The 56,409-nt window shown below is 70.0% G+C and carries 50 protein-coding genes, 2 tRNA genes, 1 pseudogene and 1 riboswitch (1 of these 54 only partly in view); of the genes and pseudogenes, 25 read left to right on the top strand and 28 right to left on the bottom strand.

The annotated features are described in order from the left end of the window. Positions 1-512 precede the first annotated feature (512 nt). The 6 genes from ACFFRH_RS32815 to ACFFRH_RS32840 form a co-directional block, all read right to left on the bottom strand. Positions 513-3,140, bottom strand: a complete 2,628-nt coding sequence (locus ACFFRH_RS32815; protein WP_425581853.1) for a valine--tRNA ligase — start codon at positions 3,138-3,140, stop codon at positions 513-515. A gap of 189 nt (positions 3,141-3,329) precedes the next feature. Then, a complete protein-coding gene (gene clpX, locus ACFFRH_RS32820; protein ID WP_329084422.1) occupies positions 3,330-4,610 on the bottom strand; it encodes an ATP-dependent Clp protease ATP-binding subunit ClpX in 1,281 nt (426 codons plus the stop codon). A gap of 192 nt (positions 4,611-4,802) precedes the next feature. Continuing rightward, positions 4,803-5,447 (bottom strand): ATP-dependent Clp protease proteolytic subunit, encoded by a 645-nt coding sequence (locus ACFFRH_RS32825; RefSeq protein WP_326642780.1) that lies wholly within the window; start codon positions 5,445-5,447, stop codon positions 4,803-4,805. An 11-nt stretch (positions 5,448-5,458) separates the two neighbouring features. Beyond that, a complete protein-coding gene (locus ACFFRH_RS32830) occupies positions 5,459-6,103 on the bottom strand; it encodes a ClpP family protease (RefSeq protein WP_386161284.1) in 645 nt (214 codons plus the stop codon). A 608-nt stretch (positions 6,104-6,711) separates the two neighbouring features. Next, positions 6,712-8,103, bottom strand: coding sequence for a trigger factor (tig, locus tag ACFFRH_RS32835; protein ID WP_344749050.1), 1,392 nt, complete (start codon positions 8,101-8,103; stop codon positions 6,712-6,714). A 209-nt stretch (positions 8,104-8,312) separates the two neighbouring features. Continuing rightward, a complete protein-coding gene (locus ACFFRH_RS32840; protein WP_344749051.1) occupies positions 8,313-9,179 on the bottom strand; it encodes a Sco1979 family transcriptional regulator in 867 nt (288 codons plus the stop codon). A gap of 243 nt (positions 9,180-9,422) precedes the next feature. Here ACFFRH_RS32840 and ACFFRH_RS32845 point away from each other — a divergent pair, with 243 nt between their 5' ends. Then, a complete protein-coding gene (locus ACFFRH_RS32845) occupies positions 9,423-9,932 on the top strand; it encodes an ATP-binding protein (protein ID WP_344749052.1) in 510 nt (169 codons plus the stop codon). Between the two features lie 253 nt (positions 9,933-10,185). Here ACFFRH_RS32845 and ACFFRH_RS32850 read toward each other — a convergent pair. Beyond that, positions 10,186-10,259: transfer RNA gene (locus ACFFRH_RS32850), tRNA-Pro, on the bottom strand. A gap of 89 nt (positions 10,260-10,348) precedes the next feature. Between ACFFRH_RS32850 and ACFFRH_RS32855 the strand changes: the two genes are divergently transcribed. The 3 genes from ACFFRH_RS32855 (at position 10,349) to ACFFRH_RS32865 (ending at position 11,885) form a co-directional block, all read left to right on the top strand. Next, positions 10,349-10,422 (top strand) — tRNA-Gly (locus ACFFRH_RS32855). Positions 10,423-11,033: 611 nt separating this feature from the next. Continuing rightward, the gene (locus ACFFRH_RS32860; RefSeq protein WP_344749053.1) at positions 11,034-11,393 is read left to right on the top strand and encodes a helix-turn-helix domain-containing protein; all 360 of its coding nucleotides are present in this window, start codon (positions 11,034-11,036) and stop codon (positions 11,391-11,393) included. Positions 11,394-11,474: 81 nt separating this feature from the next. Then, positions 11,475-11,885: a VOC family protein gene (locus ACFFRH_RS32865; protein WP_344749054.1), complete on the top strand. Its 411-nt coding sequence runs from the start codon at positions 11,475-11,477 to the stop codon at positions 11,883-11,885. A 123-nt stretch (positions 11,886-12,008) separates the two neighbouring features. On the opposite strand, the pseudogene ACFFRH_RS32870 reads toward ACFFRH_RS32865, so the two are convergent. Both ACFFRH_RS32870 and ACFFRH_RS32875 read right to left on the bottom strand, forming a co-directional pair. Continuing rightward, positions 12,009-12,379 (bottom strand): annotated as a pseudogene (locus tag ACFFRH_RS32870) (FAD-dependent oxidoreductase); the annotation flags it as partial. Beyond that, positions 12,284-12,934, bottom strand: coding sequence for an FAD-dependent oxidoreductase (locus ACFFRH_RS32875; protein ID WP_344749055.1), 651 nt, complete (start codon positions 12,932-12,934; stop codon positions 12,284-12,286). The gene ACFFRH_RS32875 and the pseudogene ACFFRH_RS32870, both read right to left, overlap by 96 nt. On the opposite strand from ACFFRH_RS32875, the gene ACFFRH_RS32880 reads away from it, so the two are divergent. From ACFFRH_RS32880 to ACFFRH_RS32890, 3 genes are all read left to right on the top strand, one after another. After that, a complete protein-coding gene (locus tag ACFFRH_RS32880; protein WP_344749056.1) occupies positions 12,857-13,201 on the top strand; it encodes a hypothetical protein in 345 nt (114 codons plus the stop codon). The two genes, ACFFRH_RS32875 and ACFFRH_RS32880, sit on opposite strands and share 78 nt — an antisense overlap. A 104-nt stretch (positions 13,202-13,305) precedes the next feature. Beyond that, a complete protein-coding gene (locus ACFFRH_RS32885) occupies positions 13,306-14,892 on the top strand; it encodes a phytoene desaturase family protein (RefSeq protein ID WP_344749057.1) in 1,587 nt (528 codons plus the stop codon). A 44-nt stretch (positions 14,893-14,936) separates the two neighbouring features. Next, the gene (locus ACFFRH_RS32890) at positions 14,937-16,610 is read left to right on the top strand and encodes an ATP-binding SpoIIE family protein phosphatase (RefSeq protein WP_344749058.1); all 1,674 of its coding nucleotides are present in this window, start codon (positions 14,937-14,939) and stop codon (positions 16,608-16,610) included. A 190-nt stretch (positions 16,611-16,800) separates the two neighbouring features. Here ACFFRH_RS32890 and ACFFRH_RS32895 read toward each other — a convergent pair whose 3' ends face one another. Beyond that, positions 16,801-18,345, bottom strand: a complete 1,545-nt coding sequence (locus ACFFRH_RS32895) for a choice-of-anchor I family protein (RefSeq protein WP_344749060.1) — start codon at positions 18,343-18,345, stop codon at positions 16,801-16,803. A 211-nt stretch (positions 18,346-18,556) separates the two neighbouring features. Between ACFFRH_RS32895 and ACFFRH_RS32900 the strand changes: the two genes are divergently transcribed. Then, on the top strand, positions 18,557-19,198 hold the full coding sequence (locus tag ACFFRH_RS32900; RefSeq protein ID WP_344749062.1) for a TIGR03086 family metal-binding protein: 642 nt from the start codon (positions 18,557-18,559) through the stop codon (positions 19,196-19,198). A gap of 51 nt (positions 19,199-19,249) precedes the next feature. On the opposite strand, the gene ACFFRH_RS44825 is transcribed toward ACFFRH_RS32900, so the two are convergent. After that, the gene (locus ACFFRH_RS44825; protein WP_486389158.1) at positions 19,250-19,321 is read right to left on the bottom strand and encodes a 50S ribosomal protein bL37; all 72 of its coding nucleotides are present in this window, start codon (positions 19,319-19,321) and stop codon (positions 19,250-19,252) included. A 295-nt stretch (positions 19,322-19,616) separates the two neighbouring features. Between ACFFRH_RS44825 and ACFFRH_RS32905 the strand changes: the two genes are divergently transcribed. From ACFFRH_RS32905 to ACFFRH_RS32920, 4 genes are all read left to right on the top strand, one after another. Further along, the gene (locus tag ACFFRH_RS32905) at positions 19,617-20,213 is read left to right on the top strand and encodes an HD domain-containing protein (RefSeq protein WP_344749063.1); all 597 of its coding nucleotides are present in this window, start codon (positions 19,617-19,619) and stop codon (positions 20,211-20,213) included. A gap of 104 nt (positions 20,214-20,317) precedes the next feature. Continuing rightward, positions 20,318-21,118 carry a DeoR/GlpR family DNA-binding transcription regulator gene (locus ACFFRH_RS32910; RefSeq protein ID WP_344749064.1) on the top strand — a complete coding sequence of 267 codons (801 nt, stop codon included), beginning with the start codon at positions 20,318-20,320 and terminating at the stop codon, positions 21,116-21,118. Further along, positions 21,115-22,194, top strand: coding sequence for a galactose-1-phosphate uridylyltransferase (galT, locus tag ACFFRH_RS32915; RefSeq protein ID WP_344749065.1), 1,080 nt, complete (start codon positions 21,115-21,117; stop codon positions 22,192-22,194). The genes ACFFRH_RS32910 and galT overlap by 4 nt, the downstream gene beginning before the upstream one ends. Before the next feature lie 72 nt (positions 22,195-22,266). Then, positions 22,267-22,403, top strand: a riboswitch (cyclic di-AMP (ydaO/yuaA leader). A 3-nt stretch (positions 22,404-22,406) separates the two neighbouring features. After that, on the top strand, positions 22,407-23,384 hold the full coding sequence (locus ACFFRH_RS32920) for a coiled-coil domain-containing protein (RefSeq protein ID WP_344749066.1): 978 nt from the start codon (positions 22,407-22,409) through the stop codon (positions 23,382-23,384). Positions 23,385-23,412: 28 nt separating this feature from the next. Here ACFFRH_RS32920 and ACFFRH_RS32925 read toward each other — a convergent pair whose 3' ends face one another. Further along, a complete protein-coding gene (locus tag ACFFRH_RS32925; RefSeq protein WP_386161288.1) occupies positions 23,413-23,985 on the bottom strand; it encodes a hypothetical protein in 573 nt (190 codons plus the stop codon). 748 nt (positions 23,986-24,733) lie between these two features. Next, positions 24,734-24,997, bottom strand: coding sequence for a hypothetical protein (locus tag ACFFRH_RS32930; RefSeq protein WP_344749070.1), 264 nt, complete (start codon positions 24,995-24,997; stop codon positions 24,734-24,736). Positions 24,998-25,058: 61 nt separating this feature from the next. On the opposite strand from ACFFRH_RS32930, the gene ACFFRH_RS32935 reads away from it, so the two are divergent. Both ACFFRH_RS32935 and ACFFRH_RS32940 read left to right on the top strand, forming a co-directional pair. Further along, positions 25,059-25,442, top strand: coding sequence for an effector-associated constant component EACC1 (locus ACFFRH_RS32935; RefSeq protein WP_344749071.1), 384 nt, complete (start codon positions 25,059-25,061; stop codon positions 25,440-25,442). A gap of 496 nt (positions 25,443-25,938) precedes the next feature. After that, a complete protein-coding gene (locus tag ACFFRH_RS32940) occupies positions 25,939-29,103 on the top strand; it encodes a caspase, EACC1-associated type (RefSeq protein ID WP_386161290.1) in 3,165 nt (1,054 codons plus the stop codon). Positions 29,104-29,493: 390 nt separating this feature from the next. On the opposite strand, the gene ACFFRH_RS32945 is transcribed toward ACFFRH_RS32940, so the two are convergent. Together ACFFRH_RS32945 and ACFFRH_RS32950 are read right to left on the bottom strand one after the other, a co-directional pair. Further along, positions 29,494-30,201: a L,D-transpeptidase family protein gene (locus tag ACFFRH_RS32945; protein ID WP_386161292.1), complete on the bottom strand. Its 708-nt coding sequence runs from the start codon at positions 30,199-30,201 to the stop codon at positions 29,494-29,496. 178 nt (positions 30,202-30,379) lie between these two features. After that, positions 30,380-31,498, bottom strand: a complete 1,119-nt coding sequence (locus tag ACFFRH_RS32950; RefSeq protein ID WP_386161294.1) for an FAD-dependent oxidoreductase — start codon at positions 31,496-31,498, stop codon at positions 30,380-30,382. A 752-nt stretch (positions 31,499-32,250) separates the two neighbouring features. On the opposite strand from ACFFRH_RS32950, the gene ACFFRH_RS32955 reads away from it, so the two are divergent. Further along, on the top strand, positions 32,251-32,757 hold the full coding sequence (locus tag ACFFRH_RS32955) for a DinB family protein (RefSeq protein ID WP_344743623.1): 507 nt from the start codon (positions 32,251-32,253) through the stop codon (positions 32,755-32,757). A 219-nt stretch (positions 32,758-32,976) separates the two neighbouring features. Here the strand turns inward: ACFFRH_RS32955 and ACFFRH_RS32960 are convergent, their stop codons facing one another. Together ACFFRH_RS32960 and ACFFRH_RS32965 are read right to left on the bottom strand one after the other, a co-directional pair. Next, positions 32,977-33,498 carry a MarR family winged helix-turn-helix transcriptional regulator gene (locus tag ACFFRH_RS32960; protein WP_386161296.1) on the bottom strand — a complete coding sequence of 174 codons (522 nt, stop codon included), beginning with the start codon at positions 33,496-33,498 and terminating at the stop codon, positions 32,977-32,979. A gap of 130 nt (positions 33,499-33,628) precedes the next feature. After that, positions 33,629-34,936 (bottom strand): M50 family metallopeptidase, encoded by a 1,308-nt coding sequence (locus tag ACFFRH_RS32965; RefSeq protein WP_344743621.1) that lies wholly within the window; start codon positions 34,934-34,936, stop codon positions 33,629-33,631. A 212-nt stretch (positions 34,937-35,148) separates the two neighbouring features. On the opposite strand from ACFFRH_RS32965, the gene ACFFRH_RS32970 reads away from it, so the two are divergent. Next, complete coding sequence (locus ACFFRH_RS32970; RefSeq protein ID WP_344743620.1) at positions 35,149-35,754, top strand: LuxR C-terminal-related transcriptional regulator; 606 nt, start codon at positions 35,149-35,151, stop codon at positions 35,752-35,754. 251 nt (positions 35,755-36,005) lie between these two features. Here the strand turns inward: ACFFRH_RS32970 and ACFFRH_RS32975 are convergent, their stop codons facing one another. Further along, positions 36,006-37,121: a PP2C family protein-serine/threonine phosphatase gene (locus tag ACFFRH_RS32975; RefSeq protein ID WP_344743619.1), complete on the bottom strand. Its 1,116-nt coding sequence runs from the start codon at positions 37,119-37,121 to the stop codon at positions 36,006-36,008. A 119-nt stretch (positions 37,122-37,240) separates the two neighbouring features. On the opposite strand from ACFFRH_RS32975, the gene ACFFRH_RS32980 reads away from it, so the two are divergent. Both ACFFRH_RS32980 and ACFFRH_RS32985 read left to right on the top strand, forming a co-directional pair. Next, positions 37,241-38,470 carry a GNAT family N-acetyltransferase gene (locus ACFFRH_RS32980; protein WP_344743618.1) on the top strand — a complete coding sequence of 410 codons (1,230 nt, stop codon included), beginning with the start codon at positions 37,241-37,243 and terminating at the stop codon, positions 38,468-38,470. 146 nt (positions 38,471-38,616) lie between these two features. Beyond that, a complete protein-coding gene (locus ACFFRH_RS32985) occupies positions 38,617-38,814 on the top strand; it encodes a hypothetical protein (RefSeq protein WP_344743616.1) in 198 nt (65 codons plus the stop codon). A gap of 30 nt (positions 38,815-38,844) precedes the next feature. On the opposite strand, the gene ACFFRH_RS32990 is transcribed toward ACFFRH_RS32985, so the two are convergent. Next, positions 38,845-39,312 carry a ribose-5-phosphate isomerase gene (locus tag ACFFRH_RS32990; protein WP_344743615.1) on the bottom strand — a complete coding sequence of 156 codons (468 nt, stop codon included), beginning with the start codon at positions 39,310-39,312 and terminating at the stop codon, positions 38,845-38,847. Positions 39,313-39,411: 99 nt separating this feature from the next. Here ACFFRH_RS32990 and def point away from each other — a divergent pair, with 99 nt between their 5' ends. After that, positions 39,412-39,900, top strand: a complete 489-nt coding sequence (def, locus tag ACFFRH_RS32995; protein WP_344743613.1) for a peptide deformylase — start codon at positions 39,412-39,414, stop codon at positions 39,898-39,900. Between the two features lie 42 nt (positions 39,901-39,942). Here def and ACFFRH_RS33000 read toward each other — a convergent pair whose 3' ends face one another. Together ACFFRH_RS33000 and ACFFRH_RS33005 are read right to left on the bottom strand one after the other, a co-directional pair. After that, on the bottom strand, positions 39,943-41,352 hold the full coding sequence (locus ACFFRH_RS33000; protein ID WP_344743612.1) for an aldehyde dehydrogenase family protein: 1,410 nt from the start codon (positions 41,350-41,352) through the stop codon (positions 39,943-39,945). A 185-nt stretch (positions 41,353-41,537) separates the two neighbouring features. Further along, positions 41,538-42,158, bottom strand: a complete 621-nt coding sequence (locus ACFFRH_RS33005; protein ID WP_344743611.1) for a mycothiol-dependent nitroreductase Rv2466c family protein — start codon at positions 42,156-42,158, stop codon at positions 41,538-41,540. A 219-nt stretch (positions 42,159-42,377) separates the two neighbouring features. On the opposite strand from ACFFRH_RS33005, the gene pepN reads away from it, so the two are divergent. Then, positions 42,378-44,945 (top strand): aminopeptidase N, encoded by a 2,568-nt coding sequence (pepN, locus tag ACFFRH_RS33010; RefSeq protein ID WP_344743610.1) that lies wholly within the window; start codon positions 42,378-42,380, stop codon positions 44,943-44,945. Positions 44,946-45,122: 177 nt separating this feature from the next. Continuing rightward, positions 45,123-46,085 carry a hypothetical protein gene (locus tag ACFFRH_RS33015; protein WP_344743609.1) on the top strand — a complete coding sequence of 321 codons (963 nt, stop codon included), beginning with the start codon at positions 45,123-45,125 and terminating at the stop codon, positions 46,083-46,085. 42 nt (positions 46,086-46,127) lie between these two features. Here the strand turns inward: ACFFRH_RS33015 and ACFFRH_RS33020 are convergent, their stop codons facing one another. From ACFFRH_RS33020 to ACFFRH_RS33035, 4 genes are all read right to left on the bottom strand, one after another. Then, on the bottom strand, positions 46,128-46,724 hold the full coding sequence (locus tag ACFFRH_RS33020; protein ID WP_344743608.1) for a Pycsar system effector family protein: 597 nt from the start codon (positions 46,722-46,724) through the stop codon (positions 46,128-46,130). An 81-nt stretch (positions 46,725-46,805) separates the two neighbouring features. After that, positions 46,806-47,168 carry a TPM domain-containing protein gene (locus ACFFRH_RS33025; RefSeq protein ID WP_344743606.1) on the bottom strand — a complete coding sequence of 121 codons (363 nt, stop codon included), beginning with the start codon at positions 47,166-47,168 and terminating at the stop codon, positions 46,806-46,808. Between the two features lie 51 nt (positions 47,169-47,219). Continuing rightward, positions 47,220-47,519, bottom strand: a complete 300-nt coding sequence (locus ACFFRH_RS33030) for a hypothetical protein (protein WP_344743605.1) — start codon at positions 47,517-47,519, stop codon at positions 47,220-47,222. A 39-nt stretch (positions 47,520-47,558) separates the two neighbouring features. Further along, positions 47,559-48,980 (bottom strand): amidase, encoded by a 1,422-nt coding sequence (locus ACFFRH_RS33035; RefSeq protein ID WP_344743603.1) that lies wholly within the window; start codon positions 48,978-48,980, stop codon positions 47,559-47,561. Between the two features lie 337 nt (positions 48,981-49,317). Here ACFFRH_RS33035 and ACFFRH_RS33040 point away from each other — a divergent pair, with 337 nt between their 5' ends. The 3 genes from ACFFRH_RS33040 (at position 49,318) to ACFFRH_RS33050 (ending at position 52,960) form a co-directional block, all read left to right on the top strand. Beyond that, positions 49,318-49,959: a nuclease-related domain-containing protein gene (locus ACFFRH_RS33040; RefSeq protein ID WP_344743601.1), complete on the top strand. Its 642-nt coding sequence runs from the start codon at positions 49,318-49,320 to the stop codon at positions 49,957-49,959. Positions 49,960-50,557: 598 nt separating this feature from the next. Continuing rightward, positions 50,558-52,396, top strand: a complete 1,839-nt coding sequence (gene ilvD / locus ACFFRH_RS33045) for a dihydroxy-acid dehydratase (protein ID WP_344743599.1) — start codon at positions 50,558-50,560, stop codon at positions 52,394-52,396. Between the two features lie 81 nt (positions 52,397-52,477). Further along, positions 52,478-52,960, top strand: a complete 483-nt coding sequence (locus ACFFRH_RS33050) for a helix-turn-helix transcriptional regulator (protein ID WP_386161303.1) — start codon at positions 52,478-52,480, stop codon at positions 52,958-52,960. Between the two features lie 137 nt (positions 52,961-53,097). On the opposite strand, the gene ACFFRH_RS33055 is transcribed toward ACFFRH_RS33050, so the two are convergent. The 3 genes from ACFFRH_RS33055 to ACFFRH_RS33065 form a co-directional block, all read right to left on the bottom strand. Beyond that, positions 53,098-53,319 (bottom strand): FmdB family zinc ribbon protein, encoded by a 222-nt coding sequence (locus ACFFRH_RS33055; RefSeq protein WP_344743597.1) that lies wholly within the window; start codon positions 53,317-53,319, stop codon positions 53,098-53,100. A gap of 133 nt (positions 53,320-53,452) precedes the next feature. Further along, on the bottom strand, positions 53,453-54,274 hold the full coding sequence (locus ACFFRH_RS33060) for a GNAT family N-acetyltransferase (protein ID WP_344743596.1): 822 nt from the start codon (positions 54,272-54,274) through the stop codon (positions 53,453-53,455). Between the two features lie 253 nt (positions 54,275-54,527). Continuing rightward, the gene (locus ACFFRH_RS33065) at positions 54,528-55,037 is read right to left on the bottom strand and encodes an HNH endonuclease (protein ID WP_329084484.1); all 510 of its coding nucleotides are present in this window, start codon (positions 55,035-55,037) and stop codon (positions 54,528-54,530) included. A gap of 318 nt (positions 55,038-55,355) precedes the next feature. Between ACFFRH_RS33065 and ACFFRH_RS33070 the strand changes: the two genes are divergently transcribed. Beyond that, positions 55,356-56,409, top strand: partial view of a prolyl oligopeptidase family serine peptidase gene (locus tag ACFFRH_RS33070; RefSeq protein WP_386161307.1) — the 5' portion only. It continues 1,019 nt past the right edge of the window; the window shows 1,054 of its 2,073 coding nt (coding positions 1-1,054); the start codon lies at positions 55,356-55,358; its stop codon lies off the right edge, out of view.

Raw genomic sequence — 56,409 nt, forward strand, 5'->3', positions numbered from 1 at the left:
GTTCTCAAGAAACGGACGCGTACACCATCACCCAAACCCGGCCAACCAGCCGAGCAGAACTCCGGGGCGTTCCATTTCGTTGTCACCATCTTATCGAGTGTGCCGGTTTCGTGTCAAACTGTCGGATTTCCGACTCTCGACTCGATCCCGTCGAACCCGCTAGGATTGCGACCACCCCGTTTCCAGGGCAACCCCTCTAACTTACTCCAACATCCGGTCGATGTCCAATCGTACGGACACGCCCGACTTGCCGAGATTTTTTGGAGGAGAGTGCAGGACGCTGCCCTGCAAGAAGAACTCTAGCAGTCCCTCGGGGCTGTGATGGCCAACTTCCCGGTAAGAACTAGCTCTTCCCTGGGACGCCAGCCCTCAAACACGAGAACCCAGGGTCAAGAGACCCTGGGTTCTTGTTCGGGCGATCCCCAGTCCGGAGCCGTTCTCTTCGGGCCGGGCCCCTGTCGGGGCCAGGTCCTGCGCGGCTCACGGTCTGTCAGAGCCGGAGCCCTGCCGGCTCACGCGGCCGGCAGTGACGCCAGCTGGGCGAGCAACCGCTCGATGTCCTGATCGGCCTGCGCGGCCCGGGAGCGCACCTTGGTCACCACATCGTCGGGTGCCTTGGCCATGAACTGCTCGTTGCCCAGCTTGGCGGCGACCTGGGCCGCCTCCTTGCGCGCCGCCGCGAGATCCTTCTCCAGGCGCTTGCGCTCGGCGGCCACGTCGATCGTCCCGGCCGTGTCGATCTCCACGGCGATGCCGCCCACGTCGAGGCTCGCGGTCGCGGCGAAGGACTCGGACGGCTGGTCGAGCCGGAGCAGCGACCGGATCGCCCCTTCGTGGGAGGCGAGTGCCGTACCGGCGAGCGAAAGGCGCGCGGCGACCCGCTGGCCCGGCTTGAGGCCCTGGTCGGAACGGAACCTGCGCACCTCGGTGATCAGTCCCTGCACGGCGAGGACCTCCTCCTCCGCCGAGGGGTCGCGCAGCGACTCCTGGACCGTCGGCCAGGGGGCGACCACGATCGACTCGTGCCCGGTGACCGCACGCCACAGTTCCTCGGTGACGAACGGCACCAGGGGGTGGAGCAGGCGGAGCAGCGAGTCGAAGACGTGTCCCAGCACGAGCCGGGTGTGCTCCTGGCCGGAGGCAATCTGGATCTTGGCGAGTTCCACGTACCAGTCGCAGACCTCGTCCCAGGCGAAGTGGTAGAGCAGGTCCGAGACCTTGGCGAACTCGAAGCTTTCGAACGCGGTGTCCACCGACGCGACGATCTCCTGGAGCCGGGAGAGGATCCAGCGGTCCGCGGCGGTCAGTTCCTCGGTCGGGAGCTCGCCCGTCACTGCGCCGTTCATCAGCGCGAAGCGGGTGGCGTTCCAGATCTTGTTGCAGAAGTTGCGCGAGCCTCCGGCCCATTCCTCACTGATCGCCACGTCGGAGCCGGGGTTGGCGCCGCGCAGCAGCGTGAAGCGGGTGGCGTCGGCGCCGAAGCGCTCGATCCAGTCGAGCGGGTCGACGACGTTGCCGAACGACTTCGACATCTTCTTGCCGTACTGGTCACGGACCATGCCGTGCAGCGCCACGGTCCTGAACGGCGGCTCGCCGTCCATGGCGTAGATGCCGAACATCATCATCCGGGCCACCCAGAAGAACAGGATGTCGTAGCCGGTCACCAGGACGGAGGTCGGGTAGAACTTGGCCAGCTCCGGCGTCTTGTCCGGCCAGCCGAGTGTCGAGAACGGCCAGAGCCCGGAGGAGAACCAGGTGTCGAGGACGTCGGGGTCCTGGACGTAACCTGCGGGCGCCTCCTCGTCGGGGCCGACGCAGACGACCTCTCCGTCCGGGCCGTACCAGACGGGGATGCGATGTCCCCACCACAGCTGCCGGGAGATGCACCAGTCGTGCATGTCGTCGACCCAGTCGAAGTAGCGCTTGGCCAGCTCCGGCGGGTGGATCTTCGTCCGGCCGTCGCGGACCGCGTCGCCCGCCGCCTTCGCCAGGGGGGAGACGTTGACGAACCACTGGAGCGAGAGCCGGGGCTCGACCACGGTCTTGCAGCGCGAGCAGTGCCCGACCGAGTGGAGGTAGGGACGCTTCTCCGCGACGATCCGGCCCTCCGCACGGAGCGCGGCCACCACCGCGGGCCTCGCCTCGAAGCGGTCGAGCCCCTGGAACGGGCCGTGCGCGGTGACCACTCCCCGCTCGTCCATGATCGTCATGGACGGCAGCGAGTGGCGCCTCCCGATCTCGAAGTCGTTCGGATCGTGCGCCGGGGTGACCTTGACCGCCCCGGTGCCGAAGGAGGGGTCGACGTGCTCGTCGGCGACGATCGGGATGCGGCGCCCGGTGAGGGGCAGCTCCACCTCGCGGCCGATCAGGTGCGCGTAGCGCTCGTCGGAGGGGTGCACGGCCACGGCGGTGTCGCCGAGCATCGTCTCGGCCCGGGTGGTCGCGACCACGATGGAGTCGTCGCCGTCGCCGTAGCGGATCGAGACGAGCTCGCCCTCGTCCTCGCTGTGCTCGACCTCGATGTCCGAAAGCGCGGTCAGGCAGCGCGGGCACCAGTTGATGATGCGCTCGGCGCGGTAGATGAGCCCGTCGTCGAAGAGCTTCTTGAAGATCGTCTGGACGGCCCGGGAGAGGCCCGGGTCCATGGTGAAGCGCTCGCGCGACCAGTCGACACCGTCGCCCAGCTTCTTCATCTGGCCGAGGATCCGGCCTCCGGACTCCTCCTTCCACTGCCAGACGCGCTCGACGAACGCCTCGCGGCCGAGGTCGTGCCGGGACAGGCCGTCCTTGGCGATCTCGCGCTCGACGACGTTCTGGGTGGCGATGCCGGCGTGGTCCATGCCTGGCAGCCAGAGCGTCTCCTGGCCGCGCATGCGGGCGCGGCGGGTCAGCGCGTCCTGGATGGAGTGGTCGAGGGCGTGGCCGATGTGCAGGACACCGGTCACGTTCGGCGGGGGCAGGACGATGCTGTACGGCTCGCGCTCGCTGCTCGGGTCGGCGGTGAAGTGTCCCTCCGATACCCAGCGCTCGTAGCTCCGGGTCTCCACGTCGGCGGGTGCGTACTGGGTGGGCAGCTCTGGCGTCGTCACGATGCCCAAGTCTAGGGATGTCCGCGTGTTCCCTGTCCCACGGACCGCCATACGGACCCCTCTCCGCGTGACTTTCGCCGGTGGGCGAGACGATCCCCCGGCAACGAACACCGGCGAGGACGGGCCGGCTGCCGATACACCATCGGCGGGAGCCGGGCGGCCGGAAACGGCGGCGCCCCCCGCGGGAGATCCCGTGGGGGGCGCCGATCGTGCGGACCAGGAGCGGTTCGCGCGGGCTTTCTACGCCGACTTCTCGCGCGGCGGACGCTGCTGCTTGTTGAGCTGGTCGCGCGGGACGAGCGTGGGGTTGACGTGCTCCAGGACCGACTCGCGGGTGATGACCACACGCGCCACGTCCTGCCGCGACGGCACCTCGTACATCACCGAGAGGAGGACCTCCTCCAGGATCGCCCGCAGGCCGCGGGCACCGGTGCCGCGCAGGATCGCCTGGTCGGCGATGGCCTCCAGCGCGTCGTCGGTGAACTCGAGCTCGACGTTGTCGAGCTCGAACAGACGGCGATACTGCTTGACGAGGGCGTTGCGCGGCTCGGTGAGGATCTGGATGAGCGCCTCACGGTCGAGGTTGTGGACGCTCGTGATGACCGGGAGCCGGCCGACGAACTCGGGGATCATGCCGAACTTCAGCAGGTCCTCGGGCATGACGTTCTCGAAGATGTCGGCGCCGTCGATGTCTTCCTTGGAGCGGATGATCGCGTTGAAACCGATCCCCTTGCGGCCGACCCGGGACTCGATGATCTTCTCGAGACCGGCGAAGGCCCCACCGCAGATGAACAGCACGTTGGTGGTGTCGATCTGGATGAACTCCTGGTGCGGGTGCTTGCGCCCGCCCTGCGGCGGCACGCTCGCGGTCGTGCCCTCCAGGATCTTCAGCAGGGCCTGCTGCACGCCCTCGCCGGAGACGTCCCTGGTGATCGACGGGTTCTCGCTCTTGCGGGCGATCTTGTCGACCTCGTCGATGTAGATGATGCCGGTCTCGGCCTTCTTGACGTCGTAGTCAGCGGCCTGGATCAGCTTGAGCAGGATGTTCTCGACGTCCTCGCCCACGTAGCCCGCCTCCGTCAGGGCGGTGGCGTCGGCGATGGCGAACGGAACGTTCAGCATCTTCGCCAACGTCTGGGCGAGCAGTGTCTTGCCGGAACCGGTGGGGCCCAGGAGCAGGATGTTGGACTTGGACAGCTCGATGCCGTCGTCACGTCCGCGCTCGCCGGACTGCACCCGCTTGTAGTGGTTGTAGACCGCCACGGAGAGAGCCTTTTTCGCCTGGTCCTGACCGATGACGTAGGCGTCGAGGAATTCGTAGATCTCCCTCGGCTTGGGAAGGCTGTCCCATTTGAGCTCAGAGGACTCGCTGAGCTCCTCCTCGATGATCTCGTTGCAGAGGTCGATGCACTCGTCGCAGATGTATACGCCGGGTCCGGCGATGAGCTTCTTGACTTGCTTCTGGCTCTTTCCACAGAAAGAGCACTTCAGCAGGTCTCCCCCGTCGCCGATGCGTGCCACCCCAGATACTCCTTTGCGTGGGACCGCCCTGGCTGCCGCGGTCCGTTTCTTCCGACCGGCCCGATACCCGATCGAAAAGTCATCCCGCTTAGGTTTCGACGTTACCGTCTTCTGAGCCCTCAGTGAGCCCCCTAGCGGCGAGTCGCACCGGAACGTGCCTGATTCGGCACGGTTCCGGTGCGATATGCCTCGTTAGGAGGCTACGGCCTTCGCGAGTTTCTTGCGGGACGGAATGATGTCATCGATCAGTCCGTACTCCTTGGCCTCGACGGCGTCAAGGATCTTGTCCCGCTCGATGTCCTTGCGGACCGCCTCCGGTGCCCTGCCCGAGTGCTGAGCGATGATCGTCTCCATCTGCGCGCGCATCCTGAGGATCTCGCGCGCCTGGATCTCGATGTCGCTTCCCTGGCCGCCGCCCTCGGTGGACGGCTGGTGGATCAGCATGCGGGCGTTCGGCAGGGCGAAGCGCTTGCCCGGCGTGCCGCCGGCCAGCAGGACCGCCGCCGCCGAGGCCGCCTGGCCCAGGCAGACCGTCTGGATCTCCGGCCGGACGAACTGCATCGTGTCGTAGATCGCCGTCATGGCGGTGAAAGAACCGCCCGGCGAGTTGATGTAGATGCTGATGTCACGGTCGGGGTCGAGCGACTCCAGGGTCAGCAACTGCGCCATGACGTCGTTGGCTGACGCGTCGTCCACCTGCACGCCGAGGAAGATGATGCGGTCCTCGAAGAGCTTGGCGTACGGGTTCATCTCCCGCATGCCGTAGGACGTGCGCTCGGTGAAGGACGGAAGAACGTAGCGGCCGTTGATGTCTCCCGGCCGGATCAACTCACTCACCTTGTGCCCCTTCAGGAGACGGCGCCCGTGGAGGGCACCTGTCGAGCGCTGCGCACGACCTGGTCGATGAAGCCGTAATTCTTGGCCTCCTCGGCCGTGAACCAGCGGTCCCGGTCGGAGTCGGCCTCGATCTGCTCGATGTTCTGACCGGTGTGGAACGCGATGCGCTCGGCGAGGGTCTTCTTGACGTAGAGCATCTGCTCCGCCTGGATGGCGATGTCGGCGGCGGTGCCGCCGATGCCGCCGGAAGGCTGGTGCATCATGATGCGGGCGTGCGGCAGGGCGTATCGCTTGCCCCGCTCGCCGGCGCAGAGGAGGAACTGGCCCATGGAGGCGGCCAGACCCATCGCGACCGTGCACACATCGTTAGGGACATATTCCATCATGTCGTAAATCGCCATACCAGCGGTTACGGAACCGCCAGGCGAGTTGATGTAGAGCCAGATGTCGCGCTCCGAGTCGTCCGCGGCGAGCAGGAGCAGCTCGGCGCAGATCCGGTTGGCGATCTCGTCGTTGACCTGGGTGCCCAGCACGATGATGCGCTCACGCAGCAGCCGCTGGTAGAGCTGGTCTTCGAGCCTGAACGAGCCGTTCGGCTGGCTCATCGACTCGGGCCCGGAGCCGGTCGGCTGGTAGAAGGTCGGCGGGCTGGTCACAGCGTCACCTTCCGATGCGTCGTAATCGATTGGCTTTGCTTGTGACCTTAACGCGCGTCACCTACCGGACATGCCGCCTCAACGCACTGTTCGCTGACGGCGCATGCTGCCCACCGCCTTCCCAGCACGTCCGGAACCCCTCGCCGCGCCCCCGGCGAGGCTCCGGAGCCGGAGCCCGTACGGCGTGTCGCGCCCGTCGGGGGACGGGAAGCGAGAGCGGAGACGGGGCCGTGAGGGGAGCGGTGAGGGGGCCGTACGGCACCGGTCGGCCACGAGAGAGGGGCCGGAGGCTCTCAGAGGGCTCAGGAGCCCGCGAAGTCCTTGAGGGGACGGAAGTGCCGGGAGTCCTCCCGGAGCCCCCCAAAGGCCGGGAGGACTCCAGGAGACCCCCAGGCGCCGCTGTGCGGCACGCTCGCCCCGGAACCGGAGGGCGAAGGCGTGCTCGTCGACCGGAAGCCGAAGGCACGCTCACCAGCCAGGAAGCCGAGGGGCGCTCACCATCCGGAAAACGAGGACGCCCCCCGTCGCGCGGAACGCGGCGGGGGGCGTCTGACGGCGTCGAGCGACGGAGGCGGCGGGCGAGCCCGGCGCCTCCGCTCGGCCGGGGACTACTTGGCGGCCTCGACCTCGGCGGTCTCTCCGGTCTCGGCGGCCTCGTCCTCCGTGACCTCCTCGCCGTTGATCTCGGTGTAGATGGCCTTGAGGTCGACCTCGTTGCCGGCCTCGTCGACCACCTTGGCGGCGTCGCCGATGACGCTCTTGGCCTTGTCGCGGACGATCTCGACCATGGCCAGCGTGAGCTGGTCGTTGTCGGCCAGGTGCTGGGCCAGCGTGTTGGGCGCGACGTTCATCTGCATGGCGCGGCGCACCACGAAGTTGGTCAGCTCCTGCTCGCTGACGCCGAGGTCCTCGCTCTTGACGATCTTGTCAAGGACGAAGCCCGTCTTGAGGGCCTTGGCGGCGCTCTCGTCGAACTCCGCGAGGCGCTCCTCCTCGGTGGTCTGGTAGAGGCGGAAGTACGCCTCCTTGCTCAGGCCACTGTCGGCGATCTGGTGCTCGAGGTTGTGCTTGCGGTTGTCGACCTCGGCCTTGAGCGCGCTCTCGGGCAGCGGGATGTCGATCTTGTCGAGCAGGGCGTCGAGGGCGTTCTCGCGGGCCTGGACGACCTGGTCGATCAGCTTGTTGCGGCGGGCCGTCTCGCTGATGCTCGCCTTGAGCTCGTCAAGGGTGTCGAACTCGCTCGCGAGCTGGGCGAACTCGTCGTCCAGCTCGGGGAGGACCTTCTCCTTGACGCTCTTGACGGTGATGGTGACCACGGCCTCCTCGCCGGCGTTCTCGCCGCCGACCAGGTTGGTGGTGAACTCCTTGGTCTCACCCGCGGACAGGCCGACCAGGGCGTCGTCCAGGCCCTGCAGCACCGAGCCGGCACCGACCTCGTAGGAGACGTCGTTGGCCTGCTGCTCCTCGATGTTGACACCGTCGATCGCTGCGGCCAGGTCCATGACGACGAAGTCGCCGGAGGCGGCGGGGCGCTCGACGCCGGTCAGGGTGGCGAAGCGCTGGCGCAGGCCGTCGAGCTGGTCGTCGATGTCCTTGTCGGAGACCTCGGAGACCGGGACGGTCACCTCGATGCCCTGGTAGTCGGGCACGTCGAAGCCGGGGCGGACGTCCACCTCGGCGGTGAACTCGACCTGCTGGCCGTCCTCGATCTTGGTGACCTCGATCTCCGGCTGGCTGACCGGGAAGATCTCGCTCTCGTCGACGGCCCGGCCGTACAGCTTGGGCACCGCGTCGTTGAGGGTCTCCTCCAGCACCACGGCGCGGCCGAACCGCTGCTCGATGATGCGGGCCGGAACCTTGCCGGGGCGGAACCCGGGGACGCGCACCTGCTGCGCGACCTTCTTGTACGCCGCCTGCAGGCTCTCGCCGAGCTCCTCGAACGGCACCTCGACGGTAAGCCTCACCCGGGTCGGGCTGAGCTCCTCCACAGCGGTCTTCACGGGGTCGTCTCCTTGATCAAGCTTTGAGTGATCGCGGGCGCGTCAAGTCGTAACGGCTACCGCGGCAAGCTCGCGCGCCGCGCCCACATGAGCGGCACCTGGCACAGCCGTCGAGACACGCGAGATTAGGGCATGCTCCACAGCGGCGGGTGTTCAGCGCCGCTGGCCAGTCTAGGGCAGAGCGGCACCATCGAGCGACCAATGGCCGCTCAGTCCTCCTTGATGATCCGCCGCAGGATGTCGTTCGTCTCCCCGGGCGTGGTGCTGACCGCGCACAACCGCTCCATGACCTCGCTGTAGCGGTCGACGTCCTCGCGCTTGTCCAGGTAGAGGGCACTGGCCAGCTGCTCGACGTAGACGACGTCGGGGAGCTCGTTGTCGTTGAAGCGGAGCACGCTGAAGGCCCCGCCCTCGGCGCTGTGGCCTCCGAAGCTGAAGGGCATGACCTGGATGGTGATGTTCGGCTGCCGCATGAGGTCGAGCAGGTGCTCCAGCTGGGCTCGCATGACGTCGGCGCCACCGATGGGGCGCCGTAGCGCGGCCTCGTCGATGACGGCCCAGAAGAACGGGCCGTCGGGCCGCCCGAGCACCCGCTGGCGCTGCATCCGCAGGTCGACGCGGCGGGTGATCTCCTCGGGCGCGATGCCCGCGCTCCCCGCGGTGATGACCGCCCTGGCGTACTCCTTCGTCTGCAGCAGGCCGGGCACGAACTGCACCTCGTAGGTGCGGATCCGGGAGGCCGCCTCCTCCAGGCCGACGTAGGTCTGGAACCAGGAGGGCAGCAGGTCGTTGAAGCGGTGCCACCAGCCGGGCTCGTTGGCTCGCAGCAGCAGGTCCATCACCGCCGACCGGGCTTGCTCGTCCTCCACCCCGTAGAAGGTGAGCAGGTCCGCCACGTCGCGTTCCCGCAGGCCGACCCGGCCGAGCTCCATTCTGCTGATCTTGGATTCGGATCCGCGGATCAGATGGCCCGCCTCCTCGCGCGTGAGCCCCTTGGCCTCGCGCAGACGACGCAGTTGGGAGCCTAAGAGGATACGCAGAGCTGTGGGACCCGATCCCGGTTGAACCTGCGTCACTTCGCCTCCCTCTGTACTTGGGCCAGCGCACACAGTGTCACTACTTCCGGCCGCTATGACAAGGTCTCAACTCCCTGCCCAATTCGCCAAGTCGCCGTCCTAACCGCCCATGCGGCTGCACACTGCAACTGCACGTGCATTTGGGTCTTGCAGCAGACGTTCCGGTGACCCATGATGGCCTAGTGCATATTGGGCTTATGGTGCACAAGCTCTGAAAACTCTCAAGTGGTACGGAGACTCACGATGACAGCGGGAGGTACCGGCAGGATGGTGGAGGAGCCAAAATCGGCTGCCGACTACCTGCAGGCGACCCGCCAGGTGGGCTTTGACGAGCTACTGGGGGCCAACCACTCCGGCGCCACCGCGTGCCCCCTGCCCAGCCAGGCCGACTCGGTGAAGACCGCCCGGGACGTGACACGCTCGACGTTCCAGGACTGGGGACTGGCGGAGCTCAGCGATGACGCAGCGCTAGTGGTTTCGGAACTCGTCACCAACGCCGTCCGTTACGCCCTGTGTCCGCCCAGTCAGCCGGATATCACTCCGATCACGCTCGTCCTGGTGCACCTCTCCCCCCACGTGCTCCTGGCCGTGACGGACCCGAGCGACGAGGTTCCGACCCCCAAGGAGCCCGACTTCATCTCGGAGAACGGCCGGGGCCTCTACATCGTGGAGACCTACAGCCAGGGATGGGGCTGGGACCACCTCAACTGCGGCGGCAAGGCCGTCTGGGCCTTCTTCAGCCCCCGTAGCTGACCTTCTCCGGCGCCCACCCGCCGCTCCCGCCCGTTTTCGGCGGCCCACTCGCCGGCCCTGCCCGTTTTCCGGCCCTCGCCGCGATGCCGCGATGTTCCGCCACGGCCGAACCTCGCGTACGGCATCCCTCGGCCCGTGTCCCGCACGTCGGCTCATGTGGCCCGCCGTGCCCCGCCGTGTCCCGCGCGGCGAAGGGCTCCCGGTCCCTCACACGAAGAACCGGGCACCGGTCGTAACCGATGCCCGGCACGTGTCGGGGTGACAGGATTTGAACCTGCGGCCCCCTGCTCCCAAAGCAGGTGCGCTACCAAACTGCGCCACACCCCGGTAAGTCGAGTGCGCGCACGCTCCGGAACTCCGGTACGCTTACGCCCTGACGAACGGATGAAGTCTAGACCAGACTGACGCCGGCTCGCGCGGACGTAGCTCAATGGTAGAGCCCCAGTCTTCCAAACTGGCTACGCGGGTTCGATTCCCGTCGTCCGCTCCAACGGTGAAAGACCAGGTCAGCCCATATGCGGCGACCTGGCCTTTCATTTTTCGCCAAAACTTCGGGAACTTGCGCGCCCATTGCGTGCCCGATGGTTTCCGGGCCCGTTTTTCCGGGCTTTCTTGAATTTCTTCCCGGGCGTTCGGACGATGACCTGGTCACGGTCTCCGCCCGTGTGCCGGTCGGTGAGCGCCGCCCGCGTGGAGGAGTGCCCCGGGCCGGTCATCCGCCCTTCGACGCCCGCCCCGCTGTCCGATGCCAAGGTGTTACCGATCCACCGGGGATCGGCGAGGTTCCCTGCCGGTTTTCGAGGTGATCGTCCGTCTTGGACGGCCCTGCCGGACCGGCCGCCGTCACCTCGGCCCGCGGCTGTCACCTCGACCTCGGCGAGCCGGTCGCCGGCGAGCGCCCCGCGACGATCGCCGTGGCCGGGGCGAGCCCCCGGGCTTCGCGTTCTCCTCGGCGGAGGACGGCGTCTCTCAGGTAGCCGGCGCCCGCACGATGTCGTCCATGTCGTCCATGGTCATGCCTGCGGGGGCGGATCCGCCGGGCGAACGGAACCGTGGTGTGATGGCGTGGTGAGCCGTGCCGTGGAAGAGAGCAACCGACGCATGCTTCGGGCGCGGGACGCGATGGACCGCGCGTACGCGCAGCCGCTGGACGTCCCGGCCCTGGCCAGGATCGCCCATGTGTCGGAGGCGCACTTCACGCGCACCTTCCGGGCCACGTTCGGCGAGACGCCGCACCGCTACCTGCAGCGCCGCCGGGTCGAGCGGGCGATGGCCCTGCTGCGGGACACCGACCACAGCGTGACGGACATCTGCTTCCAGGTCGGCTTCGGCAGCCTGGGGACCTTCAGCCGCACGTTCCGCGACATCGTCGGCCGGTCCCCCAGGACGTACCGCAGGGAGGCGACGGCCATGGGCGTGCCGACGTGCTTCACGATGGCGTGGACGCGGCCGAACGACTGACCGTCCGCACCGCTCGTGCCGTCCGCCAACTCAGCGGTTTTGGATAAGTTTTCGGCTGGCTCGCCCAGTAGCGTGATTCGCATGTTCAACTCCATCACGCACTCGCAGATCTACGTCCTCGACCAGGACGAAGCCCTCGACTTCTATGTCGGCAAGCTCGGCCTGGAGGTCAACACCGACGTCGACATGGGCGTCATGCGCTGGCTGACCGTCAGCGTCCCCGGTCACCCGGAGCGCCAGATCATGCTGGAGAAGCCGGGTGGCCCGATGATGTCCGAGGAAACGACGCGGCAGGTCCGCGAACTGGTGACCAAGGGCGCGATGGGCGGCCAGCTCATCTTCAGCACGGACGACTGCCGCAAGACGTACGAGACACTGCGTGGCCTGGGCGTCGAGTTCACCGAGGAGCCCACCGAGCGCCCGTACGGGATCGACTGCGGCCTCCGCGACCCCTTCGGCAACCACCTGCGCTTCACCCAGCCGAAGGACTAGCGCCGTCGGCGGCGGCCGGCACCGGCGTGGCCGGCCGGGCCCGGCCGGTGGCGTCCTGCCGGCGGACGCGGGGCGGCCGTAGCGTGAACGGGGGTGGGGCGGGTCAGGCGAAGGCCGTCCGTCTCACGAGAAGGCCTTGTGCCTCAGGGGCGGGAGGCGCTGGGCGGTGCGCAGGAAGGTCCTGAAGCCGATCCGGGCCACGGGGTTCTCGTCCACGAACTGCCGGGCCGCCCTCAGGGAGTCGCGCACGGCCGCGAAGCCGTACTCGCGCATCTCCGCCTCGTAGGCGGAGACGGCCGCGACGGGGTCGCCTCCGCCCGCGAGGGCGCCGGTGAGGGCCCGGCAGAGTGACCGGGCGTCGCGCAGGGCGACGTTGGCGCCGATGCCCCGCATCGGGGTCATGCTGTGGATCGCGTCGCCGAGCAGGGTGATGTTCGTGGCGGGCCAGGGCCGATCGGCACCGAGGTGCGGATCGGCAGCAGCGAGACGGTGAGCGGGAACCTGCCGGCGGCCGTGACGACGCCGGTGTCGACGCGCCGCGCGTGCGGCAGGTACCGGTGCCTGACGCCGGAGTTGCCGCCGTCGGCGGCGACCACGATGTCGGCGGTCTCGGTGCTGCCGTCGGCGAAGCGCAGGGGGACGGTGCCGCCGGGGTCGCGGGTGTAGCTCTCGAAGGTCTTGCCGAACCGGACGGCTCCGGAGGGCCCGTCGAGCCCGGACAGCAGGACCTGCCGCAGGGTGATCCGGCTGACCGAGTGGTGGGCGTCCACCGGGTCGGCCACGGGCGGGCTCTCCAGGGCCAGCAGCGGCCTCATCCGGTGGCTGACGAAGCGGAAGTCCTGGGCGTCGCGGCCGGAGGTCGCCAGGAACGCCTCCCACAACTCGGGCGGCAGGCGGTCGCGCAGTGCCCGGGAGCCTTCGGGGTCGATGTGGACGCGGTAGCCCTGCAGCCGGTCCGAGGGGGTGCGGTCGTGCTCGTAGACCGTCACGTCGACACCCGCGCCGCGCAGCCCCTGCGCCAGGCAGAGGCCACCGATGCCGCCTCCCACGACGGCGAGGAGGACTCCTCGCTGCTCAGGCAGACGCGGAGCGACGTCGAGGACCTGCGCAGGCGGCAGGCGGAGGGGGAGTTCCCCGACGACCTGGACCCCGCCTGCCTGCTCCCGATGCTCTTCGCCGCGGCCGGCGCCGGGGCGATATTCCCCCAGCTGGTCCGCGCGCTCTGCGGGCAGGACCCGGCCTCCGAGGAGTTCGGGGAGCGGTACGGGGAGCAGATGGCGCGACTGCTCCACCACCTCAACGCCGACAAGTCCTAGTTCGTCTGGAAATATCGACAAATCTCTGTTAAACACGAGGTTCGCATATAGATCATTCTTTACAATCCTCCAATACCAGCAGTCAGCGTGCCCCTGGAGGGAAAGTGGCGGAGTTCGACGGCGTCATCGTGGGCGGGGGCCATAACGGCCTCACCTGTGCCGCCTACCTCGCGAAGGCGGGGTTGTCGGTCGCGGTCGTCGAGCGCAACGACGTCGCGGGGGGTGGTTGCAGCACCCAGGAGCTCACGCTGCCCGGGTTCCGGCACAACACCCACAGCAGCTACCACTTCCTGGAGGAGGGCCCGGTCCCCGCCGACCTGGAACTCCAGCGGTACGGCCTGCGCTACGTCTACCCCGAGACCCAGCACGCCACGGTCTTCAGGGACGGCCGGGCGATCACGGTCTACACCGACCCCAAGCGCACCGCCGACTCCTTCGCCCGGTTCTCCAAGGCCGACGCCGCGCGCTGGCTGGAGCTGTACGAGCGCTACGCCGAGGCGGCCAGGGGCCTGGTGAACGGCTTCCTGTACTCCAGGCCGCTGCCCCCGCCGGTGGTCGCCGAGCGCCTCAAGGGCGACCTCGGCCGCGACATGCTGAGCTACATGCCGCTGTCGCTCTACGAGGCCGTCGACAGGAACTTCGAGAGCGACCAGGTCAGGGTGCTGTTCAAGTCCTTCCTGCACGCGATCTCCATCGAGAACGTGCCCGGCACCGGCAGTTTCTTCCCCCGGCTGCTGTCGCGCATCGCGAGGCTCGGGGTGCCCGTGGGCGGCGCGGGCAACGTCGCGAGCGCGCTGCGCGCCGTCATCGAGGAGCACGGCGGCACCGTGGTCACCGGCGCCCACGTCGAGCGGATCCTGGTCGACGACGGGCGGGCCACCGGGGTGCGGCTCGCCACCGGCGACGTGCTCACCGCCCGCCGGTTCGTGGCCAGCGCGGTGGACGCCCCGCAGACCGTGCGGCTCGCGGGCCCGGAGAACTTCGGCGCGGAGATCGCGGCCAAGGTCGAGGGCTACAAGTGGGCCGGGCACAGTCTCGTCACCCTCCATCTGGCGCTCGACGAGGCTCCGCGCTACCGGGCCGCCGAGTTCGAGCCCGACGTGGACCGGGCCTTCCTCGTGGTGCTCGGCGCCGACGACAGCGAGCAGCTCGGCCGCACCTTCGACCAGATCCACCAGGGACGGCTGCCCGACCGGCTCGCCGGCAACGGCGCGTGCCCCTCGCTGTTCGACCCCTCGTACGCGCCGGACGGCAAACACGTGGCGTTCTGGTGGCCGTGGGCCCCGTACGACCTCGGTGGTGACCCGGCGAGCTGGGACGCGCGGCGCGAGGAGGTCGGCGAGCGGCTGCTCGCCGAGTGGGCCGAGTACGCCCCCAACCTGGCGAACGGCGCCGTCCTGGGGAAACGGGTCTTCACACCGCTCGACATCGAGCGGCACTGCGTCAACATGGTGCGCGGCAGCCACCATGTCGGGGCCTACGAGCCGTCCCAGCTGGGCGGCAACCGGCCGGTCCCCGAGATGGGCCAGTACCGCACCCCCGTCGACGGCCTCTACCTCTGCGGCGCCAGCAGCCACCCGGGCGGCTCGGTCTCCGCGGCGCCCGGGTACAACGGCGCCAACGCCATCGCAGAAGACCTCGAACTGGAAACCTGGTGGACGCCGGTTCCCGCACCCCGGTGGAGCGAGTGAAGTCCCGTTTCGTCACCAAGAATCCAGCCACGCCAGGGTTCCGGATGGGCAGTCCCGCATCCATGCACGAGCAGCTGTCCCTGCTCAACGCCGCCAGCAAACGCATCGGCAGCACGCTCGACATGTTCGAGACCGGCAGGGAGCTGATGGACGTCGCCGTGCCGCGCTTCGCGGACGCGGCGGGCATCCTCGTCCAGGACCGGCTGGTGACCGAGGGGGAGTTCCCCCAGGAGACCACCGACGGCTCGGCGCTGGTGCGGCGGATCGCGGTCGGTGTCGCCGACCCCTCCCCCGGCGAGTACGCCAGGGCGTTCCCCGTGGACGAGGTGGCCGTCTACGAGGCCTGGACCCCCTACGCCCGGTGCATGGCCACCGGCAACCCGATCCTCTACCCCCGCCTGGGGCGCAGGACCGCCGAGGAGATCGGGCGGTTCTGGAAGCGCGACTCGGTGTCGAAGGTGCTGGAGGACAGCTCGTTCCTGGTGGTGCCGCTGAAGGCGCGAGGCCGGGTGCTGGGCTTCGTCATCTTCACCCGCAGGCCCACCAGCCAGCCCTTCGACGAGCAGGACGTCAACCTGGCCGAGGAGCTCGCGGCCAGGACCGGCGTCTGCCTCGACAACGCGCGGCTCTACAACCGCGAGCGCCGCACCGCGCTCACCCTGCAGAGCAGCCTGCTGCCCGTCGACCTCTCCCAGCCGCTGGGCCTCACGATCGCCTCCCGCTACCTGCCGGCCAGCGACCTGGTCGGGGTGGGCGGCGACTGGTACGACGTGATCCCGCTGCCCGGCTGCCGGGTCGCCCTCGTCGTCGGCGACGTGATGGGGCACGGCATCAGGGCGGCCGCCACCATGGGCCAGCTCCGCACGGCCGCGCGCACGCTGGCCAGCCTGGACCTGAGCCCGGCCGACGTGCTGTTCCGGCTCAACCTGATGAGCCAGGACCTGGACGCCAGCCAGATCGCCACGTGCGTGTACGCCACCTACGATCCGGTCACCCGGCGGTGCGCGATGGCCTGCGCCGGGCACGTGCCGCCGATCCTGGTGCGGCCCGGCGGCGAGACCGAGCTGCTGGAGCTGCCGCCGGGGCTCCCCCTGGGCATCGGCAACGAGCCGGCCGAGATGCGGGAGTTCACGCTTCCCGGCGGGACCGTGCTCGCCTTCTACACCGACGGCCTGGTGGAGAGCCGCGACCGGGACATCGAGGAGGGCATCGGCGCGCTGCGCGGCCTGCTCTCCGGCCCCGACCACGACCTGGAGGAGGTCTGCGACCTCACGATCAGCGCCCAGCGCCCCGGGCACGAGCGTGACGACATCGCCCTCCTCCTGGCCAGGGTGTCGGAGCTGACGGAGAACGAGTTCGTCGAGACGTCGCTGCCCTCCGACCGCCGCTCCGCCTCCCAGGCCCGCCGTTTCGTCCGGACCACGCTCGACAAGTGGGAGCTGTCCTCGCTCTGCGACAACACCGAGCTCATGGTCAGCGAACTGATCGCCAACGCGGTCGAGCACGGTCAGGGCGAGGTCGAGCTGCGGCTGCTGCGCGGGCCCACACTGGTCTGCGAGGTGTCCGACAGCTCCGCGTCCGAGCCGGTCATGCGGGAGGCGTCCACCACCAACGACACCGGCCGCGGCCTGCATCTCATCAACTGGCTCGCCCACCGCTGGGGGTCCCGCCTCACCCCGAAGGGCAAGATCGTCTGGATCGAGCAGCGGCTGCCCTAGCCCGGTAGCCCAGCCCCGGGCCGCCCTCGCGGGCTCCGGTGCCGCCTCCCGCGTCATCGGAGCCCGTGTCTCCGAGCCGCGCGGCCCGCGTCATCGGAGCCCGTACGACGGCGAGGCCCCCGCCGCGTGAGTTCTCGCGTCGGGGGCCCGGCGTGCCGGCGCGGTCGCCGGGGCGGGGTGCGGCGGGGGTTCAGCGGACCTCGTAGATGGCGGTGGTGCCGCTGACCTCGTTGCCGACCACCAGGAGCGGGCGGTGGGTGGGGCTGTCGGAGGCGGGGACGAACAGCACGCCCTCGGGACCGACGTCCCCGGCGGTGCCGTCCTCGACCGAGCCGGTGAGGTCACGGGTGTTGACGTACCCGGCCAGGCGCGGCGCCCGCGGGTCGCCCAGGTCGTAGGCGACGATCCCGCCGACCCGCTCCAGCCCGGCGAAGGCGTGGGCCCGGCCGCGCACCTCGCCGACCGTGACACCCTCGGGCTCGGGGCCCTTGTTGTCGCTGCGGCTGTCGAAGGAGTCGTTCTCCTCGTTGTCGGCGTTGAAGGCCTCGGGCAGTTCCTTGGCGACGAGCCGCTCCAGCTGGTCGCCGGAGTCCCAGACGAGCTCTCCCGAGGTGGACCTGATCGAGATCGAGCGGGCGCCGAACGCGTGCAGCTCGGTGTAGGCGCCGCTCGCGTTCCTGGGCGAGTCGACGGCCACGTTCAGCCGGCCGAGCTCGGTGTCCTTCTTGAGGTTCTCCGCGTCGGGCAGCGCGAGGTTCAGGTCCTTCACCCTGACCTCGTCGGCGTGACAGTCCCAGTCGCGCCCGTCGCCCTCGTTCGCGGTGACCAGGTAGGTCCGCCCGCGGTCTCGGAAGTGCGCGATCGCGTCGGGCTGGTACATGCCCTTCACCGGCCGGGGCCTGATGTCGATCTTCTTGTCCTTGTCCGAGGCGTCGAACCCGGTCTTCGACCAGTCCTTCAGCCCCAGCGGGACGACGTCGCGGACCTCGGCCCGGTCCAGGTCGACGATCGCGAGCGCGTTGTTCTCCTGGAGGGTGACGTAGGCGGTGTCGCCCTCGACGGTGACGTACTCCGGCTCCAGGTCCTGGGCGGCGGTGGCCCCGGGGCCGGTGATCCGCACTCCCCTGGCCCGCAGCCGCTCCGCGTCGAACTTCGCGAACCCCGCGGTCCGCACCGTCCAGCGGTTCAGGTCGACGACGCTCACCGAACCCTCGGGGTCGGCCACCTCGCCCTCGCAGTAGGAGGAGGGCTCCCCCTCGTTGGCCACGACCACCCGCTTCCCGTCCGGGGTGAAGGTCAGCATGTCGGGCAGCGCGCCCACGGTCACCTGCCTGAGCTTCCTCCCGCTCCGGGCGTCGAAGAAGGCGACGGTGCCCGGGTCGGTCTTGACCGCGGCCTGCTGGGCCACGGCGACCAGGCCGCGGCGCACCGCGACGCTGTTGGCGCCGGGGGTGGCCAGGGTGGTGACCTTGCGCGGCTCGCGCGGGTCGCGGATGTCGAGCACGTCGACGGTGCCGGCCTGCGCGTTCACCACGAAGACCCGGCGGGTCGCGGCGTCGTACGCGGTGATCTCCGAGGCGCCCGCGGCGACGGTACCGGTGCTGTAGCGGCCGAGGAAGGTCAGCTTGACGTCCCCCTGGCCGGGCCCGGCGGCGGCCGGGGCCGCGGAGACGGGCACAAGAAGCAGGCCGGTGACCGCCGCGGCGGCCGCCCGGGTGAAAGTCGTGGTGCGCATGAGACGAATTTTCACGAAATATCGTGACCTCCTTCTGACGTCGAGATGACCACGGGATGAAGCCCCACGGTCAGATGTACCCCGGACGGATCCACTACGGCATCCCGGGCATGCCGGTCATGTCCGTTGACGCGATGACTACTGGCTGCCCAGGGGTTACGGTCAAGATGAGAGCCGGGAGGAAACCCGGGAGGGCATCGGGAGGAGCATGATGACCATCGACATACCCGAGGCTTACCGGCGCGCGCTGGACGACTTCGGCGCTCTCGTCCACCGGGTCGGCCTCGATCAGTGGGAGAATCCGACGCCGTGCGTCGACTGGGACGTGCACGCCCTGGTCAACCACGTGGTCGGCGAGAATCTCTGGGCTCCGGTGCTGCTCGCCGGGGGGACCTCCGCGGAGGTCGGCGACGCCTTCGAGGGGGACCTGCTCGGCGACGACCCCATCAAGGCGTTCGACACCTCGGCCGTGCCCGCCATCCAGGCGGCGGCGGACGTCCACGCCCTCGACCGTCTCGTCCACCTGCCGTTCGGCGACGTGCCCGGCCGGGAGTACGTCACCGAGCTGTTCGCCGACGCGCTCATCCACACCTGGGACCTGGCCCGCGCCATCGGCGCCGACGAGCGGCTCGACCCCGAGCTGGTCGAGGCGTGCACCGCCTGGTTCAGCCACGCGGAACCCGGTCACCGGCAGGCCGAGGCCGTCGGAGAGCCCCCGGAGGCGCCCTCCGACAGCGACGGCAGCGACGGCAGCGACGGCAGCGACGAGAGCGACACCGCCGACGGCATCACCGCCGGCGCCGGCACCGACGCGCAGGCCCGGCTGCTGGCCTCCTGGGGACGTCGCGCCTGACGTTCGTTTCCCGGGCGCTCGCGCACGGCTCACGCGGGGAGGTGCGGGCCGCTAGGCCGGCCGCCTGCCGTGGTTCGCCTTGCGCTTCCTGCGGGCCTTGGCCTTACGCGCTCGTCTGCCCATGCCGACCACCCCTTCCCTGAGGTTCTCCGAGGTTCCTCCGGGCCCCGTGAGATCCGGTCCCGTCTCCCGGGGACCGTACGGGACTCGATCTCACCGGCTCAGACCTTCACAGTCCTCCCGGAACGGCGGCCGCACAAGGCCCGGACGGCGATCCGTCCCGCTCCGGTGGACCGTGTTTCCCCGGCCTTGCCCTGACTTCCCCTGTCTTTCCCGTCCTTTCCCGGCCTTTCCCCGGTCCTGACGTTCCGCGCCCCGCCCCTCCGGCGCGGCACCGGCCGGTTCTAGGCTCCCTCACATGAGCGAGAAGCTGATGGCCCGCTGGCGATCCCTGGCCGGCCTCGGGGCCGACCCCCTCGGCAGCGAACTGATCACCCGGTACGACGAGCCGCACCGCAGGTACCACACGACCGCCCACCTGGAGTCCGTGCTCACCCACGTCGACGCCCTCGCCGGCCACGCCGAGCATCCGGACCTCGTACGGCTGGCCGCCTGGTTCCACGACGCCGTGTACGACCCGCAGCGCGGCGACAACGAGGAGCGGAGCGCGGGGCTCGCCGAGCGGGCGCTGCCGGAGATGGGGCTGTCGGCGGAGGCCGTGGCGACGGTCGCCCGGCTGGTCCGGCTGACCGTCACGCACGACCCCGCGCCCGGCGACATGGACGGGGCCGTGCTGTCCGACGCGGACCTGGCGATCCTGGGCGCGTCCGCCGAGGTCTACGCCCGCTACGCGGCGGCCGTGCGCGAGGAGTACGGCTTCGTGCCCGACGACGCGTTCAGGGCCGGGAGGTCCGCCATGCTGCGCTCGCTGCTCGACCTTCCGGCGATCTTCCGCGTCGCCGATCTGGAGGAGGCGGCGAGGGCGAACATCGCGGCGGAGCTTGAGCGGCTGTGAGCGACCGCGAACGGTTAGTCACCAAAAATCAACAACATCCCGCCTTGTTGTCGTGGTAATTTGGTGGAATCTGGTGGATTAAGGGGAGCGGGGAGGGCGGGGCGATGCTTGCCCAGCAGCGGCAGCAGGCGATCCTGGAGAGGGTGCGCAGTAGCGGCGGGGTCAGGGTCGCCGATCTCGTCCGGGAGCTCGGCGTGTCCGACATGACGATCCGGCGCGATCTCGAGGTGCTCTCCGAGCGCGGCCTGGTGGAGAAGGTCCACGGCGGCGCCACCGCCGCCGGGCCCGGTTCGACCGAGGAGCCGGGCTTCGCCGCCAAGTCGGCGCGCCAGCAGGCGGAGAAGGAGACGATCGCCCAGCACGCCGCCCGGCTCGTCCGGCCCGCCACGGCGATCGCGCTCTCCGCGGGGACCACGACCTGGACGCTCGCCCACCACGTGGCCGACGTGCCCGAGCTGACCGTGATCACCAACTCGGTCCGGATCGCCGACGTCTTCCACCGCTCCCCCAGGGCCGACCGCACGGTCGTGCTGACCGGCGGGGTCCGCACTCCCTCCGACGCCCTGGTCGGCCCGGTCGCGGTCTCGGCGATCCGCGGGCTCCACGTCGACACCCTCTTCCTCGGCGTGCACGGGATGAGCGCCCGCGCCGGGTTCACCACCCCCAACCTGCTGGAGGCCGAGACCAACCGCGAGCTGGTCGCCTCCGCGCACCGCCTGGTGGTGCTCGCCGACCACACCAAGTGGGGCACGGTCGGCATCAGCACGATCGCCCAGCTGGCCGAGGCCCACATCGTGGTCACCGACTCCGGCCTGACCGAGGAGGCCCGCGAGGAGCTCGCCGCCTCGGTGGGCGAGCTGATCATCACGGAACCCCAGCGAGAGAGCGAGATCGCCGGCCGATGAAACGCACGATCACCCACCTGGCCGACGGCCGGGAGCTCATCTACTTCGACCGGCGCGACGACGCCGACCGCGGGGCGGTCGACCAGCGTGACCTGCCGCCCCGCCCCGCGGCCTCCGAGCTGCGCTACGACCCGCTCACCGAGGAGTGGATCGCGGTGGCCGGGCACCGCCAGGGCCGCACCTTCCTGCCCCCGGCCAGCGAGTGCCCGCTCTGCCCCTCCACTCCCGGCAACCTCACCGAGGTGCCCTCCTCCGACTACGACGTGGTGGTCTTCGAGAACCGGTTCCCGTCGTTCTCCGCCCAGCCGGGCGAACACCGGGAGATCGGCGGGCTGAGCGAGGTCCGTCCGGGGATCGGCAGGTGCGAGGTGGTCTGCTTCACCTCCGAGCACGACTCCTCGTTCTCGCGGCTCTCCCCCGAGCAGGTCGAGCTGGTCATGGAGGCCTGGGTCGACCGTACGGCGGAGCTGTCGGCGACGCCCGGCGTGGAGCAGGTGTTCTGTTTCGAGAACCGGGGGGCGGAGATCGGCATCACCCTGGCCCACCCGCACGGCCAGATCTACGCGTACCCCTACGTGACCCCGCGCACCAGGCTCACCCTCGGGGCGGCCGGGCGCCACCGGGAGCGGACCGGCGGCAACCTGTTCGCCGACGTCCTGGCCGCGGAGCGGGAGGCCGGGGTCCGGGTGGTGGGCTCGAACGAGCACTGGACGGCGTTCGTCCCGGCCGCGGCGCGCTGGCCCGTGGAGGTGCACCTCTACCCGCACCGCCAGGTCCCCGACCTGGTCGCGCTGGAGGCCGAGGAGCGCGCGGCGTTCGGCCCCCTCTACACCGACGTGCTCCGCCGCCTCGACGGGCTGTTCGGCGTGCCCATGCCGTACATCGCGGCCTGGCACCAGGCGCCGGTCTCCACCGGCCGCGACCTGTCGTACGCGCACATGGAGCTGTTCAGCATCCGCCGCGCGCCGGACAAGCTGAAATACCTCGCGGGGTCGGAGTCGGCCATGGGCGCCTTCGTGAACGACGTGTCACCCGAGGGGACAGCACACCTTCTGCGCTCCGTTGTCACGAACTGATTACCGCTCGGTCTCGGCTTGAGGTCGCATGACCTGCTGTTTACCACTACTATCCTTCCCACATCAGCTTTAAACGCTGATTTGCCTAATCCCGGGCACCTTGCCCGGGAGCCGGGGAACCACCGCACCTGGGGTGAAACCACTTCGGTGGAAGGGCTTCCTCCAGCCCGAACCCGTCAGCTAACCCGGTAGGCGTAAGGAGAGGAGAGTTCGTGGCGGCCCCGTCCCCCACGTTCCGTCGGCATGCCGCTCTGGTCCTCTGTCTGAGCTCGATCGCGGCGTTCACCATCGGTGCCCCCACCGCGGGAATCGCGGAACCCAAGCCGACCGAGGCCAAGCTCCGCGCCGACCTGGCCAAACTCGGCAAGAAACTCGACGGGCTGATCGAGACCTACGCGGCCAAACGCGAGTCTCTCAGGAAGGCGCAGAAGGCCGAGGCCGTCGCCAAGCAGAACCTGGACAAGGCCGAGGAGACCTACGTCGAGGCCAAGAGGCAGGTCGACTCCATCGTCCAGCTCCGCTACCAGACCAGCAGCAGCGGAGGGCTGCCCGCGCTGATGTTCTCCGGCGACATGGGCGCCGCCGCGGTGATGGAGCAGCTCACCGCCCAGCAGAGCGCCTACCTGGAGGGCTTCGCCGGAAGCCTCGAACGCAGGAAGAAGGCCTCGGAGACGGCGTCCAGGCTCACCGACGAGATCCGCGACGAGGCCAAGGAGGTGGAGGAGCAGCGCGAGAAGGCCGAGGACGTGATCCGGGACGTCAAGGACAAGCTCGACCGGCTCGCCCCCACCGGTTCCGGCCGCCGCTCCGACGGCAGCTGGGCCCCGCAGCTGCCCACCGGTGCCGACAACATCACCGACCGCACCCGGATCATGCGCGACGCCGTCATGCGGCGCTTCAGCCTGCCGTACTCCGTCGGCTGCTACCGGTCCGCCAACGACGGCGGCGAGCACCCCCTGGGCCGCGCCTGCGACTTCATGATGAGCACCGGCGGCACGATGCCCTCGGCCGCCAACATCGCGCTGGGCGACGAGATCGCCGCCTGGGCCATCAAGAACAAGGCCAGGCTCGGCGTGAAGTACGTGATCTGGCGCCAGCGCATCAACCACGGCTCCGGCTGGCGCTTCATGTCCAACCGCGGCGGCATCACGGCCAACCACTTCGACCATCCGCACATCTCGATGTACTAGTGCCACGAGGCGCTGACCTGCGATTTCTCTACCGGACGCCCCTCTCAGGGCACATCCCGGGATCCGCGGCACTCCCCCAGGCGCCGTCGATCGCCTTGCGCATGCGGTCCTCGCTGGACGGCATGAGGTGCGTGTAGGTCCGCAGGGTGAAGCCGGGGTAGGTAGCGGTGCTGCCGTTGAGCGTGGGCTTGGGCAGGGTGCGCGGAGCGTCGATCTGGGCGGCGATGTCACCGGTCTTGCTCTTGATCGCTTCGGTGTTGCCGCCGGCGGACAGCGTCAGGCCGCCTTCGGCCGCTTTGGGCTTGATGATTCCGTCTGCCTCGACGAGGGTGGTGTCGACCGGGGTGAAGCCGTCGCCGCCTGCGTTCTTGACCCGGACGGGCTCCAGGTACTGCTCCATCCGCAAGATCTTGCCGTCGGGGTTGGCGTAGTAGGTGGCGCGTTCCGAGCGCAGTGACTCGATCTCGATGCGCCGGTTGTCCTTCTTGGCCTGCGCCAGCGCTTTGCCGGTGGGCGTGGCGGGGGCGCTCGGCGGGGTCGTGGGAGCGGGAATCGTAGGGGGTGGCGGCGTGGGGTCCTGGGCGATCGCGGGCGCGCTCATCAACGAGAGCGGCATGGTCAGGGCCGCGATCAGGGCAGCGCGACGGCGCGTCCGGCTGGGTGAGCCGGAGGCTGTTCGTGATGGATTCACTCGATCCTTTCGAACACATGTGTGAAAACAGAGGGGCCATCACACGTGTCGCGCCCCTATCTAAAGATCCTTTTCAGTAGCGGGAAGAAGGGTTCCGTCACCACCGAATTCGCGGAGCGAGCAGAGGGTTTGCGCCGTGGTCACCGACCGAAGGTCGGCACATCGTCCATGCGCGCCGTCGGGGCAGCGGTGTACGTCTGCTGCGGCGCGGGACCGTTGATCGGCTTAAATCAGCTTCATTTATCAACTTTTCGCGTACTGGAGATCATCGGATTCCATATGGCCAATGAAAAGTGCCGTCAGAGGTTGACAGCTGCTCACCGAAAGGGACACAGGCGCGCATCCGATCACCTGCGGCGGCGGTTCGCCGCTACGGCGCCGGACGTGCGCCGGTACGCAGACGGTAACGAATCCCGCCGGCGATTCCCTCGGCGTCGGCGTACGGCCCGGAAAGTCGATCAAACTGAGGACGCCGCCTGTTCGTGAAGGACTCCAGCTGCGGTCAAGGCTCTCCGTATGGCCGCTGCCACGAGAGTCTGCCGCACGGTCATCGTTCGCTCCCCGAGCCAGGCATCGGGTCGAGAGCGGGGAGGCCCCACCAGGAGAACCCGCCCCTGCCCCTCGGTCGGCTCCACCGTAGGTCGGTCGTCATGGCGGATCAGATCTCGATGCCCCAGTGCTGCGGCGGGCCGATCTGGCGGATGCGTGCCGGCCCTCGTGGAGGCGGGCCGTCTCGCCGCTCCGGTCCAAGGTCGGCGAGCGTTTCGAGGTGCGTCGGCGGGGTTTTCCCGGTGTCCACCGGCGTGCCCCGCGCAGCAGGGCCCGGGAAAATCCGGCTGGTCAGCCCCATCCGCGAACCTTCGCCCGATCTGCCCTGGCCGATCTCGATGACTTGGGTCAAACTTGTGGCGACCGCGCTCATGGAGTGTCGAAAGCATGACAGTCGGTAATGGTGTCGTGAATTCCTGGCCAGTGGGAGCCCAATGGAGATCTTGATCACCGTCGCAGCGAGTGAGGCAGCGGACGAGTTGCGTGATTTGCGGTCCTGGCTGGCGGAGGAGCCGGAGTTACGCGGGCGGGTGGGCCTGGTCGAGGCCGAGCCGACCGCCGGGGCGCTCGGCCCGGTTCCGGAGATGCTGCAGGTCGCCTTCGGCGCCGGGGGCGCGCTGGCCACCCTGGCCGGAGTGGTGATCGCCTGGCTGGGAAACCGCGGCGGTGAGGTGACGGTGAAGCTCACCCGCGGCGAGGCGGTGGCGGAGGTGAGCGCCAAGGGCGTCAAGTCCCTGGATCTGGCGCAGGCCCGCGCGCTGACCACCCATCTGGCCGAGGTGCTCAACAACACCGATGGTCTCCGCGAAGACGGGTGAGCCACCACCGGCTTCCATACGCGCCGGGATTGGCCGCCGGGCCGGCGACTCCCGCTGCGGGCAATTAAGCTCGATCCGGCTGTGGGCCTCTCCTTCAACGACACGGCGACCCGCTCGATCTCGCCGTCCGCGGCGTCTATGAACTCACCGCCTTGATCAAGCATCAGCCCGAACGTACGCGATGCCGGCCCGCGCCGCCCGAAGACCTCATCACCGAGACCAGCCCGGTGATCCTCGGCCCGCCGTGACGCCCAGCGATCTCGCCCACTATCGCGTTATCCGAAAATCGATATTCGGACCATTGCCGCGCCTTGCCGAGTTGGCCTTTTGTTATCTCGGATAGCACATTTCATATACCGGCCGCAGTAAATTCGGATTAGATGCCAAACATCTGTTATGAGTGGACGAAGCGTCCACACATGGTGCGGGGCCGTTGACGGAGGAGTTCCCTTGGCCGTTCAACTCGCGCGGGTCGTGGACGCTACCGGGGCTCGAGATGAGAGCCGATGAGCCGCACGGCCTGATGCTGGCCCGGCCGGGCGCCCGGGTGCTGCTGGTCGGATCGGGTGCCCATGTGGCCGGATCGCGGCTGCAGGCCGTGCCCGCGGTCGAACGAACGGTCGCCGACCTGGGTCGCTGCCTGATAGAGCGGGCCCACCTCGATCCGGCCCACCTGACCATGCTGACGAACCCGAAGGATCCCCAGGAGTTCGGCTCCGCACTGGTCGAGGTCGTCGACCAGGCCGACGACGTCCTGATGTTCTACTACGTGGGCCACGGTCTGGTCAGCCCGCGTGGAGAACTGCACCTGGGCACCCGCTCGACCGTGGACCTGACCCAGGGGATCGCCAGTCATCAGGCGCTGCCCTACTCCACGATCGGTGACGTGCTGTCGAGGTGCCGCGCGCGGCTCGTGCTGATCGTGTTGGACTGCTGTTTCTCCGGACGGGCGCAAACGGTGATTCAGCCGGGCATGGACCAGGTGTTCGCCGCCACCCGGCACGGCAGCTATGTCCTGGCCGCGGTGGGACGGAACGAGACGGCATGGGCGTTGGACGGTGAGCGGCACACCGCCTTCTCCGGGGCGCCGATCACTGTGCTGGCCGGTGGGGACCCAGGGGCCGGGCCGTATCTGACCGTCGACGACGTCTACAGATCGCTGTCGCGTACCTTGAGCCAGCAGGGCCTGCCCGCGCCACGTCGGCAAGCCTCCGGATTCGGTGATCAACAGCGTCTGACCATCAACCCGGCCCGTTCCGGCGAGGCCGGTGAGCAGGTTGGGGAGGTCAGCCCTTATCCCGGGCTGGCCTCGTTCGGCCCGCAGGACGCCGATGTCTTCTTCGGCCGGACCGAACTGACCGGTCAGCTGATAGATCGAGTCGCCGGCCAGTTGGCCCGCCGGGAGCTTTTGGTGGTGGTCGGCCCGTCCGGGGCTGGGAAATCCTCCCTGTTGCGGGCCGGGCTGATTCCCGCTCTGGAACGTGCCCCCGGCACCGGAGTGGTGATGTTCACCCCTGGCCAGGATCCGGTCGGCGTGCTGGCCGACCGGTTCGCGGCCCTGGCCGGCTCCCTGCCCGGTGAGCTGAGGGAAACCCTCATGACCGACCCCGATCGTCTGCGAAGCCTGCTTGACAGGCCGGGTCAGCCGGTTCTCATCGTGGATCAGTTCGAGGAACTGTTCACCCAATGCAAGGACGAGTCGCAGCGTCGCGCTTTTCTCGCCGTGTTGCACGCGGCGTGCGCCGTCGCGGTAGTGGTCATCGGTGTCCGCGCCGACTTCTTCGGCAGGTGCGTCGGTTACCCCGAGCTGGCAGCCGGTCTGGAACGGCCGGTGGTCGTCACACCGATGACCGTGGCGCAGTTACGCACGGCCATCGAGGAACCCGCTCGGGTGGCGGGACTCGCCGTCCAACCCGCCCTGGTCGATCTGTTGCTGGAGGACGTCGGCGTCGACCTGGGCGCCGGTGGTCCCGGCAACGTGTTGCCCTTGCTGTCGCACGTGCTGCTGGCCACCTGGCAACGCCGGGAGGGCGGCATGCTGACCGTGGGCGGTTACCTGGCGACCGGGGGTGTCAGCCGGGCGCTGGCCAAGACCGCCGACGCGACCCTGGCCGGACTGGACTTACCCGGCCAGCGGGCCATTCATCAGCTACTGCCTCGATTGGTACAGCTGGGCGAAGGCGCCGACGACACCCGCATCAGAGTCCCCCTCGAAGACCTGTTGCCGATCGCCGACGAGCGTGATGAGACGTGGCGGGCGCTGGACCGTTTTGTCGGAGCGCGCCTGCTCACCGTGGACGCGGACGCCATCGAGATCAGTCACGAGGCGTTGATCCGCGCCTGGCCCCGGCTACGCGAGTGGATCAATGTCAACCGGGCCACCTTGCTGGCCCGCCAGCAGCTCGATCGCCAGGCTCGGAACTGGGCCGACCATCAGGAGGATCCGTCCTACCTGTACGGCGGAACCCGCCTGGCCGCTGCCGAGGAAGCACGGATGCGATGGGAAGCGGATCCGGCCGGATTCCCGCCCCTCTCCGAGCGCTCCGCACGTTTTCTCCGTACCAGTGTCCAGGTCCGGGAACGGGCGAAGCGGGCCAGACGACGGGGCATCGGCATCGTGGCCGCGTCCTTGACCCTGGCGTTGCTCGCCTCGATCGGTGTCGCCCTGAACGCCCTGAACGTCGCCGACGACGCCGAACGCCAGCGGCTGGCCGTCCTCTCGCAGAAGGTCGCCGCTCGCAGCCTGGAGTCGGCTGATGCCGACCCTGAACTTTCCAGACTTCTCGCGGCGGCGGCGTTCACGTTGAGCGAGACACCCGAGGCTGAACACAGCCTGGCCAGAGCCTGGGCCGATCCTCATCGGAGCCTGCTGTCCACCGTGATCAGTTCGGTGTCCTCGGTGGCCATGGGGCGGTTCAACGGCAGACCCGTGATCATCTCCGGCGGAAACTTCAGCGACAGCGGCCGCGGCAAGGTGGTGATCTGGGACGCCGCCGGTGGGAAACGCCTGCACACGACGAAAACGCTCGACTCGGTGTATGCGGTGGCGATGGGACAGTTCAACGGCAGACCCGCCATCATCTCCGGCGGCTCCAGTGGCGACGACGATCCCGCTGAGCTGGAGATCTGGGACGCCGCCGACGGGAAACGCCTGCACGCGATGAAAACGGCCGGCGGGGTGTCCACGGTGGCGATGGGACAGTTCAACGGCAAACCCGCGATCATCTCCGGCAGCGGCGGCGAGGTCGAGATCTGGGACGCCACCGACGGGAAACGCCTGCACGCGATGGACGCGACCGGCTCGGTGTCCGCGGTGACGACAGGACGGTTCAACGGCAGACCCGTGATCATCTCCGGCGGCGGCGACGCCAGCGGCCGCGGCAAGGTCGAGATCTGGGACGCCGCCGGTGGGCGACGGCTGCACGCGATGGACACGGCCGACTGGGTTGAGGCGGTGACGCCAGGGAGGTTCGACGGCGAACCCACGATCATCTCCGGCAGCGGTGACCTACTCCAGGTCTGGGCCACTTCGTTGCCCGCCGATCTCCTCGGGAGTGTGTGCGCCCAGACCTCTCGCACCCTCACCTCGGACGAGTGGGTGGTGTACATCGGAGTTGATGACGCTTTCAGACGGGTGTGTCCAAGCGGCACCAATCATTGAAAGCGTCTGCTCCCCGTCGGACCTGAGGAAATCCCGCGACAACGTCCTGAGCCTCCCCCGGCCCGGGTTCCGGCAGACCACCGACCGGCTGCTACGCCCACCGCCGCGGCGGCCGTCATGACAAAGGTACGGCCGGGGCCGGCGTGCCGGCGCTCCGCACGCGACCGTCCGGCTTGCCGAGACCCTGGCCACTACCCGGTCAGACCGAAGACAGCGGCGAGTGACGCGAGATGCTCGCAAACGCGGAACACCATGCGCCTCCCCGTGATCGCCCTCGTCGCCTGGGCGGTTGGCGCGGTCGCCGCCCTCGGCACCGCCGCCGTGCGGGGTGGCGGAGCCTGGCCGGTGTTCTTCCCGGGCCTCCTCGTCCTCCTCGCGACACCTTCCCCGCTAACGCTCAGGAACCACCTCGCCGGACCCTGAACCACCGGGAGACGTGGCGCGGGCGGGCTGGCTGGGAGCCTCCGGGCGGCGGACATAGACCGGGGTTCCCGTCGGGGTCATGTCGTAGAGCGCCTTGGCGTTGTGGAGCGGGACCCGGATGCACCCGTGGGACGCGGGATGCCGCGGGACCCGCTCCGAGCCGTGGAAGCCGATGCCCCCGTTGAAATAGATGGTGTAGAACTGGTCGCCCAGCGGCCCGCTGGTCCATCCGGGCGTCCGGTACCAGGCGCGGAAGTCCCCGGTGGGCGTGACGGCGACCCCGCAGTGGCCCTTCTTGCAGTAGTGCTCGCCGTTGCCGGTCGAGATGTGGGAGACCAGCTCGGGCCTGCCGTCCTTCCACGCGGTGAGCAGCTGGCGGCGCAGGTCGATCTCCACCCTCGTGGGCTCCCCGTACGACACCAGCGGTTTGAGGCGCGCCGGGCGGGAGAGCGCCCGCCAGGTCCGCGAGTCGATCTGGTCGGCGGGAGGCAGCCCGTTCGCCTTCTGGAAGGCCCACACGGCCGCGCGCAGCGCGGGGTGATACTCGTCGCGGTCCTCTCCCGGCCCGAATCCCAGCCGGTCGAGGCGCCGGTGGACCTCCTGGACCTGGGCTCCCCTGTCGCCGGGGCGAAGAAGGGGGAACCGTGACAGCGGGGTGTGCTCGGCACGAGGCACGGAAGGGCGCTCACGAGGAAGGGGAACGGGCGTCCCGGAATGCCGCGACGACACGACACCGGTGTTCGCGACACCGAATGGCAGGCACGCGGTGAGCGCGAGGGCCGAGTTCGCGATCAGGAAGCACGTGATGGTTCTCCGCATTTTTTAACGCCTATCCGCTCTCGGGAGAAATCCGTTAGAAGGAATACGAGTACGCGCGATCCTCTATCGCCGCGCGCACCAGGCCGACGGCCTCCTGGGCGCATCCCCAGGAAAAGCTGAATCCGGCTCCGCCGTGCGCGAAGTTGTAGACGACCTTTTCCTCGTCGTCCCACTCAAGGCAGACGTTCTCGTTCCGGAACGGCCGCAGCCCCACCCGTACCGGCTCGTCGGGATCCAGCCTGGCGTGCCGCAGCGCGGGCATGAAGGCCAGGCACCGCTCGTACATCTCCCGTACGGGCCCGTGGTTCTCCAGGTTGATTCCGGTGTCCCACTCGTCCTTCTCGGCCAGTCCCCCGAGAACGAGGAGTCTCGGATTGCGCGGCACGATGAAGACGATGTCCTGCTCGTCCTCGTTCTGCTCGTCGTGGGAGACGCAGTGGGCCTCGCGGATCCGGCGGCCACGCAGCCCGTCGTTGCGGACCCGCACCAGCGCGCCGCGCAGCGGGTACATGCCGATGCCGCGGAGCCCGGCGGTGCCGAGACCCGCGCAGCAGACGATCACCTCGGCGCCGTAGCGGTCGAGGAGCTCCGCCCTGCGATCGGCGAGCAGTCCCTCGACCCGGTACCGCTCGACCCGCACACCGTGGATCTTGACCTGCCGCATCAGCCACGCCATGTACTGATCGGTGTCGATCATGGGCGCCATGTGCGAGTACGCGTCGACCACTCCGTAGCCGGGGCTGACGCCGTTGCGTTCGGCGAGCGACCGGTCGCGGACGAAGCCGCGCACCTTCCCGGCGAGCTCCCGCATCTTGTGAAGATCGTGCGGGCTCTCCTCGACGGGGTGCTTGAAATAGAAGTTGGACCTACGCATGGCCACCCCGGGAACCTTCGCCCGGGCCAGTTTCTCGAACATCTCGTACGAGGTGACGCACCAGTTCTTGGAGCGGGCGAGAGAGATCTGGTCGTGGTGGTAACCGCACACCGCCGGTGGCCACTCCCACAGCGCGCCCGCGACGACCGAGACGATGTCGGGCGCGAATCTCTCCGCGACGACGGTGACGCGAAACCCCTCCCTGGCCAGGCACAACGCGGTGGTCAACCCGCTCACCCCGGCCCCGACGACAAGTATCTTCTGTGAATTCGCGCGCACCTGGGAACGCCTTCTTTCCGGATCCATCCAGCTCGACCACTTTCCGGCGCGACCGGCCGCGGGAGGCCGTCACGACGAACACCGAAACCCCTCCACAGTAAATGGGGATACCGGCGAATCCCGGAATGGCGGCGAACACGACATGAGAGAGGATCTGCCGCGGGCCGATGGGAAATCATTACCGACCGAGGAAACAAGCTGGATCGAACGGGGAAAAGCCGCACTCTACCTGAATCATCCGATGACAAACTTTTGATCGCGTGCCAGATTTTCATCACCAATCCACCGATCGACCCGGGCGAATATTGACACCTCCTTAGTCGAGCCCGGCTCATCACAACGGGCCGCCCGGGGGCATCGCGGGCTGAATTGCCTGCTTTACTCTGCGGACTCGCCTATATGCCCTCGGTGGGATTGTTGGTGGCAGGTAGACGGCCGAGTCGCACTTGTCGTAGAACGTGGTGACTGAACGTTGGTTGGTGCTGACATATACCGATGCGCACGTGCCCCGGCACCCCGGCGACCGGGACGAGGCGCGAACCTTCACCCGGGCCGGGGCTCTCTCGCCGATGGCGGACGAAGCGCCGACCGGCCACGTCGATCGGCGCCCCGTCGGCGCGGACCGGACGCCGGTCGACCACGACCACCGGGCGGAAACAGCCGGGGGCTTCCCGGCCGTACGGGAGGAAAACGTCCCGGTCGTACGGGGAAAAGGGTGTGACAGCGGTCCCGCGCGCCGACAGGATTGCGTCATGACCGACACACGCGTTGACCCCGCCTTCATCGCCGACGAGAGCACCATGCTGCACTCCTGGCTGGACTGGCACCGGGAAACTCTGGCGGTGAAGTGTGCCGGGCTCTCGGACGAGCAGCTTCGCCTGCGCTCCGCCGAGCCGTCCACGCTCTCCCTGCTGGGCCTGGTCCGCCACATGGCCGAGGTGGAGCGCAACTGGTTCCGCAACGTCCTCAACGGCGAGGGCGTCGCCCCGTTCTACTACTCCGACGACGATCCCGACGGCGACTTCGACACCCTGGAGACGAGCACGACGGAGCAGGCGTTCGCCCGCTGGCGAGGCGAGGTCGAGCACGCGCGCGAGGTGTCCGCCGGTCTGCCCATGGACACCGTGGGAAAGGCACAGCGCCACGACCACGACGTCTCACTGCGCTGGATCCTCGTCCACATGATCGAGGAGTACGCCCGGCACAACGGCCACGCCGACATCATCCGCCAGCGGATCGACGGGGTCGCCGGCGAGTAGCGCCGACGGCGGGACACACGCCTCCTCAGGGACACGTACCCCCACCGGCGCGAACCAGACGACGCACACCTCCACCGGGGTGGCAGGCGACGCACACCTCCACCACCTGGGCGAACGGACGATGTGCGCCTCCACCTGAGCGGAACCACGCGGGGAGCCCGCGAGGAGCCGACGAGGCCCGTGGAGGACGGGCCGGTCGCGCCGGAGCCGGAGGGCGGGTCAGCCCGGGGCGGAGGTCTCCACGAGCGTCTCGGCGATCATCCGGTCGAGGTTGGCCAGGTTCGCCGGGCGGGCGATGGCGGCCTCGGCGAAACGGTCGAGAAGCCGGGCGAAGACCTCGCGGTCCGGCTCGTCCCAGTCGGCCATCAGGCCGTCCAGGTAGGTGCGCCGGTGGCGGACCACCACCTCCAGCACGCGGCGGCCCCGCTCGCTCAGCACGAGCCGGGCCCGCCTGGCGTCCACGGCCGACTCCTCGCGCTCCACGAACCGCGCGCCGACCGCGTCGTTGACCAGCCTGCTGGCCGTGGAGGGATCGACGCCCAGTTGCTCGGCGACGGCGCCCACGGTCACCTCGGCCACGTCCAGGCTCAGCTTGTGCACGGCGTGCACGACCATCACGTTCGACATGTGCACCGGCCGCTGCGGCTCCCCGGCCCTGCGCGCGCGCAGTGGCCGCGACCAGATCCGGCGCAGCCGGAACAGGGCCACGTCGATCACCGCTCCAGGCGTTCCCTCGTTCACGGCGTCACCCTAACCCCTGCGGGCGCATGTGCCGCCTTCCCCGGCCCCGGCTCCCTGCCCGCACGTCCGCGGGCACCGCGGCTCGTACGGTACGGCGGCCGTACGGGACACCGGGAGGGGGACGGTACGGTCAGCCGGACAGGCGGACCGGGTTGACCAGGTCGGCGTACATCAGCAGGCCCGCCATGATGATCATCAGGAAGGCGATCGCGTAGGTGAGCGGGAGCGCCTTGGCGATGTCGACGTGTCCCGGGGCGGGGCGGCGGGCGACGCGGGCGAAGCCGCGCTTGATCCCCTCCCACAGGCCGCCCGCGACGTGGCCGCCGTCCAGGGGGAGCAGCGGGATCAGGTTGAACAGGCCGATCGCCAGGTTGAAGCCCGCCAGCAGGTTGATGAAGACGACGATCTTGTTTTCCAGCGGGATCGCGGCGGCGGCGATCTCACCGCCGATGCGGCTGACGCCGATGACACCGATCGGGCCGTTCCGGTCGCGCTCGTCCCCGGAGAAGGCGGCGTGCCAGACGCCCACCATCTTCTCGGGGAACCTGAGCAGCGAGGCGGCGGTGGCCGAGGTGAGATCCCCCATGTGCGCGGCCACCGCGCCGAGGCTCTGCTGCTCGATGACGATCTTCGGGCTCACCCCGAGATACCCGACACCCTTTTCGATCTTGCCCGGCTCGTCCAGCGACTCGCGGTCCTGGGCGATGAGGCCGGCGTTGACGGTCAGCTCCTGACCGGCCCGCCTGATGCCGATCGCGATCGGGCCCGCGCCGTGGTCGCGGATGGCCCGCGTCGCGACGTCCCAGCTCGTGGCGGGCCTGCCCGCCACGGACACGATGACGTCTCCCGGCCGCAGCCCCGCCACGCTGGCCGGGCTGGGCTTGTCGGCCGCGGTGCACTCGGGGTTCTTGGCGTAGTCGGCGGCGGTCTTCACGCACTGCGGGATCGAGGCGATCTCGGTCTTCTGGGTGGGGACGCCGAACCCCATGAGCACGACGCCGAACAGGATGAAGGCGAGCACGAAGTTCATCGCCGGGCCGCCGGACATGATGATGACCTTCTGCCACCAGGGCTTGCGGTAGAACACCCGGTCCTCGTCGCCCGGCCGGACGTCCTCCAGGGCCACGTCGCGCGCGTTCTCGATCAGGCCCTGCCAGGGGCCCGTGGAGACCGAGCGCACCTTGCCGGGGGCGTCGGTGGGCCGGGGCGGCAGCATGCCGATCATGCGGATGTAGCCGCCGAGCGGGAGCCACTTGATGCCGTACTCGGTCTCACCCTTGCGGCGCGACCACATGGTCGGGCCGAACCCGACCATGTACTGGGTGACCTTGACGCCGAACAGCTTGGCCGGCACCAGGTGGCCGATCTCGTGCAACCCGATCGACACCATCAGTCCCACGAGAAAGACGATGACCCCGACCACGGAGAGCCAGCTCACAGGTTCATACTCCCATCGCGGTTTCACCGACAATGCCCCATAAGAGGTTAGCCCAAGTATCCGGCCTCCATGCCGCCGCGAAAAGCGGCGTTCCCGGCCGTTCTCCCGATCGGGTGGTTTGGGAGCCCTTTGCCGATTGGACACACTCCGTTGACATTCAGCGATCGCACGAACACTCTTTGGTGAGGGTGAGGGCGAGAGAGAGGAGCGTTTTGATCGGGATCCTGGTTGCCGAGCATCTTCCCCTGGTCCGGCGCGGGCTGGTGGCGACGCTGGACAACGAGAGCGACATGAGGGTGGTGGCCGACGTGGCCGCCGGGCAGGACGTGCTTCCCGCCGTCCTGCGGCACGCCCCGAGGACGGCGGTCATCGATCTCGACCTGCCGGACGTCTGCGGTTTCACCACCGCGATCCGGCTGCACGAGGAGGCTCCCGCCTGCCGGGTCCTCCTGCTGGCGCGCGACCCCAGCCCCGGCCAGGTCCGCCGGGCCTTCGCCGCCCACGCGCTCGGGTTCATGAGCCTGGAGGTCGGCCCCGAGCAACTGGCCCACGGCGTACGCCAGGTGGCGGCCGGCCGGCGCGCGGTCGACTCCGAGCTCGCGGTGGCGGCCCTGAGGTCGGCGGAGAATCCCCTGACCCGCAGGGAGCTCGACGTGCTCCGGCTGGTCGCGCAGGGGGCCAGGTCCAACGAGATCGCCGACCAGCTCTTCCTCTCCGTGGGAACGGTCCGCAACCACCTGTCGCGGATCATGTGCAAGACCCAGGCGCGCAATCGTCTCGACGCCGTACGCATCGCCGACGACTCCGGGTGGCTCTGAGCCCTCCCTGATTCCTCCTTCCCGGGGAGCCGGGGTTCCCGGGAAGCCGCACCCCCGGGAACCGGCTCCCCGGGCCCCCGCCCCGGGAGACGCGCCGCCCACGAGGGCGCGCCGTTCGAGAGGCGTCGTCCGGGCAGAGCCGCGCACGGAGAGCGCCCGCGGGGAAGCGCGCCTTCCTCAACGCCTTCCGGGGGTACCGGATGTCGGGGACGCCCGATTCCAGGGACGCCCGATTCCAGAGGCGAACGATTTCAGGGGCGCCAGATGAGGATGAGGGCGCAGTCGTCGTTGTGGCCCGACGACATGGAGGCGACCAGGTTGCGGGCGCCGTCACGGAACCCCGAGGGCATCAGGCGCTCGGCCTCTCCCAGCAGCCGGTCGAGACCGGCGTCGATGTCGCGCCCCGGCTGCTCGATCAGGCCGTCGGTGTAGAGCATGAGCGCGTCGCCCTTGCGCAGCATCCCCTGGTCGGCCTCGCAGTGCAGGTCGGGCACGACGCCGAGGACGACCCCCTTCGCCGTGGAGACCCGCCACGTCCCGGTGCCCGACTCGAACTTGACCACCGGGGGGTGACCGGCCGAGGTGATGACGTACTCGCCCGTCACGAGGTTGAGCCGGAGATGGACCGCCGTGACGAAGCCCTCGGCCTCGCGCTGGCGGTGCAGGTAGGTGTTGCAGGCGGGCAGGAAGTCGGCGACCGAGCCGAGCAGCCCGCCGAAGGTGCCCGACAGCAGCAGCGCCCGGGTGCCCGCGTCGACCCCCTTGCCCGACACGTCGACCAGGGCGAGCTCCAGCGTGTCGCCCTCGCGCATGGAGACCAGGAAGTCGCCGCCGAAGGAGGAGCCCCCGGCCTGCTTGAGAACCACCTTGGAGCCCCACTCCTTGGACAGCGGGGGCAGGTCGCTCTGGCTCTTGAGACGGTCGCGCAACTCCAGCAGCATCGCGTCGCCCCGCAGGCCCTGCACGCCGAGCTTGCCGCGGGTGCGTGCCATCAGCGCGGCCAGCACCGCGGTGAAGCCGAAGGTGACCAGCAGGCCGGGACCGATGTATCCCACCCCGCGCACCACGGCCACGTAGACCAGGGAGACCGCGACCGCGCACAGCAGCTTGGCGAGACTGTTCAGCCTGAGCTGGAGCCCCGCCACGAGGGTGACCGGGATCATGAGCGCCGGGGAGAACCACTCCATGGACACCCTGGCGGCCAGCCCGCCGATCAGGAGGGTGAGCAGGATCAGGGTGATGAGCAGGTTCCGGTCGCGCGCCAGGGGGCCGCGCCGCAGGAAACGCACGACGGGGACGAGAAGAGGGATGCGGACCAGGAACGCGCGGAGCGCCGGAGGGAGCAGCGGCACCGGACGGGAACTCATGATGCGCTCGACTGTATCTGGCCAGCCCCCCTTTGGGCAGCCCACTTGACCAACGCCTTGATCATTAAGCAGGGATATTAGATGGCCAGAGCCGTTTGTCCCCTACTACCGTTTGGAAGATGACTCTCAGCCTACGTCCGATCGGCGAAGCCGAATGGTCCGCTTGGAACACCGTGGACGAGGAGGCGTTCGGCACCGCCACCCCGGAGCACCGGCAGGAGATCTTCAGGCGCAACATCGAGTTCGACCGCTCGCTCGGCGTGTTCGACGGCGACCTGCTGGTGGGCACCGCCGCGACGTACAGCTTCAGCATGACCGTGCCCGGCGGGCCGATCCCGGTCGGCGGTGTCACCGCGGTCGGCGTGCTGCCCTCGCACCGCCGCCGGGGCATCCTCTCCTCGCTGATGACCCGCCAGCTGTCCGACCTCCACGAGCGGGGTGAGGCCGTCGCCGCGCTCTACGCGGCCGAGGCCGCGATCTACGGCCGTTACGGCTACGGCAGGGCCGCGGACTGCATGGTCTTCCGGATCCCCACGGCGAACGCGGCCTTCACCCGGCACGCCCCCGCCGACCCCGCCCTGCGGCTGCGCGTCGTCAGGCCCGCGGAGGCGAGGTCCACCTTCGAGAAGATCTACGAGTCGGTGTTCGAGCGGCGTCCGGGACTGTACGCCCGCACGCCCGCGCGCTGGGACGGGGTGCTGACCGACCAGGAGTCCGACCAGGGCGGCGCCGGTCCGCTGCGCGCCGTGGTCGCCGAGGACGACGGCGGCCCGCGCGGCTACGCCCTCTTCCGGATCAAGGCCTCCTTCGACGACCACGACCTTCCCACCGGCGAGCTGCGGCTCAAGGAGCTGTTCGGCCTCGACCCCGCCGCCTACGCGCTGCTGTGGCGGCACGTCCTGGACCGCGACCTGGTCTCACACGTGCTCGCCCAGAGCCGCCCCTCGGACGACCCGCTGATCCACCTGCTCGCCGAGCCTCGCCACCTCCACGCGCTCTGGCTGGACGACCTGTGGGTCCGCGTCGTGGACGTCGACCGGGCCCTCACCGCCCGCCGCTACAGCGCGCCGGTGGACGTGGTGATCGAGGTCGAGGACACCGTGTGCCCGTGGAACGCGCGCCGCTGGCGGCTGACGGCCGACACCTCCGGCGCCCGCTGCGCGCCCTGCGACGACCCCGCCGACCTGACCCTGCCCGTCTCCGTGCTGGGCGCCGCCTACCTGGGCGGGCGGCCGCTGGCGGCGCTGCTGGCCGCGGGGGTGGTACGCGAGTCGCGTGCGGGAGCCCTGCGGGAGCTGTCCACGGCCATGTCGTGGGACCCCGCCCCCTGGGCCGGCCTGGTCTTCTGACGGCCCTTCCCATGACGACGGCGACGACGGCCGCCCCGGCCACCGCGGGCGGCCGGAGCCGTTCAGGTCGGAACCGTCAGAGCCGGAACCGTTCGGGCCGGAACCGTTCGGGCCGGGGCGGGCGAGGCCGGGTTATGGTGGCCGGTATGGCACTGCAGAGCTTGCAGATCACCGCGATCACCGCGATGCGGGCGCGAGACGTCTCACGCCCGTCGCGGGAACAGCAGGAGGCCGCGGACCGCCGCCCCCTGCGCGACGAGACGCCCCGCAAGGAGCCCGCGCGCGGCGGCGTCCGCAAGGAGCCGCCACGCGGGGAGGCTCCGCCCCGCGAGCGCCACCGATAGCCACTGACAGCCACCGACAGGGGCCGGGGGCTACGGCAGCGGCGGGAGCTGGCCGATGGTCTCGTACGAGGTGAGCTGCGCGATCCTGCGGTTGTGCCGCTCGGCCCCTGAGTAGGAGGTGCCGAGGAAGGTCTCGACGAACCGGATCGCCTCCTCCGGCTCGTGCATCCGCGAGCCGAGGCTGACGACGTTGGCGTTGTTGTGCTCGCGGGCGAGCCTCGCGGTCTCCTCGCTCCAGGCCAGGGCGGCGCGGACGCCGCGCACCTTGTTGGCCGCGATCTGCTCGCCGTTGCCCGAGCCGCCGATGACGACGCCCAGGCTGCCCGGGTCGTCCACGACGCCCTCGGCCGCGCGCAGCACGAACGGCGGGTAGTCGTCCTCCTCGTCGTAGACGAAGGGACCGCAGTCCTCGACCTCGTGGCCGTGCTCCTTCAGCCAGGAGACGACGTGGTTCTTGAGCTCATAGCCGGCATGGTCGGCACCGATGTAGACGCGCACCCGCACAGTTTCGCAGGTGTGCTTGGGCGGCTCCACCCGGCCCCCGGCTAGAGTAACAGTCGCGATGCTCGTCGAACCCTTACAAGAGAGAGCCCCCACATGCGTGACATCCGAGTGGTCGGTGACCCTGTCCTGCGCACGCCCGCCGAGCCGATCATCGACTTCGACCGCGACCTGCGGCGCATGATCGACGAGATGTTCGCCGTGATGTACGCCGCTCAGGGCGTCGGCCTCGCCGGCCCGCAGATCGGCGTGTCGAAGCGGATCTTCGTCTACGACTGCAGCAACCGCAAGGGCCACGTGATCAACCCGGAGCTCACCGTGGACGACGACACCGAGGTCCTCGACGAGGAGGGCTGCCTGTCCGTCCCCGACCGCGGGACCGGCACCCCGATCTACGCCAGGACGCCCCGGGCCGCGGGGGTCACCGTGAGCGGCCTGGACCGGCTCGGGCGGCCCATCCGGATCAGGGCCCGCGGCACGCTGGCGCGCTGCTTCCAGCACGAGACCGACCACCTCGACGGCAGGCTCTACGTGGACAGGCTGGCCAGGGACGCCGCCAGGAAGGTCCTGCTCCAGGCCCCCTGATCCCGATGATCCCGGTGATCCCGGTGACCGCCGGGGCGGTCCTCAGAGCTGGACGGCTTTGATCTCCAGATACTCCTCGAGCCCGAACTCGCCCAGCTCCCGGCCGAGGCCCGACTGCTTGTAGCCGCCGAAGGGCGCCCGCGGGTTGAACCGGCCTCCGTTGACCGCCACCTGGCCGGTGCGCAGCCGCCGGGCGACCTCCACCGCGCGCTGCTCGCTGCCCGCCCACACCGCGCCCGCCAGGCCGTACGGCGTGCCGTTGGCGATGGCGACCGCCTCGTCCTCGCCCCGGAGGTAGGGGATGATCGTGAGGACGGGACCGAAGATCTCCTCCTGCTCGATCACCATCCCCGGCTCCACCCCGGCGAACACCGTCGGCTCGACGTAGAAGCCGCGCTCCAGGGGCCGGTCGGTGCCTCCGGCGACCAGCCGGGCGCCCTCCTCCTGGCCCCGGTTGATGTAGCGGACGACCCGGTCGCGCTGGGCCGCGGACACGAGCGGGCCGAGCTTGGTCGTCTCGTCGAAGGGGTCGCCGACGGTGTATCCCCCCGCGGCCTCGACGGCGAGACGGACGGCGTCGTCGTACCGGTCGCGATGGACGATCATGCGGGTCCATGCCGAACAGGTCTGGCCGGAGTTGACGAAGGCGTTGGCCACCGTCGCCTTGACGGCCGACGGCAGGTCGGCGTCCGGCAGGACCAGGCTGGCGGACTTGCCGCCGAGTTCCAGGGCCACCCGCTTGATCGTCTCGGCCGCGAGCGCGGCCACCCGGCGCCCGGCCCGGGTGGAGCCGGTGAACGACACCATGTCCACCTCGGGGTGGGCGGCCAGGGCCTCGCCCACCACCGGGCCGTACCCGCTGACCATGTTGAGGACCCCGGCGGGCAGCCCGACCTCGTCGAAGATGCCGGCGAGCGCGAAGGCCGCCAGCGGCGCCACCTCGCTGGGCTTCAGCACGACCGTGCAGCCCGCGGCGAGCGCGGCGCCCACCTTGCAGACGACCTGGTGGAGCGGGTAGTTCCACGGAGTGATGGCGGCGACCACCCCGACCGGCTCCCTGAAGACGCGGGAGTTGCCGACCTGCCCGCCCTCGAAGTCGTAGGTCTCGGCCAGCTGGGCGTACGAGGCCAGCACCCCGGCCGGCATCAGCGTCTGCACCCTCATCGCCAGGCCGTACGGGGCGCCCATGTCCGTGGCGATGATCCTGGCCATCTGGTCGGAGCGTTCTCGTATCAGGTCCGCGGCCGCGGCGAGGATCCTGCCCCGCTCGGCGGGGGCCGTCGCCGACCAGGAGGGGAAGGCCGCGCGCGCGGCGGCCACGGCGGCCTCGACGTCGGCGGGCGCTCCCGCGGGAACCCTGTCGATCAGCTCCTCGGTCGCGGGATTGATCACGTCGATGCTCTCGGTCGACGCGGACGGCCGCCAGGCCCCATCCAGATATAGGTGACGCATGCCCTCATCCTGGCGTGCGTGCCGTTGTCGCGCGAGGGAGAGGCGAACGCGGCTCCCGTACAACGATGATCGTTGTACGGGAGCACAGCGGCGCCGCACCGGCGGGCGCGCCGAGGCCGTCGGCCCCGGTCGCGGCGGACGGGAACCGCGCGGAGACAGCGGACCCGAACGGCGGGAGGAGCGGGTCAGTCGAAGATCGGCTGCCGGGTCCTGGAGCGCTTGAGCTCGAAGAAACCGTCGGTGCCCGCCACCAGGCGCACGCCGTCCCAGAGCCTGCCCGCCTCCTCGCCCTTGGGGGCAGGCGAGATCACCGGGCCGAAGAAGGCGACGCCGTCGACGGAGATCACCGGGGTGCCGACCTCCTGGCCGACCCGGTCGATGCCGTCGCTGTGCGAGGCGCGCACCGCCTCGTCGAACTCCGTCGAGTCCATCACGTCGGCGAACGCGCGGTCCAGCCCGGCGGCCTCCAGGGCCTCCTGGACGGTCTCACGCAGCGTGTCGAGATCCTTGAGCCTGCCGTGGTTGTGGAAACGGGTGCCAAGCTCGGTGTAAAGACGGCCGACCGTCTCGGAGTCGTACTTCTCCTGCACGGCGGCGACCACCCGGACCGGCCCGATGGCCTTGGCGATCATCTCGCGGTAGGTGTCGGGGACGTCCTTGTCCTCGTTCAGCACGTTGAGGCTCATGATGTGCCAGCGCGGCTCGATCGGCCGCACCTTCTCCACCTCCAGCAACCAGCGGGAGGTCATCCACGCGAAGGGGCAGAAGGGGTCGAACCAGAGATCCACGGGGGTGCGCTCAGTCATTTTTCCGGCTTCCTGGTCGTGATGCTGCTTCGGTAGCGACAACCCGGACGACAGAGTTCCCTATTCCGCAGGTTCATTAATACCTTGACATGCCGCTTTATTCTCAAATCCGGGTATCAGTCCGCAGGCTGATGCGAAGCGACGGTCCGCGCCCTTACGTGGCAGGATTCAGTCACCCCTTAGCAATGGAGCGGGGGAAGTTGTGAAGAGGGAGCGGTAGTGGCAGGCAATCTGACCCGTGACGAGGCGCGCGAGCGCGCACGGCTGCTCAGCGTGCAGTCCTATGCGGTGGAGCTCGACCTGACCGAGGGTGAGGAGCGCTTCGAGAGCGTCACCACGGTTCGCTTCACCAGCACCCGGCCGGGTGCGGAGACGTTCGTCGATCTGGCCGGCGCCAAGGTGCGCAAGGCCGTCCTCAACGGCGTCGAGCTGGACGTGAGCGGCTACGACGTGGAGACCGGGCGGCTGCCGCTGCCGGGCCTGGCCGAGACCAACGAGCTGCGGGTGGACGCCGACTGCTCCTACAGCCGCACCGGCGAGGGCCTGCACCGCTTCGTCGACCCGGTCGACAAGAGCGTCTACCTGCACAGCCAGTTCGAGACCGCCGACGCGCACCGGATGTACGCGTGCTTCGACCAGCCCGACCTCAAGGCCTCCTTCGAGCTGACCGTGCTCGCGCCGTCCCACTGGGAGGTCGTCTCCAACGCGGCGCCCGACGCGGCCGAGGAGCTGGCCGAGCACCGGGGCAGGCACGGGGCCCTCCAGGCGGCCAAGCGCTGGCACTTCCCGCCCTCCCCGGTGATGTCGACCTACATCACCGCGCTGTGCGCCGGGCCGTACCACAAGGTGACCTCCGAGCACGACGGCATCCCGCTGGGCCTGTACTGCCGGGCCTCGCTGGCCGAGCACCTCGACGCGGACAACCTCTTCGAGGTGACCAGGCAGGGCTTCGACTTCTTCCACAAGATCTTCGGCGTCCGCTACCCGTTCGGGAAGTACGACCAGCTCTTCGTCCCCGAGTTCAACGCCGGGGCGATGGAGAACGCGGGCTGCGTGACCTTCCTGGAGGACTACGTCTTCCGCTCGCGCGTCACGGACGCGGTGATCGAGCGCCGCGCCGAGACGATCCTGCACGAGATGGCGCACATGTGGTTCGGTGACCTGGTCACCATGCGCTGGTGGGACGACCTGTGGCTGAACGAGTCGTTCGCCACCTACGCCTCGGTGCTCTGCCAGGCCGAGGCCACCCGCTGGGGCCAGGGCGCCTGGACGACCTTCGCCAACGTCGAGAAGGCCTGGGCCTACCGCCAGGACCAGCTGCCCTCCACCCACCCGATCGCCGCCGACATCGTCGACATGCAGGCGGTCGAGGTCAACTTCGACGGGATCACCTACGCCAAGGGCGCCTCGGTCCTCAAGCAGCTCGTCGCCTACGTGGGCCTGGACAACTTCCTGGCCGGGGTCCGCGACTACTTCAACGAGCACGCCTGGGGCAACACCACGCTCGCGGACCTGCTCGGCGCGCTGGAGCGCACCTCGGGACGCGACCTGTCCTCCTGGTCGAAGGAGTGGCTGGAGACCTCCTGGGTCAACACGCTGCGCCCGTCGTTCACCGTCGACCCCGAGGGCCGTTTCCTGGAGTTCGACGTGCTCCAGGAGGCCCCGGCCGACTACCCGACGCTGCGCTCGCACCGCGTCGCCATCGGCCTGTACTCCCTGCGGGACGGCGAGCTGGTCCGCGTCAAGCGCGTCGAGCTGGACGTCGTCGGCGCGCGCACCGCGGTCTCCGAGCTGGTCGGCGAGGTCCAGCCGGACCTGGTCCTCATCAACGACGACGACCTGACGTACGCCAAGGTCAGGCTCGACGAGCGGTCGCTGCGGACCATCACCGAGGGCGGCGTGGCGAGGTTCACCGAGTCCCTGCCCCGCGCGCTGTGCTGGTCGGCCGCCTGGGACATGACCCGCGACGCCGAGATGTCCACCCGTGACTACCTCACCCTGGTCGTCTCCAACATCGAGTCGGTCGCGGACATCACGGTCGCCCAGACCGTGCTCCGCCAGGCGCGGCTCGCCGTCCAGCAGTACGCCGACCCCGCCTGGCGCCCCGAGGGCCTGGCCCGGCTCGCCGCCGCGCTGCGCGGCCTGGTCTCCGCGGCCGAGCCCGGCTCCGACCACCAGCTCGCCTACCTGAACGCGCTGGCGGCCGTGGCCACCTCCACCGAGGACCTGGCGTTCCTGAAGGGGCTGCTGGACGGCGAGACGGTGCTCGAAGGTCTCACCGTCGACGCCGACCTGCGCTGGACGCTGACCGGCGCCCTGGTCTCCGGCGGCCTGCTCGGCGAGGAGGACATCGCCCAGGAGCTGCTGCGCGACGCCACCGCGACGGGCGAGCGCTCCGCCGCGCTCTGCCGCGCCGCGATCCCCACGTCCCAGGGCAAGGCGAACGCCTGGGCCGCGATCACCGAGGGCAAGCTGAGCGGCGCGCTGCTCCGCTCGACGCTCGCCGGTTTCATGGACCCGCGCCACCCGGACCTGCTGGAGCCGTACGGGGCGAAGTACTTCGAGGAGGTCAGCAGGATCTGGGCGACCTGGAGCTCCGACAGCGCCCAGAACTTCGCGAACGGCTGCTACCCGGCGCTGAACATCTCCCCCGAGACGGTCGCCGCGACCCAGGACCTCATCTCGTCCACCCAGCCGCCGCACGCCCTCAAGCGCCTGCTGCTCGAAGGCGCCGACAGCATCGGCCGTGCCCTGCGCGCCCAGGCCAAGGACGCCTCGGCGGCCTGAGCCCGGTTCACCCCCGCGAGGCCGGGCCCGGCCTCGCGGGGGTCTCCGCGTCGCGAGGTCTTGAGCGGTTTCTGGCAAAACACTGGTAGAAATAGTCATCAAGCGTGGGAAGCGCCCCGCGTCGCATTTTGCCTAGACAACAGTCCTGTCGTTCGTGGGTCGTGAGAGGGTAATCACGTGGAATCGGCGCGTGACCTGCTCGTCTCCCTGGCCCGCAGATACGCCTTCGGCGATGTCGGGGCCCTCGCCTCGGGCGTCGTGGAGGACGCGGGCGACATCGAGGCGGCGTGCGAGTTCGGCCAGCGGCTGCTCTCGCTCGACGCGGAGGACTTCGCCGCCGAGGCACGGGCCGTGCCGAGCGACATACGGCGGCGGGCGCGGGCCTGCACGATGCCGCAGACGCCCCGCGAGCAGCCGCGCGGCGCGCTGGAGTCGCTGCGGCCCGCGTACGGGCTGCTGCTGGAGGTCATCGCGGTCAGGTGGCACCGCCGCGAGCTGAGCCCCATGGTCGCCGCCGTCCACATCGCCAGCGAGTATCTGCCGTTGCTCGCCTTCGAACCGGTGCTCGGCAGCGCCGGGGACCCGGCGCGCTGGCCGGAGGGTCTCACCGCGCCGGGCAGCAGGTTCGGGGTGATCGGCGACCGCGACTGTGACCACACGAGGGCCGAGCAGTCGGCCGTGAACCGGACCCTGCGGGTGGCCGGGGAGCCGGCCGAGGGGTGGCGCGCCTACTTCGACCGCCAGCACAGCCAGGTGGCCGGGGCGCTGGCCACCTGCGTCGCCGACTGCCGCAACCCCTGCACCGCGATGGACTGGGTGGAGCCGGACCTCCGCGACGACCTCGCGCTGCGTTCCCGGGTGGCCCTCGCCTTCGCCGAGACCCCGCTGGTGCGGTTGCGCCACGCGGCCCCGGTGGGCCACGGGTTCGGCGTGCCCTCCCCCGAGGAGGTCACCGAGGCGTGGGAGCGCAGCCGGACCGTGCTGGCCAAGAACGGCGTGGGCGGCGAGGCGTCCGGTGACGACGGCTTCCCGCTGCCGGGGTTGCCCGCCCTGTTCTCCGCGGTCGCGAACGCCCCGGTGGCGCCCTCGACGCTGCTCGCCGACATCAGCACATACCTGGTGAAGCTGCTCCAGCCCTGAGCCTCTCCGGACCCGGACCCGGGGCGCGGAGCGGCTCGGGGCTCAGAGTGAACGGTCGACGATCAGCGACAGCGCGCAGCAGGCGATGGAGAACGTCATGAGCAGGACGCCGCGGCGGATGTAGCGCTGCTTGGCGTCCCCGACGGCGTTGAGCCTCCTGATCTCCAGGACGACCAGGTCGACCCTGGCCTCGGCGGCGCGGCCGCCCGCGTCCGATGCCAGCCAGTACCCCAGGCGGGGGTCCGGCTCCGGCGGCGTGTCGCCGGCGACCCCTCCGGGGTAGAAGCGGCGCCGTTCCAGGGTCCTGCCCGCGAGCCCCGCGGTACGGCGGTAGAGGGCCGCGGCGAGGACGAGGAGCCCCATCAGCCAGAAGAACATGCTCGTCCACCAGAGCCACTCGATCCTGCTGGACAGCTCGCCGGGTCTCCAGTGGCCGTTCAGCAGCCCGGCGACGACGGCACCGGCGGCGGCCCCCGTCGTGAACAGCAGGATGGCCGCCGTCTCGTCCTCCCTGCGGACCCTCCGGCGGGCGTCCGCGAGCATCGCCTGGACGTACTCGAAGATCATGCCGGGCTCCCGCTCCGCCGTGGACCTCCTGCGAGAGCGATCCGGCAGCGTGTCCCGCATGATCCTCAGCACGAGCCGATTATCCGGGAAAATCATCTTCCTTCCGCACGAACAGCGAGCCCGGAGGATCGTTAGGCCGGCGGGGCCGCAGGGTCACCTGCGCCGCGACGCCCGGTCCGCGAGCAGCAGGACGCCGGTGACCAGCCCGCCCACCAGGTCGCCCAGGCCGAGCACCGCGGCCATCGACGTCGCGGCCACCCGGCACTCGGCGTCGGGCAGCCACCGCCTCGCCAGCGGACCCGTGACGATCTCCACCGCCCTCCCCCGCTGGTCCACGAAGACGAGCACGGCCCTGTCGGCGTCGGTGCCCAGCGCGGCGTGCAGCCGCTCGGAGAAGTGGCGGCGCGGCCCGATCGCCGGCCCGAGGTAGGCGGCGAAACGCAGGCCGGTACTGCGCTCCGCAGTGCGCAGGGCTCCGCGGACGTCGTCCCCCTCTGTCGGGGTCAGGGTGAGCATCTCCGCCACCTCGCCTTCACCGTTCGCGGGACGATCCACCGGCCGTCCGGCTCACCAGGCCGCCGACGCCCCGCCGATGTGCCGTCCGGGCTCGGAGGTCTCCGCCAGCGCGACCCAGTCGGTCTCCGGCGCCGGGGGCCCGGCGGGCCGCCGCTCGGCCAGCACGAGGACGGAGCCGGTGATCCCCCGCTCGCTGCCGGACGGGCCACCCAGCCAGACCGCGCCCGCCGAGGTGCTCCTCGCGGCCTTGTCGCGCATCCTGCCGGGCATCGTCACGAGCAGGGCGATGAGCAGGAACAGGCCGCCGGAGACTCCGACGAGAAAGCCGAAGACCTCGATCGCACTGTCCACACCTCAAAAGTAACCCGGCGCCGATCTCCCCGTCGAGGGCTACCAGACGGCGGGTCTGCGCCCGCCCCAGAAACCCCCTCGGGCGGCCTCGATCTGCGACGACACGGAGATCAGCGTGCCCTCGTCACCGAACCGCCCGGCCAGCATCACGCCGATCGGGAGACCCTCGGCACTCCAGTACAGCGGGAGGTTGACCGCGGGCTGGCCGCTGGCGTTGTAGACGGCGGGGAAGGCGGCGAACCGCTTCATCCGCTCGAAGGTCTCCTCGGGATCGTCGACGTCCTCGAACCAGCCCACGGGCCGGGGCGGCTGCGTCAGGGTCGGGGTGAGCACCGCGTCGTAGGGGTCGGTCGCCCGCAGGCCCATCCGGGTGGCGAACTGCAGCGCCGACTGGGCCTGGAGGAAGTCGGGGGCGGGCGTGGCGAAGCCGCGCTCGCGCAGCCAGGCGGTGAGCGGCCTGAGCCTGTCCTGCCTGGCCAGGTCGACCGGGTGCATGCAGGAGAAGGCGTACCAGAGCGTCACGAACCGCGGCACCAGCTCGGGCCCGAACGGCGGGTCGATGTCGACCACCTCGTGCCCCAGCGCCGCCAGCGCCGCCGAGGCGTGCTCGTAGGCGGCGAGCACCTCGGGGTCCAGCACGGCGCCGGGGACCAGCGGCTCGGCGTAGCGGGCGATCCGCAGGCGCCCGGGGTCGCGGCCCGCGTACGCCCCGAAGGAGCCGAGCTCGGGCGGCGGGGCGTGGTAGAGGTCGCCGGGGCTGTGGTGGGCCATCACGTCGAGCAGCGCGGCGGCGTCGGCGACGGTCCTGGTGATCGGGCCGTTGGTCGACAGGCCCGCCAGGTCGGGGACGATCGGCGCGAAGCTGATCCTGCCCCGGGACGGCTTGAGGCCGAACAACCCGCAGGCCGAGGCGGGGATGCGGATCGACCCGGCGCCGTCGCTGCCCTGCGCGGCGGGGGCCAGGCCCGCGGCCACCGCCGCCGCCGCGCCCCCGCTGGACCCTCCCGCCGACCGGGAGAGGTCCCACGGGGTGCGGCTGGGCGGGGAGACGGACGTCTCGGTGTAGCACGGCAGCCCGAACTCGGGGGTCGCGGTCTTGCCGAGCATGATCGTCCCGGCCTCGCCGAGCCGTTCGACCAGGCTGTCGTCCACCGGCGCGACGAAGTCCTCGTAGGTGGCCGAGCCGAAACGGATCGGCACGCCCTTGACGAGGTTGAGGTCCTTGATCGGGATCGGCACCCCGGCCAGGGGCGAGAGGTCCTCCCCCGCGAGCACCCGGGCCTCGACCTTGTGGGCCTGCTCCAGGGCGAGTTCGGGGGTCACCGTCACGTAGGCGCCGACCCGGGGGTCCAGGCGGGCGATCCGGTCGAGGTAGTGCTCGGTGATCTCGACGGGCGAGACCTCCCTGCGTCGCACGGCTGCCGCCTGCTCCAGGGCGTTAAGATCGTGAATGTGGGCCACGCCCCGCACAGTAGGCGCGGAACACGCGGTTATCCAGAGCGAAAAGCATCTAAGGTACCCGGTTCATAGCAGTGCCAAGCGGGTGACGGCGGTCACAAAAGTATGAGATACGCAATACTAGGCACCCCCGAGGACGTCAGCTACCGTGAGTTACGTGGATTCCGGTCAGGTACCAGAAGACGGTAACAATGCGTCACCGATTTGGGTCAGTGACCGACAGGCCGAAGACCGGCCGACGTCTCGACCCGCCGCGCCAGCGTCTACGTACGCACCTGTCGAGCGCGCCTCGCTGCGCAACCTGCTCGACCACCCGAAGTACCGCCACCTGCGCCGACGTGTGATCGTCTCGGTCGGTGTGGGCGTGCTCGCGGGCGTCCTGCTGGCCAGCTGGCCGCTGGGCCTCACCGCCGCCGTGGTGGCCGCGATCGTCGACACGGTGCTTCGGGCCCGCTCCAACTCGTCGGTGCCCGCCTGGCGGCGCGCCTCGGTCGCGGAGCGGCGCACGGAGATGCAGCTGAAACGGCTGGAGCGCGGCGGATACCGCACCCTGCACGCCCGCGCGATCCCCGGCAGCGAGGCCCAGATCGACCATCTGGTCGTGGGCCCCACCGGCGTCTACGCGGTCGACTCCGAGAAGTGGGACAAGCGCCTGCCGGTCCGCGTCCAGTCTCACCGCAAGCTGTTCCACGGCCCGTTCAACCAGAAGCCCCGCCTCGACGAGGCCCGCTGGGAGGCCTCCCAGGCCGGGGAGCTGATCGGCGCCGAGCTGGGCCGCGAGGTCACGATCGTGCCGTCCCTGGCGATCTACGGCCCGGCCATCCCCTGGAAGGTCCTCAACGTCCGCGAGGTCGACGTTTTCGACGGCAGTCGTGTCCGTAAATGGATCACCAAGCGCGAACGCTCACTCACCGACGCCGAGATCGACAGGATCTTCGAGGCCGCCGAGCAGGTTCTGCCCGCGCGCTATCCGGAGAACTGATTCCGGCTGTCCGGCGAGCCCGTTTTCGCCTGACCGCACCTTCCCCGTCCTCCCCGTCGGGACCGACGGGAGTCCGCCCCGCCCGGCGCCCCGGCCCGGCGACTCCCGTCTCCCCTCCTCTCCCGTACCCGCGTGCCCCCTTCGCGCGCCCGCGCGCCGGGGGAGCCGGGTGATCGGGTCCTCCCGCGCGGGCGTCGCGACACGCGGCGGGTGCCCGGGGTCTCCCGCGCCGGCGCGCGGTGGGTGATCGAGGACCTTCCCGCGCGGGTGGCGCTCGCCCCGGGTTCGCCGGGCGCCGCGACCTTCGGTAGTGTCGGAGAACACCCTGGGTCCGTATCGGGCCCGCCGGTCGCCGCCCCGGTGCCCACCCCGTGCCCCGTCGGCGTCCCGGAACCGCCCCGGACACCGGCCCGCCACCTCGGCGCCCCCGGCCCCGCCCGTTCCCCGCCTGTCCCGCCTCGTATGTCGATCATGCTCGTGCGGTGTCGGCGGAACATGTGGTCACGGACCGGACGTCTCGCGTCGCGGACAGGCGTCTCACGCACCGGGCGGTAGCCGTACCATTTGTAGACACGGTTTCGATGATGGGAGAAGCCTCATGCCCGCCCTCAGGTCTCGTACGGTCACTCACGGCAGGAACATGGCCGGGGCCCGGGCCCTGCTCCGGGCGACGGGTGTAGCGGGTGAGGACTTCGGCAAACCGATCATCGCCGTCGCCAACAGCTTCACCCAGTTCGTCCCCGGGCACGTCCACCTCCGCGAGGTCGGCGACGTCGTCGCCGGCGCGATCCGCGAGGCTGGCGCGATCCCGCGCGAGTTCAACACGATCGCGGTCGACGACGGCATCGCGATGGGCCACGGCGGCATGCTCTACTCGCTGCCCAGCCGGGAGCTGATCGCGGACGCGGTCGAGTACATGGTCAACGCGCACTGCGCCGACGCGCTGATCTGCATCTCCAACTGCGACAAGATCACCCCGGGCATGCTGCTCGCCGCCTTCAGGCTCAACATCCCCACGGTCTTCGTCTCCGGCGGGCCGATGGAGGCGGGCAAGACCCCCAACGGCAAGCTCGACCTGATCGATCCGATGATCGCCGCCGCCAACGACGCCGTCTCCGACGCCGAGCTGCTGGAGATGGAGGAGAACGCCTGCCCGACCTGCGGTTCGTGCAGCGGGATGTTCACCGCCAACTCGATGAACTGCCTCGCCGAGGCCATCGGCCTCGCGCTGCCGGGCAACGGCACGATCCTCGCCACCCACAAGGCGCGCAGGAAGCTGTTCGAGGACGCCGGGCGTCAGCTGGTGGAGATCACCCGCCGCCACTACGAGCAGGACGACGAGACGGTCCTGCCGCGCGCCATCGCGACCAAGGACGCGTTCGAGAACGCCATGGCGCTGGACGTGGCGATGGGCGGCTCGACCAACACGATCCTGCACATCCTGGCCGCGGCCCGCGAGGCCCGGGTCGACTTCGGGCTGAAGGAGATCAACGAGATCTCGCTGCGGGTGCCCTGCCTGTGCAAGGTCGCCCCCGCCACGGCGAAGTACCACGTCGAGGACGTCCACCGCGCGGGCGGCATCCCCGCGATCCTCGGCGAGCTCGACCGGGCGGGCCTGCTCCACCGCGACGCGTACACCGTCAACGGCGGCACCCTGGGCGACTACCTCGACGGCTGGGACCCCCAGTCGCCCGAGGTGCTGCCCGAGGCGCTGGAGCTGTGGCACGCGGCCCCCGGCAACGTCCGCACCGTCAAGCCCTTCTCCCAGGGCGCCCGCTGGGAGGAGCTGGACCTCGACCGCTCCGAGGGCTGCGTGCGCGACGCCGAGCACGCCTACACCCGCGACGGCGGCCTGGCCGTCCTGTACGGCAACATCGCCACCGAGGGCTGCATCGTCAAGACCGCCGGGGTCGACGAGTCGATCTGGAGGTTCGAGGGCCCGGCCGTGGTCTTCGAGTCGCAGGACGACGCGGTCGAGGGCATCCTCAACAACAGGGTCAAGGCCGGCGACGTCGTGGTGATCCGCTACGAGGGGCCGAAGGGCGGGCCCGGCATGCAGGAGATGCTCTACCCCACCTCGTTCCTCAAGGGCAAGGGGCTGGGCAAGGACTGCGCGCTGGTCACCGACGGCCGCTTCTCCGGCGGCACGAGCGGGCTGTCCATCGGCCACGCCTCCCCCGAGGCGGCCGAGGGCGGCACCATCGCCCTCGTCGAGGACGGCGACCTCGTCGCGATCGACATCCCCGGCCGTTCGATCGAGCTGAAGGTGACCGAGGAGGAGCTGGCCGCCCGCCGCGAGAGGCTCATCGCCGACCTGGGCGGCTACCGGCCGCGCGACCGCCAGCGTCAGGTGAGCGCCGCGCTCCAGGCGTACGCCGCGCTCACGACCTCCGCCTCGACCGGCGCCTCGCGCGACCTGTCACAGCTGTCCCGCTGACCTGGGCTTCCTGTCGGGTAGAGATGCCTTACCCGACAGGAAGTTCGAAAAAATGTCGGTGCTCGGACGTATTATCAGGGTATGGCTGATGTCATGAAGCTCACCGCCCCGCTGACGACCGCCGAGATCGCCGCCCTCGCCCTGTCGATGGCCCATCTGGGGTCGGGTCCGCAGGCCAACGCCGCCCGCAGCGGCCTGCGCCACGCCTTCGAGCAGATGGAGCTCGACGACGACATCGTCGCCACCACCCTGGCGACCCTCACCGAGCCGATGTCCGCCCCGACCGCCGACCGAGCCCGGACGATCGCCACCGCCATCACCTCGGGTCTTGTCATCCGCCTCCACTACCAGGACGTCTCCGGGCGGGTCACCGTCCGCGACGTCGACCCGGTGACCTGCATGGTCCACCGCGAATACTGGTATCTCGTCGGGATGTGCCGCCTGCGCGGCGCGATCCGGGCGTTCAGGTTCGACAGGATCATCGCCACCGAGCCCACCTTCATGCCGGCCCGCCCGCACCGGGCCGAGGCGTTCCTGCCCTTCCAGGGCAAGCGCGCCGCCTGACCGTCACCCCCGCCGGCCTCGCGAGCCGACGGGATTCGTCCGATCTGTCACCCGGCGGTGCGAGCCGGGCCGGGTGGCGGACCTCGGCGAGGAGCCCCTGCCTCGACGGCCGCGGGCCGGGGCTCCGATGGCGGCGCCTAGCCGCAGCAGCCGCCTCCGCAGCACCCGCCGCCACCGCCGGAGGGCTGGGGCGCGGCGGAGGCGCCCGTGGAGCCGCCGGTCACGGCGACCGTGGAGAGCAGCTTGACGGTGTCGTCGTGGCCGTCGGGGCAGAGCGCCGGATCGCCGGAGCGGGCCATCGGGCGGGAGATCTCGAAGGTGGACCCGCAGGCGCGGCAGCGGAAGTCATATCGGGGCATGCCCCAAGGTTACCCAGGTCGCCCGGACCACTCACGCGATGGTGACGGAGGTGTGTTCGCCGGCCTCCCCCACGCTCAGACGAAGGCGCCGGTCTCTCTCAGGCTCAGACGAAGGTGTCGGCCTCTACCACGCTCACGCGAAGGTGATCGAGACGTAGTCGCTGACCGGCCGGTAGCCGATCGCCTGATAGATCGAGTTGGCCGTGGGGTTGGACAGGTCGGTGAAGAGCAGCACCTCGGCGGCGCCCTCGGCGCCCGCCCTGGCGCTCACCGCGTGCGAGACCGCGGTGCCGTAGCCCCTCCCCCGGGACTCCGGGGGCGTGTAGACCGGGCCGACCCGGGACATCCCGCCGAGGGGCACGGAGGCACCGGCGAACGCGACGGGCCGCCCGCCCACCTCCCACACGACCAGCTCCCGCCTGGCGATCCGGCTCGCCACCAGCGCGGTCAGGTCTACGGGGGCGACGCCTTCGGCCTCGGCCTGGAACTCCTCGCTCCACCGGACCAGGAGGTCGAGATCGGCGGCGTCGGCGACGCGGGAGGCCCCGTCCGCGAGGGGGTCCGGGGTGACGAGCGCGTCGAGGCGGTAGAGGCGTTCGGCGCGGCGCTCCGCCTCGGGCCGCCACCAGCAGGCGGCGAACGCCTCGGCCAGCGGGAGCGGGCCGCTCACGCCGGAGATCGCCCTCTCCGCCTCGATCAGCTGGGTGGCGAGTGCCGGAACGACGTCGGAGGGGATCGCGGGGAGCAGGAGGGCGTGGGGAGGAGTCTGGATGGCCGCCGCCACGACCTGGCCGTCACGCTCCAGCCGCCCCAGCAGCGGGTCATCGCCCCACAGGCCGTTGCGTATGGCGCGCAGGACCGTGAGGGGGACGGTGTTGCGAACCGGATCCCGCAGCAGCCACGGCTCCGTCACACCCGTGTACGCCTCGACATCGGAGGTGAAGATCCATGTCATGAGGTGATTGTGCCGATCGTGGATCTTCCACGCCAGTGGGCGGGGCCTGGCGTGCGGGCATGGCAGGGCGTCCGCGGCCGGAAGCGCTCGGGGACAAACCGCCCGGCACGGGCGGGGCAGGACGCCCGTGGCCGTCGTGGCCGCCTCCGGGGAGGCGGCCACGACGGTCCTGTCATCGGATCCCGGCCGCCGGGCCCGCGCTCTTCGCGAGCCCGGCCGTCCGGCCCGCGCTCTTCGCGAGGTGTCCCGGCCCTCAGGCCGCGCTCTCCGCGAGGTAGGGCGCCCACTGGGGGTCACCGACGATGTGCGCGCCGATCAACCGCCAGTGGACGCCGCGTGGCACCACCGGGGCGACGTTGAGCGTCCACCCCAGTTCCTCCAGCATGCGGTCGGCCTTGCGGTGGTTGCACGTCGTGCACGACGCGACGCAGTTCTCCCAGGTGTGGGGTCCGCCTCGCGAGCGCGGGATGACATGGTCGATGGTCTCGGCCCGCTGGCCGCAGTAGGCGCACCGGTAGTCGTCCCGGCGCATCAGCGCGGTCCGGGTCAGCGGGATCCGCGACCGGTAGGGGATCCGAACATATCGTCGAAGCCTGATCACCGAGGGGACGTCGAGCGTGCGGCTCGCCGAACGGAACACGGCGCCCCGCCCGTCACGGTGCACGACGTCCGCCTTCTCCCTGAGCACGAGCACGACGGCCCGGTGCAGGGAGAGGGTGGTCAGGGGTTCGTAGGTGGCGTTCAAGAGCAGGACCTGGCGCATCAGCGGGCCTCTCCCGCCGCACGACGCGTCAATAGGGGGGGCACGCCGATGCGTGCCCCGGCTGGCGGCCCCTCCTGGGGCCCGGGCGCTTCCGTCACGAGGACCTCCGCCGGACGGCCCAGCGGATGCTCACCACGGCACCGTCCTTCACCAAGTTTGGCTGCTGCAACGTGGTTCTCGCCACCCATAAATGACTGGAGAGACACCTGATACGTTTTATGCCCGCATTACCAGTTCTTAACTCCTCCCGCCGCAGATCAGATACGCCGCCCGCGCAATGGCCACGTCCCGCGGCCCGGAGGTCGTAGGGTTCCAGCCATGACGCGACAGCCATACCCTCCAGCCAGCCGTCTCGAGCTCGTCGAGGAGCTCCACGGTGTGCCTGTGCCCGACCCCTATCGATGGCTTGAGGACCCGAACGACCCGGCGACGAAGGACTGGCTGGTGGGGCAGGAGAGGCTGCTGGAGACCGGGCTGGACGCCCTTCCGGGGCGTGAGGGCTTCCGGGCCCGGATCGCGGAGCTGCTCGGCTCGGGGTCGATCGGCGCGCCGACGTGGCGCGGGGAGCGGCGGTTCTTCATGCGGCGCACCCCCGGGCAGGAGCACGCCGTCCTCTACACCGTCGATCCCGGCGGCACCGAGCGGGCGCTGCTCGACCCGATGGCGCTCGACCCGACCGGATTGACCACCCTCGACTCCTGGCAGCCCGACAAGGAGGGCCGCCTGCTCGCCTACCAGGTCTCGGTGGGCGGTGACGAGGAGTCGAGCCTCTACCTGATGGACGTCGCGTACGGCGACCGGATCGAGGGGCCGATCGACCGCTGCCGCTACTCCCCCGTGGCGTGGCTGCCCGGCGGCGAGGCCTTCTACTACGTGCGCAGGCTGCCCGCCACCGAGGTGCCCGAGGGTGAGGAGCAGTACCACCGCCGGGTCTACCTGCACAAGGTCGGCACCTCCACCGAGGAGGACGTCCTGATCTTCGGTGAGGGCCTGGAGAAGACCAACTACTACGGTGTGGCGGTCTCCCTCGACGGCCGCTGGCTGCAGATCTCCGCCTCCAGGGGTACGGCGCCGCGCAACGACCTGTGGGTGGCCGACCTCCAGGCGTCCTCCCACTCCTCGCCCGACCTGGTCGTCGTCCAGGAGGGCGTCGACGCCCAGAGCGCCCTGCACTTCGGCCGCGACGGCCGCCTGTACGTCTTCACCGACCGGGAGGCCCCGCGTGCCCGCGTCTGCGTGACCGACCCGTCCGACCCGCGGTTCGAGAACTGGCGCGACCTGATCCCGCAGGACCCCGAGGCCGTGCTGACGGACTTCGCGATCCTCGACGGCCTCGACCGGCCGGTCATGCTCGTCGGCTGGACCCGCCACG

It is taken from the genome of Streptosporangium vulgare, from assembly GCF_042428775.1.
GTDB classification, from domain to species: domain Bacteria; phylum Actinomycetota; class Actinomycetes; order Streptosporangiales; family Streptosporangiaceae; genus Streptosporangium; species Streptosporangium vulgare.

What these genes read in the sequence shown, in the direction of transcription:
- ACFFRH_RS32815 (WP_425581853.1), bottom strand. Translation starts at nt 3,140, where the DNA reads ATGGCGGTCCGTGGGACAGGGAACACGCGGACATCCCTAGACTTGGGC.
- ACFFRH_RS32845 (WP_344749052.1), top strand. Translation starts at nt 9,423, where the DNA reads ATGACAGCGGGAGGTACCGGCAGGATGGTGGAGGAGCCAAAATCGGCT.
- ACFFRH_RS32860 (WP_344749053.1), top strand. Translation starts at nt 11,034, where the DNA reads ATGCTTCGGGCGCGGGACGCGATGGACCGCGCGTACGCGCAGCCGCTG.
- ACFFRH_RS32865 (WP_344749054.1), top strand. Translation starts at nt 11,475, where the DNA reads ATGTTCAACTCCATCACGCACTCGCAGATCTACGTCCTCGACCAGGAC.
- ACFFRH_RS32890 (WP_344749058.1), top strand. Translation starts at nt 14,937, where the DNA reads ATGGGCAGTCCCGCATCCATGCACGAGCAGCTGTCCCTGCTCAACGCC.
- ACFFRH_RS32895 (WP_344749060.1), bottom strand. Translation starts at nt 18,345, where the DNA reads ATGCGCACCACGACTTTCACCCGGGCGGCCGCCGCGGCGGTCACCGGC.
- ACFFRH_RS32900 (WP_344749062.1), top strand. Translation starts at nt 18,557, where the DNA reads ATGACCATCGACATACCCGAGGCTTACCGGCGCGCGCTGGACGACTTC.
- ACFFRH_RS32905 (WP_344749063.1), top strand. Translation starts at nt 19,617, where the DNA reads ATGAGCGAGAAGCTGATGGCCCGCTGGCGATCCCTGGCCGGCCTCGGG.
- ACFFRH_RS32910 (WP_344749064.1), top strand. Translation starts at nt 20,318, where the DNA reads ATGCTTGCCCAGCAGCGGCAGCAGGCGATCCTGGAGAGGGTGCGCAGT.
- galT (WP_344749065.1), top strand. Translation starts at nt 21,115, where the DNA reads ATGAAACGCACGATCACCCACCTGGCCGACGGCCGGGAGCTCATCTAC.
- ACFFRH_RS32925 (WP_386161288.1), bottom strand. Translation starts at nt 23,985, where the DNA reads ATGAGCGCGCCCGCGATCGCCCAGGACCCCACGCCGCCACCCCCTACG.
- ACFFRH_RS32930 (WP_344749070.1), bottom strand. Translation starts at nt 24,997, where the DNA reads ATGAGCGCGGTCGCCACAAGTTTGACCCAAGTCATCGAGATCGGCCAG.
- ACFFRH_RS32935 (WP_344749071.1), top strand. Translation starts at nt 25,059, where the DNA reads ATGGAGATCTTGATCACCGTCGCAGCGAGTGAGGCAGCGGACGAGTTG.
- ACFFRH_RS32940 (WP_386161290.1), top strand. Translation starts at nt 25,939, where the DNA reads ATGAGAGCCGATGAGCCGCACGGCCTGATGCTGGCCCGGCCGGGCGCC.
- ACFFRH_RS32955 (WP_344743623.1), top strand. Translation starts at nt 32,251, where the DNA reads ATGACCGACACACGCGTTGACCCCGCCTTCATCGCCGACGAGAGCACC.
- ACFFRH_RS32975 (WP_344743619.1), bottom strand. Translation starts at nt 37,121, where the DNA reads ATGAGTTCCCGTCCGGTGCCGCTGCTCCCTCCGGCGCTCCGCGCGTTC.
- ACFFRH_RS32980 (WP_344743618.1), top strand. Translation starts at nt 37,241, where the DNA reads ATGACTCTCAGCCTACGTCCGATCGGCGAAGCCGAATGGTCCGCTTGG.
- ACFFRH_RS32985 (WP_344743616.1), top strand. Translation starts at nt 38,617, where the DNA reads ATGGCACTGCAGAGCTTGCAGATCACCGCGATCACCGCGATGCGGGCG.
- def (WP_344743613.1), top strand. Translation starts at nt 39,412, where the DNA reads ATGCGTGACATCCGAGTGGTCGGTGACCCTGTCCTGCGCACGCCCGCC.
- ACFFRH_RS33000 (WP_344743612.1), bottom strand. Translation starts at nt 41,352, where the DNA reads ATGCGTCACCTATATCTGGATGGGGCCTGGCGGCCGTCCGCGTCGACC.
- ACFFRH_RS33005 (WP_344743611.1), bottom strand. Translation starts at nt 42,158, where the DNA reads ATGACTGAGCGCACCCCCGTGGATCTCTGGTTCGACCCCTTCTGCCCC.
- ACFFRH_RS33025 (WP_344743606.1), bottom strand. Translation starts at nt 47,168, where the DNA reads ATGCTCACCCTGACCCCGACAGAGGGGGACGACGTCCGCGGAGCCCTG.
- ilvD (WP_344743599.1), top strand. Translation starts at nt 50,558, where the DNA reads ATGCCCGCCCTCAGGTCTCGTACGGTCACTCACGGCAGGAACATGGCC.
- ACFFRH_RS33050 (WP_386161303.1), top strand. Translation starts at nt 52,478, where the DNA reads ATGGCTGATGTCATGAAGCTCACCGCCCCGCTGACGACCGCCGAGATC.
- ACFFRH_RS33055 (WP_344743597.1), bottom strand. Translation starts at nt 53,319, where the DNA reads ATGCCCCGATATGACTTCCGCTGCCGCGCCTGCGGGTCCACCTTCGAG.
- ACFFRH_RS33060 (WP_344743596.1), bottom strand. Translation starts at nt 54,274, where the DNA reads ATGACATGGATCTTCACCTCCGATGTCGAGGCGTACACGGGTGTGACG.
- ACFFRH_RS33065 (WP_329084484.1), bottom strand. Translation starts at nt 55,037, where the DNA reads ATGCGCCAGGTCCTGCTCTTGAACGCCACCTACGAACCCCTGACCACC.